General features: G+C 61.6%; 55 protein-coding genes and 1 pseudogene. 26 read left to right on the top strand and 30 right to left on the bottom strand.

Going from position 1 to position 54,034, the window contains the following annotated elements; translation table 11 throughout:
• The 5 genes from DM826_RS09510 to DM826_RS09490 form a co-directional block, all read right to left on the bottom strand.
• Positions 1-803 (bottom strand): FGGY family carbohydrate kinase (locus DM826_RS09510; protein WP_267899975.1); only part of this gene is annotated, 803 nt, incomplete at its 3' end.
• A 291-nt stretch (positions 804-1,094) separates the two neighbouring features.
• Positions 1,095-2,672 carry a cryptochrome/photolyase family protein gene (locus DM826_RS09505; RefSeq protein ID WP_120103157.1) on the bottom strand — a complete coding sequence of 526 codons (1,578 nt, stop codon included), beginning with the start codon at positions 2,670-2,672 and terminating at the stop codon, positions 1,095-1,097.
• 107 nt (positions 2,673-2,779) lie between these two features.
• Positions 2,780-5,179 (bottom strand): GAF domain-containing protein, encoded by a 2,400-nt coding sequence (locus DM826_RS09500; protein ID WP_165853294.1) that lies wholly within the window; start codon positions 5,177-5,179, stop codon positions 2,780-2,782.
• A complete protein-coding gene (locus tag DM826_RS09495) occupies positions 5,166-6,032 on the bottom strand; it encodes a response regulator (RefSeq protein WP_120103155.1) in 867 nt (288 codons plus the stop codon). The genes DM826_RS09500 and DM826_RS09495 overlap by 14 nt, the downstream gene beginning before the upstream one ends.
• An 81-nt stretch (positions 6,033-6,113) precedes the next feature.
• Positions 6,114-6,311: a dodecin gene (locus tag DM826_RS09490; protein ID WP_120103154.1), complete on the bottom strand. Its 198-nt coding sequence runs from the start codon at positions 6,309-6,311 to the stop codon at positions 6,114-6,116.
• Between the two features lie 124 nt (positions 6,312-6,435).
• On the opposite strand from DM826_RS09490, the gene DM826_RS09485 reads away from it, so the two are divergent.
• The 4 genes from DM826_RS09485 (at position 6,436) to DM826_RS09470 (ending at position 11,274) form a co-directional block, all read left to right on the top strand.
• Complete coding sequence (locus DM826_RS09485) at positions 6,436-7,092, top strand: CheF family chemotaxis protein (RefSeq protein ID WP_120103153.1); 657 nt, start codon at positions 6,436-6,438, stop codon at positions 7,090-7,092.
• 145 nt (positions 7,093-7,237) lie between these two features.
• Positions 7,238-8,371, top strand: a complete 1,134-nt coding sequence (locus DM826_RS09480; protein ID WP_120103152.1) for a DUF5305 domain-containing protein — start codon at positions 7,238-7,240, stop codon at positions 8,369-8,371.
• Between the two features lie 18 nt (positions 8,372-8,389).
• On the top strand, positions 8,390-10,615 hold the full coding sequence (locus DM826_RS09475; protein WP_120103151.1) for a signal peptidase I: 2,226 nt from the start codon (positions 8,390-8,392) through the stop codon (positions 10,613-10,615).
• Between the two features lie 92 nt (positions 10,616-10,707).
• Positions 10,708-11,274 (top strand): DUF7344 domain-containing protein, encoded by a 567-nt coding sequence (locus DM826_RS09470; protein ID WP_120103150.1) that lies wholly within the window; start codon positions 10,708-10,710, stop codon positions 11,272-11,274.
• Positions 11,275-11,351: 77 nt separating this feature from the next.
• On the opposite strand, the gene DM826_RS09465 is transcribed toward DM826_RS09470, so the two are convergent.
• Positions 11,352-12,104: an ATPase domain-containing protein gene (locus DM826_RS09465; protein ID WP_120103149.1), complete on the bottom strand. Its 753-nt coding sequence runs from the start codon at positions 12,102-12,104 to the stop codon at positions 11,352-11,354.
• Between the two features lie 48 nt (positions 12,105-12,152).
• Complete coding sequence (trmB, locus tag DM826_RS09460; RefSeq protein ID WP_120103148.1) at positions 12,153-13,202, bottom strand: HTH-type sugar sensing transcriptional regulator TrmB; 1,050 nt, start codon at positions 13,200-13,202, stop codon at positions 12,153-12,155.
• 148 nt (positions 13,203-13,350) lie between these two features.
• Here trmB and DM826_RS09455 point away from each other — a divergent pair, with 148 nt between their 5' ends.
• Positions 13,351-14,355 carry a mechanosensitive ion channel family protein gene (locus tag DM826_RS09455; RefSeq protein ID WP_120103147.1) on the top strand — a complete coding sequence of 335 codons (1,005 nt, stop codon included), beginning with the start codon at positions 13,351-13,353 and terminating at the stop codon, positions 14,353-14,355.
• A gap of 28 nt (positions 14,356-14,383) precedes the next feature.
• Here the strand turns inward: DM826_RS09455 and DM826_RS09450 are convergent, their stop codons facing one another.
• Together DM826_RS09450 and tbsP are read right to left on the bottom strand one after the other, a co-directional pair.
• On the bottom strand, positions 14,384-16,102 hold the full coding sequence (locus tag DM826_RS09450) for a YcaO-like family protein (RefSeq protein ID WP_120103146.1): 1,719 nt from the start codon (positions 16,100-16,102) through the stop codon (positions 14,384-14,386).
• Positions 16,103-16,149: 47 nt separating this feature from the next.
• Entirely contained in the window at positions 16,150-16,965 is an 816-nt protein-coding gene (tbsP, locus tag DM826_RS09445; protein WP_120103145.1) for a transcriptional regulator TbsP, read from the bottom strand.
• 194 nt (positions 16,966-17,159) lie between these two features.
• Here tbsP and glyA point away from each other — a divergent pair, with 194 nt between their 5' ends.
• Both glyA and DM826_RS09435 read left to right on the top strand, forming a co-directional pair.
• Positions 17,160-18,407 (top strand): serine hydroxymethyltransferase, encoded by a 1,248-nt coding sequence (gene glyA / locus DM826_RS09440; RefSeq protein WP_120103144.1) that lies wholly within the window; start codon positions 17,160-17,162, stop codon positions 18,405-18,407.
• A gap of 164 nt (positions 18,408-18,571) precedes the next feature.
• On the top strand, positions 18,572-18,958 hold the full coding sequence (locus DM826_RS09435) for a hypothetical protein (RefSeq protein WP_120103143.1): 387 nt from the start codon (positions 18,572-18,574) through the stop codon (positions 18,956-18,958).
• A 39-nt stretch (positions 18,959-18,997) separates the two neighbouring features.
• Here the strand turns inward: DM826_RS09435 and DM826_RS09430 are convergent, their stop codons facing one another.
• The gene (locus DM826_RS09430) at positions 18,998-21,277 is read right to left on the bottom strand and encodes a hypothetical protein (protein ID WP_120103142.1); all 2,280 of its coding nucleotides are present in this window, start codon (positions 21,275-21,277) and stop codon (positions 18,998-19,000) included.
• A 129-nt stretch (positions 21,278-21,406) separates the two neighbouring features.
• Between DM826_RS09430 and DM826_RS09425 the strand changes: the two genes are divergently transcribed.
• From DM826_RS09425 to DM826_RS09415, 3 genes are all read left to right on the top strand, one after another.
• Positions 21,407-22,093: a pentapeptide repeat-containing protein gene (locus DM826_RS09425; protein ID WP_233735759.1), complete on the top strand. Its 687-nt coding sequence runs from the start codon at positions 21,407-21,409 to the stop codon at positions 22,091-22,093.
• Positions 22,094-22,189: 96 nt separating this feature from the next.
• Positions 22,190-23,602, top strand: coding sequence for a DNA polymerase Y family protein (locus tag DM826_RS09420; RefSeq protein ID WP_120103162.1), 1,413 nt, complete (start codon positions 22,190-22,192; stop codon positions 23,600-23,602).
• Positions 23,603-23,677: 75 nt separating this feature from the next.
• Entirely contained in the window at positions 23,678-25,501 is a 1,824-nt protein-coding gene (locus DM826_RS09415) for an ATP-binding protein (protein ID WP_120103141.1), read from the top strand.
• A 12-nt stretch (positions 25,502-25,513) separates the two neighbouring features.
• Here the strand turns inward: DM826_RS09415 and tpiA are convergent, their stop codons facing one another.
• Positions 25,514-26,158, bottom strand: coding sequence for a triose-phosphate isomerase (tpiA, locus tag DM826_RS09410; RefSeq protein ID WP_120103140.1), 645 nt, complete (start codon positions 26,156-26,158; stop codon positions 25,514-25,516).
• Between the two features lie 116 nt (positions 26,159-26,274).
• Here tpiA and DM826_RS09405 point away from each other — a divergent pair, with 116 nt between their 5' ends.
• The gene (locus DM826_RS09405) at positions 26,275-27,036 is read left to right on the top strand and encodes a DICT sensory domain-containing protein (protein ID WP_120103139.1); all 762 of its coding nucleotides are present in this window, start codon (positions 26,275-26,277) and stop codon (positions 27,034-27,036) included.
• Positions 27,037-27,047: 11 nt separating this feature from the next.
• On the opposite strand, the gene DM826_RS09400 is transcribed toward DM826_RS09405, so the two are convergent.
• The 6 genes and pseudogenes from DM826_RS09400 to DM826_RS09375 all read right to left on the bottom strand — a co-directional run bounded on the left by DM826_RS09400 (position 27,048) and on the right by DM826_RS09375 (position 31,081).
• Positions 27,048-27,590 carry a multiprotein bridging factor aMBF1 gene (locus DM826_RS09400; RefSeq protein WP_120103138.1) on the bottom strand — a complete coding sequence of 181 codons (543 nt, stop codon included), beginning with the start codon at positions 27,588-27,590 and terminating at the stop codon, positions 27,048-27,050.
• Positions 27,591-27,638: 48 nt separating this feature from the next.
• A complete protein-coding gene (locus DM826_RS09395) occupies positions 27,639-28,241 on the bottom strand; it encodes a CDP-alcohol phosphatidyltransferase family protein (RefSeq protein WP_120103137.1) in 603 nt (200 codons plus the stop codon).
• Entirely contained in the window at positions 28,238-28,825 is a 588-nt protein-coding gene (locus DM826_RS09390; RefSeq protein ID WP_394338549.1) for an adenylate kinase family protein, read from the bottom strand. Before DM826_RS09390 ends, DM826_RS09395 begins: the two co-directional genes overlap by 4 nt.
• Before the next feature lie 29 nt (positions 28,826-28,854).
• Complete coding sequence (hisC, locus tag DM826_RS09385) at positions 28,855-29,943, bottom strand: histidinol-phosphate transaminase (protein ID WP_120103136.1); 1,089 nt, start codon at positions 29,941-29,943, stop codon at positions 28,855-28,857.
• Positions 29,944-30,033: 90 nt separating this feature from the next.
• Positions 30,034-30,207 (bottom strand): annotated as a pseudogene (locus tag DM826_RS13415) (type II toxin-antitoxin system HicB family antitoxin); the annotation flags it as partial.
• Between the two features lie 133 nt (positions 30,208-30,340).
• Positions 30,341-31,081: a fumarylacetoacetate hydrolase family protein gene (locus tag DM826_RS09375; protein WP_120103135.1), complete on the bottom strand. Its 741-nt coding sequence runs from the start codon at positions 31,079-31,081 to the stop codon at positions 30,341-30,343.
• An 86-nt stretch (positions 31,082-31,167) separates the two neighbouring features.
• On the opposite strand from DM826_RS09375, the gene DM826_RS09370 reads away from it, so the two are divergent.
• The gene (locus tag DM826_RS09370) at positions 31,168-31,899 is read left to right on the top strand and encodes a metal-dependent hydrolase (protein ID WP_120103134.1); all 732 of its coding nucleotides are present in this window, start codon (positions 31,168-31,170) and stop codon (positions 31,897-31,899) included.
• 42 nt (positions 31,900-31,941) lie between these two features.
• On the opposite strand, the gene DM826_RS13070 is transcribed toward DM826_RS09370, so the two are convergent.
• Together DM826_RS13070 and DM826_RS09365 are read right to left on the bottom strand one after the other, a co-directional pair.
• The gene (locus tag DM826_RS13070) at positions 31,942-32,082 is read right to left on the bottom strand and encodes a hypothetical protein (protein ID WP_165853293.1); all 141 of its coding nucleotides are present in this window, start codon (positions 32,080-32,082) and stop codon (positions 31,942-31,944) included.
• Between the two features lie 80 nt (positions 32,083-32,162).
• A complete protein-coding gene (locus DM826_RS09365; protein ID WP_120103133.1) occupies positions 32,163-32,966 on the bottom strand; it encodes an HAD-IIA family hydrolase in 804 nt (267 codons plus the stop codon).
• A gap of 93 nt (positions 32,967-33,059) precedes the next feature.
• Here DM826_RS09365 and DM826_RS09360 point away from each other — a divergent pair, with 93 nt between their 5' ends.
• Positions 33,060-33,836, top strand: coding sequence for a GTP cyclohydrolase III (locus DM826_RS09360; RefSeq protein ID WP_120103132.1), 777 nt, complete (start codon positions 33,060-33,062; stop codon positions 33,834-33,836).
• A 33-nt stretch (positions 33,837-33,869) separates the two neighbouring features.
• Complete coding sequence (locus DM826_RS09355; RefSeq protein WP_120103131.1) at positions 33,870-34,856, top strand: zinc-dependent alcohol dehydrogenase; 987 nt, start codon at positions 33,870-33,872, stop codon at positions 34,854-34,856.
• Positions 34,857-34,864: 8 nt separating this feature from the next.
• Here DM826_RS09355 and DM826_RS09350 read toward each other — a convergent pair whose 3' ends face one another.
• From DM826_RS09350 to DM826_RS09330, 5 genes are all read right to left on the bottom strand, one after another.
• On the bottom strand, positions 34,865-35,422 hold the full coding sequence (locus DM826_RS09350) for a phosphatase PAP2 family protein (RefSeq protein ID WP_120103130.1): 558 nt from the start codon (positions 35,420-35,422) through the stop codon (positions 34,865-34,867).
• A 42-nt stretch (positions 35,423-35,464) separates the two neighbouring features.
• Positions 35,465-35,989, bottom strand: a complete 525-nt coding sequence (locus tag DM826_RS09345) for a metal-dependent hydrolase (protein ID WP_120103129.1) — start codon at positions 35,987-35,989, stop codon at positions 35,465-35,467.
• A 25-nt stretch (positions 35,990-36,014) separates the two neighbouring features.
• Complete coding sequence (locus tag DM826_RS09340) at positions 36,015-36,725, bottom strand: CDP-alcohol phosphatidyltransferase family protein (RefSeq protein WP_120103160.1); 711 nt, start codon at positions 36,723-36,725, stop codon at positions 36,015-36,017.
• Positions 36,726-36,810: 85 nt separating this feature from the next.
• Entirely contained in the window at positions 36,811-37,194 is a 384-nt protein-coding gene (locus DM826_RS09335) for a DUF7475 family protein (protein WP_120103128.1), read from the bottom strand.
• A 48-nt stretch (positions 37,195-37,242) separates the two neighbouring features.
• Positions 37,243-39,198 carry an aldo/keto reductase gene (locus tag DM826_RS09330; RefSeq protein WP_120103127.1) on the bottom strand — a complete coding sequence of 652 codons (1,956 nt, stop codon included), beginning with the start codon at positions 39,196-39,198 and terminating at the stop codon, positions 37,243-37,245.
• Between the two features lie 117 nt (positions 39,199-39,315).
• Here DM826_RS09330 and DM826_RS09325 point away from each other — a divergent pair, with 117 nt between their 5' ends.
• Both DM826_RS09325 and DM826_RS09320 read left to right on the top strand, forming a co-directional pair.
• Positions 39,316-40,188 (top strand): alkaline phosphatase family protein, encoded by an 873-nt coding sequence (locus DM826_RS09325; RefSeq protein ID WP_120103126.1) that lies wholly within the window; start codon positions 39,316-39,318, stop codon positions 40,186-40,188.
• A 19-nt stretch (positions 40,189-40,207) separates the two neighbouring features.
• Complete coding sequence (locus DM826_RS09320; protein WP_120103125.1) at positions 40,208-41,269, top strand: glycosyltransferase family 4 protein; 1,062 nt, start codon at positions 40,208-40,210, stop codon at positions 41,267-41,269.
• An 83-nt stretch (positions 41,270-41,352) separates the two neighbouring features.
• Here DM826_RS09320 and DM826_RS09315 read toward each other — a convergent pair whose 3' ends face one another.
• Positions 41,353-41,745: an ArsR/SmtB family transcription factor gene (locus DM826_RS09315; protein ID WP_120103124.1), complete on the bottom strand. Its 393-nt coding sequence runs from the start codon at positions 41,743-41,745 to the stop codon at positions 41,353-41,355.
• A 484-nt stretch (positions 41,746-42,229) separates the two neighbouring features.
• On the opposite strand from DM826_RS09315, the gene arsD reads away from it, so the two are divergent.
• The 7 genes from arsD (at position 42,230) to DM826_RS09280 (ending at position 47,184) form a co-directional block, all read left to right on the top strand.
• Entirely contained in the window at positions 42,230-42,556 is a 327-nt protein-coding gene (gene arsD, locus DM826_RS09310) for an arsenite efflux transporter metallochaperone ArsD (protein ID WP_120103123.1), read from the top strand.
• 3 nt (positions 42,557-42,559) lie between these two features.
• Positions 42,560-44,500 carry an arsenical pump-driving ATPase gene (gene arsA, locus DM826_RS09305; RefSeq protein WP_120103122.1) on the top strand — a complete coding sequence of 647 codons (1,941 nt, stop codon included), beginning with the start codon at positions 42,560-42,562 and terminating at the stop codon, positions 44,498-44,500.
• Positions 44,497-44,862 carry a halo-CC-star protein HcsL gene (gene hcsL, locus DM826_RS09300; RefSeq protein ID WP_120103121.1) on the top strand — a complete coding sequence of 122 codons (366 nt, stop codon included), beginning with the start codon at positions 44,497-44,499 and terminating at the stop codon, positions 44,860-44,862. Before arsA ends, hcsL begins: the two co-directional genes overlap by 4 nt.
• Positions 44,853-45,044, top strand: coding sequence for a halo-CC-star protein HcsS (hcsS, locus tag DM826_RS09295; RefSeq protein ID WP_120103120.1), 192 nt, complete (start codon positions 44,853-44,855; stop codon positions 45,042-45,044). The genes hcsL and hcsS overlap by 10 nt, the downstream gene beginning before the upstream one ends.
• Before the next feature lie 481 nt (positions 45,045-45,525).
• The gene (locus tag DM826_RS09290) at positions 45,526-45,768 is read left to right on the top strand and encodes a thioredoxin family protein (RefSeq protein WP_120103119.1); all 243 of its coding nucleotides are present in this window, start codon (positions 45,526-45,528) and stop codon (positions 45,766-45,768) included.
• A gap of 6 nt (positions 45,769-45,774) precedes the next feature.
• Positions 45,775-46,704 carry a permease gene (locus DM826_RS09285; protein WP_120103118.1) on the top strand — a complete coding sequence of 310 codons (930 nt, stop codon included), beginning with the start codon at positions 45,775-45,777 and terminating at the stop codon, positions 46,702-46,704.
• Between the two features lie 96 nt (positions 46,705-46,800).
• Positions 46,801-47,184: an ArsR/SmtB family transcription factor gene (locus tag DM826_RS09280; RefSeq protein WP_120103117.1), complete on the top strand. Its 384-nt coding sequence runs from the start codon at positions 46,801-46,803 to the stop codon at positions 47,182-47,184.
• 89 nt (positions 47,185-47,273) lie between these two features.
• Here DM826_RS09280 and DM826_RS09275 read toward each other — a convergent pair whose 3' ends face one another.
• On the bottom strand, positions 47,274-48,044 hold the full coding sequence (locus tag DM826_RS09275; RefSeq protein WP_120103116.1) for a hypothetical protein: 771 nt from the start codon (positions 48,042-48,044) through the stop codon (positions 47,274-47,276).
• A gap of 296 nt (positions 48,045-48,340) precedes the next feature.
• Here DM826_RS09275 and DM826_RS09270 point away from each other — a divergent pair, with 296 nt between their 5' ends.
• Both DM826_RS09270 and DM826_RS09265 read left to right on the top strand, forming a co-directional pair.
• On the top strand, positions 48,341-48,619 hold the full coding sequence (locus tag DM826_RS09270) for a type II toxin-antitoxin system HicB family antitoxin (protein WP_165853292.1): 279 nt from the start codon (positions 48,341-48,343) through the stop codon (positions 48,617-48,619).
• A gap of 57 nt (positions 48,620-48,676) precedes the next feature.
• Positions 48,677-48,925, top strand: a complete 249-nt coding sequence (locus DM826_RS09265) for a hypothetical protein (RefSeq protein WP_120103115.1) — start codon at positions 48,677-48,679, stop codon at positions 48,923-48,925.
• Positions 48,926-49,028: 103 nt separating this feature from the next.
• On the opposite strand, the gene DM826_RS09260 is transcribed toward DM826_RS09265, so the two are convergent.
• The 4 genes from DM826_RS09260 to DM826_RS09245 all read right to left on the bottom strand — a co-directional run bounded on the left by DM826_RS09260 (position 49,029) and on the right by DM826_RS09245 (position 53,492).
• Complete coding sequence (locus DM826_RS09260) at positions 49,029-50,270, bottom strand: Fic family protein (RefSeq protein ID WP_120103114.1); 1,242 nt, start codon at positions 50,268-50,270, stop codon at positions 49,029-49,031.
• A gap of 246 nt (positions 50,271-50,516) precedes the next feature.
• On the bottom strand, positions 50,517-50,888 hold the full coding sequence (locus tag DM826_RS09255; protein ID WP_120103113.1) for a nucleotide pyrophosphohydrolase: 372 nt from the start codon (positions 50,886-50,888) through the stop codon (positions 50,517-50,519).
• 54 nt (positions 50,889-50,942) lie between these two features.
• The gene (locus DM826_RS09250) at positions 50,943-52,835 is read right to left on the bottom strand and encodes a DUF2075 domain-containing protein (RefSeq protein ID WP_120103112.1); all 1,893 of its coding nucleotides are present in this window, start codon (positions 52,833-52,835) and stop codon (positions 50,943-50,945) included.
• Between the two features lie 213 nt (positions 52,836-53,048).
• Positions 53,049-53,492: a hypothetical protein gene (locus DM826_RS09245; protein WP_120103111.1), complete on the bottom strand. Its 444-nt coding sequence runs from the start codon at positions 53,490-53,492 to the stop codon at positions 53,049-53,051.
• A 138-nt stretch (positions 53,493-53,630) separates the two neighbouring features.
• Here DM826_RS09245 and DM826_RS09240 point away from each other — a divergent pair, with 138 nt between their 5' ends.
• Positions 53,631-54,020, top strand: coding sequence for an SHOCT domain-containing protein (locus DM826_RS09240; RefSeq protein ID WP_205738830.1), 390 nt, complete (start codon positions 53,631-53,633; stop codon positions 54,018-54,020).
• Positions 54,021-54,034 lie beyond the last annotated feature (14 nt).

Here is a 54,034-nt window from a genome sequence, read left to right as displayed (position 1 = left end):
GCGTCGAAGCAGGTCTGGCCGAACAGCGCGGCCTGCTGGTCGCCGAGGGCACCCGCGACGGGCACTTCGGCACCGAGGAAGCCGTCGGCGTCCGTCGAACCGTAGGTTTCGTCGTCTGAGGACGGACGGACTTCGGGCAGGATCTCTCGGGGAACGTTGAACTCATCGAGGAGTTCGTCGTCCCATTCGAGCTCGTTGATGTCGTAGAGCATCGTGCGGGATGCGTTGGACACGTCGGTGATGTGGTTACCAGTAAGGTTGTAGATAACCCATGTGTCCGGGGTGCCCATCATGAGCTCGCCGTCTTCGGCGCGGTCGCGGACATCTTCCGGTCGCGATCGCTGGAGCTTGATCGGATCGGCGTTGTCGAGGATCCACTCGGCTTTCGTCGCCGAGAAGTACGCATCACATTCGAGACCCGTTTTCTCGCGGATCTCCTCTACTTTGCCGGCTTCCTGGATTTCTTCGACGCGGTCGGTGGTACGACGATCCTGCCAGACGAGTGCGTTGTGTACTGGTTTGCCGGTTTCGGCGTCCCAGATAATCGTGGTCTCGCGCTGGTTGGTGATCCCGATCGATTCGAGTTGCTCGGCATCGAGGCCTTCCTTGTCGAGGGCCTCGTTGATGACGAGCTTCGTGTTCTCCCAGATTTCCATCGGGTCGTGTTCGACCCAGCCGGGCTCCGGATAGATCTGTTCGTGTTTTTCGTAGGCTTGCGATACAACATTCCCGTCATGGTCGAATACCATGAAGCGGGTACCGGTCGTCCCTTGGTCGATTGACCCAACGTATGTGTCTGTCATAGATCTCACCTGGTAGTATGGCGGGCAGCATGGTGACAGTGAAGCCACTCGGCGTCGAGATGAGGTGTCACCGGGTGCGCCCGAGCCATACTGTCAGTACAGAAACCACCGGTATAAACATGATCATTTAGGATATATCATGTTTATATTTGTATGTTAATTTCTGCTGAAACTGAGAAAAGGATATTTATAATCATATATACATCCATTTTGAGCTCGCAAATGGTGCAAATAAATGCGTGTCCGATATGTTAGCCACATCGTATATGCCAAATATCACGTATCCGCTGGTTAGAGCCGCCCATCAACAGCCTTCGTTCGAAGCTCGGCAACGCGCTCGCGGATCGCCGCCATCTCGTCGGTTTCCTGTTTGTCGTCAACGTGACTATACATCAGCCCCATGCGGTGGTTGCTCCGAAGTTGTGCCTCGTTGCGATCAAGAAAGTCCCAGTACAACGCGTTGAACGGACAGGCGTTCTCGCCGGTCGTCTTCGTTTTATAATACTTGCAGTCACTACAGTAGTCCGACATTTTGTCGATGTAGTTGGCCGAGGAGACGTAGGGTTTCGTGGCGAAGACGCCGTGGCCGTACTGGCCCATCTCGATCACGTTCGGTGTTGTCACCCAATGGTAGGCATCGACGTAGGTCGCATGAAACCAGTCGTTGAGTTCGCTGGGTTCGACACCCCACAGCGTGGCGAAGTTGGCCAACACCATCAGCCGCTGGATGTGATGGGAGTAGCCGCGATCGTGAACCTCACTGATCGTCTGTGAGAGACATTCCATCTCGGTGTCGCCGTCCCAGTAGAATGCCGGCAGTGACGCAGTCGCATCGAGTTGGTTGGCTTCTGCGAGGGCTGGCATCGCATGCCGATAGACGTGCCGCATGAACTCCCGCCAGCCGAGTATCTGGCGAATACACCCCTCGACCGCATTGAGCGGGAGATCGCGAGACTCGTAGGCGTCAGTAATCGCGTCGATAACCTCCACCGGGTGCAACAGGCCGAGATTAATCGATGACCCGAGCAGCGAGTGGGCCATCGCCCAGTCGTCGGCCCGCATCGCATCCTGATACCGACCGAACTCGCCGAGTCGCTCGTCAATAAACTGCGTAAGGGCCTCACACGCCTGCTTTCGGGTCACGGGCCACGGGAAGGTGTCGACAGCGGTGTTCCCCCACGTTTCGAAGGTAGCGTCGACCCAGGCAGCCGTCTCGACCGTTTGCTCGTCGGGCGCAGCCGACGGCGTTGGCGGGGCTGTCCACGTCTCGTCGGGAAACTCACGGTTCTCGTCGTCGTAGTTCCATTCGCCGCCAACCGGCTGGTCGCCGTTCATCAACATCCCAGTCTCGCGGCGCAGCCACCGATACATCGGCTCATGTTTGAACGTCGGCGTTTCGTCGTCGGGATCGGCGTTAGCCCACTCATCGAAGGCTTGTCGGGTGCTGACAAACAGCTCGTTGTCAACGAATCGCACGTCGCCGTCGGCGGCCTCGATCAACTCCCGAAACCGGCGTTCGGAGCCGTAGCTGGGCGACCGCATCGCCACCAACCGTGCCTCTGGGTAGTCGTCGAAAAACGTCGCCAGCCCGTCGGCGAAGCTCTCAGCCGTGATGTAGATCACCTCGTAGCCGGCGTCGCGGAGTCGATCCCGAAAGTGTCGCATCGCGGCGAAAACAAGCGTCAGCTTGTGGTGGTGATACGGTTTCCGCGCCGCAAAGTCGTGGGCCTCGATCATGAGCACCGGCGACCCCTCGGGTGCTCGCGCAATCGGCCCGGATCGCGTGGTGAGCTGTGTCCCCAGCACCCACGGCACGTCGGTATCGCGAAGCGAGTACTCTGGCGGGTCGCCGACGATCGGCTGTTGCATACTTCTGGTAGTGGGCCCGCACACTTAGCCGTGTAGCCGTGATACCACCGAGTCGCTGCGACCGTTGGCTGCGATCGATTGGAATCAGTCCGGGTCGACCGTGTCGATTACGACGACGCTTTCTGGAGCGTGAGTGTAAACACGCTGCCCTCGGGCTCGTTGTCGGTGATCTCGATGTCGCCGTCGTAGATGTCGGTGAGGGTATCGACGAGATACAGCCCGATCCCCGAGCCAGGGCTTTCTAACCCGTGTTCCCCGCGGCCGAAGATCTCTTGGCGGCGATCCTCGGGGATGCCGGGGCCGTTGTCGGCAACGTGGATGACGACGCTGTCGCCGCGCTCCTCGCCGCTGATCGTCACCTCGGGTGTCGGTTTGTCGTTGTGCGTGATCGCGTTGGTGATCAGGTTTCGGAACACCGAGGAGAGCAGTTCCGTCGCCGCAACCTCAACCCCGGTCGGAAATCCATCATCGATTTGGATGTCAGCATCCTCGTAGGTGCGGCGGGCTTTCCGGCATTCGTCGGTCAACACCGCGGTGAGGTCAATCGGCTCCAGTGCGGGTTCGGCGTCACCGCCGATCACGTCAAGGAACTCACCAACTGTCTCGGTGATATCGGTGATGTGGGTCGCAGCCCGCAACACGGGCTGGAGGGAGTCGGCCGCCGACTCATCAAGCTGGTCGGCGAGGCTTTTGCCGTGGCCTAAGATCACCGCCACGTCGTTTTTGATATCGTGGCGAACAACCTGATTCAACAGCGCGAGTTCCTCGTTTGCGGCTTCGAGTTCGGCCTGTGTCTCCCGCAGCACCGCCTCGCGTTCGGCCTGATCGAGGGCGGCGGTGACCGTCGCTGCTAACACATCGATCAGCGTGCGATCGGTCTCCGAGAACGCATGCGCTGTCGTCGCACCGGTCACAAGGATCCCGTGGTCGCCAAGTGGCACCAACACTTCCGAGCCGAAGACCGTCTCGTCGTTGTGTAACGCCTCGGCATCGGTAAGGTCGTCGTATACACGGGTCTCATCGTCGGTGAATGCTTCCCACGCGACGGCGTCACCTTGGTGGAACGTCGGCTGGTCGTCGATCAACTCGGCGGCTGCCGCCGTTTGGGTCGCCGGCACGAGGGCCTCGCGGTCGTCATCGTACCACCAGATGCCGGTGAGCGGCAGGTCAAGTACCGCCGCTGCTCGCTCGGCTGTGACCTCGGCGATTGCGTCGCGAGATTCCGCGGCCATCAGCTGTCTGGCTGTTTCGTTGAGCGCGGTGAGTTTGGCCTCGAAGGCGTTGCTCGAAAGCTCGGAGCCAAGCCACTGAGCGGCGATCTGGGCGAAGGCGGTGTCGCCGTCGGTAAACCCCTCGCGTCGGCTGTCTCGGGCGGCAAAACAGAGCGTCCCGTACGGCGTGTCATCGACGACAACCGGCACGCCGAGATACGTCTGGAAGCCGTCGGTTCCATACGCTTCCATGTCGGCGTCCTCGCCATCCGGGCCGCTGGTGAATGTGACAGGTTCGCCGGCCTCAACGACGGGTTTACAGTAGGTTTCGTCAAGAGCGAAGCTATCGCCGGCGGTAATCGGCGCGTTATCGGGCACGGTGGCCTCCACCGCGTAGTCGCCACTGTCGATGCTGGCAAAGACGCCCATATCGACATCAAGATAGTCGACCCCGAGTGCTAACATCGACTCGACGGTTGCCTCGAAGGAGCGTTCCTCGTCGGTCGTGATCGCATGGAACCGTCGGAGGGCGTCGTTTCGGGCTTCGATCTGTCGCTCGTAGGCCATCCGGCTGCTCACGTCGCGGATCGACGCCAGCGTCGCCAACGCCGCCCCGTTGGGGCCGGTCAGCGTCGTGCTGAGCGTCTCGCCTTCGAAGGTCGTACCATCGGCCCGCTCGTAGGTGAGGACGTAGGGCTGATCGCTCGGTTGGGTGGCGTCGTCTTCGCCGATGGGCTCACCGTACAGCGTCGACACCGGCTGGCCGACTACCTCCTCGGTCGTATAGCCGAACAGCGATTCCGCGGTTGGGTTGAGATCCGTGATCCGGCGGTCGCCGTCGGCAACGATCAGGGCGTCTGCGGTCTGCTCGAACACCGCCTCAAAGAGCCGCTGTTTCCGCTGTAAATCGAGGTCATGGCCGTCCTGATCGGCAAGATCACGGAAGACCACGGTGAGCCCCGTGTCGCTGGGATGAGCCCGCACGGAGAACCATCGCGAAAGCGGCTCATAGTAGATATCGAAGCGGGTCGCCTCACCGGTCTCCATCGCGGTGCGAAACTCCTCGCCGACGAGGCCCTCGGCGGCTTCCGGAAACGCCTCCCACAGCGTTTGGCCGAGTAGTGTCTCTGGGTCTGACGCAAGCAGCTCGGCGGCGTGCTCGTTACAGAAGGTGAACCGCCAGTCTGTGTCGAGGGCGTACACGGCGTCGTCGATGCGATCGAGCACCGCGTCGATCGACGCATCATCGCCGAGCACGAAAGTGTCGTCAGGAGGCATCGTGCTATGAGTTCCCATTGGAGTCCGACCACTCGAAGCCATCGGTATCGGCGTCAGTTAGCTGGCGGCTCTCGTCGGGTGGGGTTGGTACGTCGTCCTCGTTCACGCCATCGGCATCCCCGTCTTCAGCTGCCTGAAGCGCTCTGACTGTCGACTGCCGGGCGAGATACGCCTGCAGTTGGCTATCGTACTCGCCCCGTTCGATCAGGTCGGCGACAACACTCTTGAACTCGGCTTCCGACACCGGCTTGGTCAGATACTCATCGAAATCGAGATCAAAGAGATCCTCGCCGGGTTCCTCGGCGGTGATCATCACAACTCGGGTGTCATACTCCTGTTCGCGGAGCCACGCCAACACCTCGTCGCCGGAACGCCCCGGCATCCGGCGATCGAGGACGAGCACGTCGACCTCGGGGCCGAGCTCCTCGATCGTCTCATCGCCATCATGGGCGGTGCGTACCGCATACTCCCCGGAGAGCCACGAGGTATGCATGGTCGCAACGCGTCGGTCGTCGTCGGCGACGACGATGATCCGCTCTTCCTCGGGGGCGGTATCGACCCAGTCGGCGAGCTGCCGACAGATCGCCTCCAACTCCGCGCCGCGATCGGTCAGCACGTAGGCGAACTCCGGTGGATGCTGGCCGATCTTGACCTGTTCGAGACTGTCGGTAGCCTCAAGGGTTGACAGCGTCTCACCAAGTAGTTCCTCGGTAATCTCGGGGAGTGCCGCGGCGAGTTCCTCAAATGTCATCCCGTCGCTGTCGGCCAACGCTCGGAGGACGACCGGTGGCCACGGCTCAGCAAGGAGGGCTGCGGCCTCACGGAAGGCTGTGGACGCACCGGCGTCGCCGAGTGGTCCGCTGTCGCTCATGGGTGTACCACGAACAGCGGGTGTAAAATCACTTTGGGGCGGGTGGTTGTCTATGCGGCTGTGCGTCGTCGCCACCAGCGACTATTCGAGTTCGAAGGCGACCTCGACTTCCGCCTGATACTCCTTGTCGTCGGCGGTGGCAAGTTCGACGCCCAACTCTTGGACTTCAACCCAATGGAGGTTCTCCAAGGTGTCGCGGGCGCGAGCGATGGCGTCGTCGACGGCTGCATCGAAGCTATCCGTGCTGGTGCCGATGAGTGTGACCTTTTTGTGTACCATTGCAACAGAACCTTTCACGCCGGTGACTAAAAAGCCACCCCAAACACCGACCTCACCCCAAGCGACTGCCCATCAACCGAGCGCAGACCGTACTGTTTTGCCCGACGGGTGGTGACCATCGGGCATGCGTCGACCCCCGGAGCCCCGCGGCGAGCAGACACGGCTGGTCGAGCAGTCGCCGTGGATCGTCAGCGAACCCGACGCCGACCCGCTGACCGATACCCCGGTTGGGGTCATCCATCCGGCCAAACGCGGCGGGCGGGTGCTTGATACGCCACCAGCAGCCGGTCGACTCACCATCAGTCGTCGCACCATTCGCGTCGAAAAGCTGGCCCGCATGGTCGGCACCCTCCGGATCAGGTTTACCGATATCATCGGTGTTGGTCGGAGCCACCGGACGATCAACGGTACGCGCGTCGAGACGGTCGGGGTTCGGCATCTCGATCCGCCGGCAACCGTCTACACAACCGAGTTTAGCGTCTGGGACGACCGAGAACACACACTCTTCACGCAGTTCCTCCGTCGATACTACCGCAAGCAGCGACGAACAATCGCGGCTGTCGACCTCTCTGCGGCACAACTCGAACTGCTTGTCACCCTGTATTCGGCTGTCGGCGATATCGACATCGAATCGATCCTCCAGAAATCGACCGCCGACATCACCGAGCTCTTTGGGCCGCTTCGCGAGGCCGGCCTGATCAGCGGTGGCGGGATCGGCAGCATGCTCACAGGCCGGGGCTACATGCTTGTTGGCGAGCGCATCGACGACGATACGCTGTAAGGGTTGTGTAGGCACTGCACTTATACCAGCCGGCGTGCTTTATGGCGATATGCAGCGACGCCAGCGATCGACACGCCCCCGCCGCTCGGAGCGACGGGTGTCCGATCGCTGTCGAATGAGAACGCCCGTGCGATGGGGTCAATAGATGGCAGAGATCGATCGCTCACTTCGCATCCGCTCGTTTCTCAACGAGTGGGCGACCGTGCTCATCATCATCCTGGTTCTTGCGGCTGCCGGCGTCGGCTGGTGGGCGTATCAGATCAATCTCGAACCCAGCGTCGAGACCGAACAGCGGCTGACCGAACAGTGGTCGGAGTCAACCGACTACAGCCACAGCGCGCCGATCACCAACGACAGCCTGCCGTTTGCCGCCGGGGACCGAGCAAGTAACCGACCACTCTACTACACCGCGCTCTCAAAGCAGTTGGAGGGTACCTATAGCTACGAGTACACCGCTGATAGCGGCAGCGTTGCCGTTACCACCGACACCTATCTGCTGATCCGCGGCGGCCGGATGGAAAACGGCAATATGACCGAGACCTACTGGGAACTCACCGAGCCATTGGCTGCCGACAGCGAGACGCTTTCGCCAGACGAAACCCACCGCGTCGACTTTACAGTCAACATCATCGAGGTGTTGCGAACGATCGGCACCGTCGAACAGCAGCTTGATGCGACTGAAGGCATCGTCGACGTGCGGGTGGTGTCGGTCTCGGAGCTGTCCGGCACTGTCGAAAGCGACAGCGTCGAGACGACCTACCGGAGCGAACTGCCGATCGTTGTCTCGCCGTCGACGTTCCGGGTTGCGGAGGCCGAGACCATCGATGAGACCCACGAGTCCTTCGAGACCGTTGAGGTCTTAGCGGAGCCCTCGCCGCTCCAGGCCTACGGCTCGATTATCGCCTTTGGGCTGGTCGTTATGCTGTTAGTTGTCATCGTCGGACTCCGGTACACCGGGTACACCGAACTGACCGACGAAGAAGAGGAGCTCCTTGAGATCGAACAGGCTCGCGAGCGGTTCTCCGAGTGGATCACCACCGGCGAGTTCCCCTCCGAGCGGGAGTACGAACAGACCGTCCTCGTCGACACCTTAGAGGGACTGGTGGATGTCGCGATCGACACCAACAAACGCGTCATCGAAGACGAGCAGTTGGGCGTCAGCACCGTGTTGGATGACACCTACATCTACATCTACATCCAGCCGGACTCCCCGGCCCGCGACTGGCTGGTGAGCTACGCGGATACGACCATCGACGAGTTCGATGAGTATGAGTTCTGATCCGACGGGTGTCCCTCGATGAAACCCTCAGAGTTCCTGCAGTACGTCGCCGGCGGGCTGTTGATCGGATTTATCCTCCTGTTGTTGGTGAGTCAACTCCTCGGCCAGCCGGCGATTGTCTTCGTCGAAACCGGAAGTATGGTGCCGACCCTCCAGCCAAACGACGGCTATCTCGCGGTGCCGGCGGTCATCGCGGATGATCCCGAGGTTGGCGATGTCATCCTCTTCGAGTCGCAGAATCTCGGCGGGGGTGAGCTGACGACCCACCGCGTCGTCGAGATCACCGACGAGGGGTATATCACCCAGGGGGATGCCAACCCGTTTACTGACCAGGATGGGGATGAACCCCCCGTCTCGGAAGGCCAGATCAAATCCGTCGCGTTGACCGTCGGCGATGGGATCGTCGTGATTCCGGGGCTTGGGGCCTCCGTCACCGCGGTGCGATCGGTCGGCACCACGATCCAAAACGTTGTTCTCGTTCCCTTGGGGCTCGATATCGAGGTGACAACGCTGTCAACGGTGGCGATGGTCGCCGGCCTCGTGTTATTTGTCTACGGGACGGTCACCGGCGCGACCGACAAACGACAGCGAAGCCGGACGCGGGGTGGCATCTTCGAAAACGCCATCATCGTGATCGCGGTGCTCACCTTGGTCGTTATCATCCCGCTCAATATATCGATGCTATTGCCCTCCGGTGTCTACCAGTATGAGATCCTGAGTTCGGAGGCTCCGACCGACAACCCACAGATCATCCCCGTCGGTGGTGAAAGCGAGGTGACCTACGCGATGCAGAACAGCGGCCACCTGCCGGTGATGGTCTTCTTGGAGGCCGCAAGCGACGGCGTTGAGCTCAGTGAATCCCAGATTTACGTCCCGAGACGCAGTACGGTAGAGACATCTATCACGATGCAGGCGCCCGATCAGACCGGAAGCTACCTGCGGTTTATCCGTGAGTACCGGTATCTGGTCGTCTTGCCACCGTCGTTGATCGCCAGTTTGCATGCGATCCATCCGATCGTCGCCATCGCAGGGATCAACCTCTTTGTCGGTGGCATCGTCGTCGGGGTGTTTGTGGCCACGGTGGGCACTGATCGGCTCCGGCTGCGCTCCAGAAAACGCGAACTCGAACTCGGCGAGGAGCTGCGGCGGATCATGCCCTCGTTCCTACTGCGGCATGTGGGCTCGCGCCCGCCCAGTCCACCCGGTGCGTCGCAGGACGCCGCAAAACGCGGGACAAACTGGCTGCGCTCCGATGACGTCACCGGCGGGCCAACGCCACAGCCACCTGAGCCAACCCAATCGACAGCAGAGTCGGCGACTGAGCCGACCACGTCGTCGGCTGCCGACGGCCCGCGATCAACGCTCACCGATTCGGAACTGGTCGCCGTCAACAACACGCTTGATGCGCCACCCGAGGCGGTCGGCCTTGACGCCGAGTCGTGGTCGCTGCCGCTGTTGCAGCGGTACCTGTTCGAGGAATACGGGATCGACTACCCGCGCGATGAGTGTAAGCGACTCCTGCGCCGGGCCGGTCATCTATCAGCGGACGCAGAGGTCGATGAGCCACCAGACAACGAGGGTGAGGCCGATGCTGCTGACTCGGCTGACGCCGATGATCCTGTCGTCGACCCAGAACTGCAGTCGGCGTTCGAATCCGCCTTCGAAACCAAACCATTGCGCGATCCCGAGGACGGCGAGAGCGACGGTGAGATCGACGACAACTTCGATGTCGACGACGAGGATACCCCCGACGATGTCGACGACTGGGATCCGACCGCGGAGCCAGTCGCCGAGGAGACACTGTGGGATCCGGAAGCTGCTGCGTCGTCGACTCCCGATTCTGTTGATGCTGATGCCGACACTGCTGATGCTGTCGACGAAAAAGTCGATCACGACGCCACAGTTGACGATTGGGATGCTGTTGGCGACGACGTGGATAGCGACAACTGGGATGCTGACGGCGTTGACGGGAACGACGACAGCGACGACTGGGGAGAGGGTGGCGACGATCTCACCGCCCACGACGACTTCATGTCGCTGGGCGCCGGCGACGGCCTTACCGACGAACAGTATATGACGGTGGTCACTGCGCTCAATGACGCACCGTCAGCCGTCGATGTCGACGCCGAGACGTGGACGCCGGCGGCGTTACAGACGTATCTGGCCGACACCTACGATGTTGCGTACCCCCGAGAGCGGTGTGTCGAGTTGTTGCGATCGGCTGGCCACGATGTCGAGGAGTAACACGGGGGTGTCCACCGTCGTATGCATATAGTATCGTTAAGTAGCTCCAGTTTGTCGCTCTTGAATAGAGCCGTTGTGTCGGCTACAGTCCGATGAGTTCGATCATTTCCCCCGACGCCCGCGAAAGTAAAAACACCCTCTTCAGCGTGTTGAGCAGTCACCGCCGCCGGTATGTGCTGTATGCCTGCAATCAAGCCGACGGCGAGACAACGCTGTCGGATGTCGCCGAACAGGTCGCCGCCTGGGAGTACGACAAGCCGATCGCCGAGATCACCTCAACCGAGCGAAAGCGCGTCTACACCTCGATCCAACAGCATCACCTCTCAAAGCTGGAAGACGCCGGGCTGATCACCGTCGACGGCGACCGACTGGCCTCGACCGAGAAAGCCCAGAACCTCGATGTCTATCTCGAAGTTGTCCCCGAGGAAACGGTGCCGTGGTCGGTGTACTACCTTGGGTTGAGTATCCTCGGTGGTGTCGTTCTCGGCTTCAGCTATCTTGGTTGGTTGCCCGAGGGTATTTCGATGGGCGTTGTGGCCGCGGTGGTGTTGGCGGCGTATCTGATCTCGTCGCTCGTTCATTTCAGCCAGTCAGAGCGCGTCAGCCTAGGCGACCCCGACGAAGAGCTGCTCTCTGCGGATGGCGATGAGCCGTCGTGATCGGTCACGTGCTCGCTTCCCGACACCTGTATAACACACGCTGATTCCATAGCGACCCCCGATCGCTTCGGCGTGGCTTACCGGCTTACGACACTGCGATTTTCGATGACAATCCCGGTGCCGGGCCTGATCGAAAAGGCGATGTGGTCGTCGACCTGTTGGCCCATGCCGGCGAAGCGACGCACGTTGATCCACCGATACTGCCGGCCGCCGGAGTTGTCGACCGTGATATCGAGCAGCACGTCAGCCACCGCTCGGAGTGGTTCCAGCGTTTCACGCGGCAGCCCACTTGGCGACAGCAACAGGACGATCGTTGTGCCTGTCGCCATGATCCGCCGGAAAAATGAGAGGATCCGCTGGACAGCCCGACGGTAGCCATCCTTGGCCGCAAGCGACTCAACGGTTGGATCATACAGGAGGATATCGCTGAACGTATCGAAGATAACGACATCGCTCGTCCACAGCCGTTGGGCAGCTTGCAGCCGTGAGAGCAGTTCTGGCTGGTCGTCCTTCGTGGAGCCGTTGAGATCACCGTACAGATACAACAGATCCCGCCGAAGCAGCGATTTCTGAACCGTATACGACAGCGATCGCATCTGGCTGAGAAAGCGCCCAAACTCGCGTTCGGTTGAGAGATACGTGACCGTATGGGACTGTTCACAGAGGCCGTAAGCAAACCGGCCAGCCAGGGTGCTTTTGCCGGAGCCATGGCGTCCCTCAACCGCAACGAGACTGCCCGTCGGCAGCCCGCCACCGAAGGCGCGGTTTACCTGATCCCGGCCAGCCAGCCCGAGTGAGTAGATATGTTGCAGCTGCGGGGTCACGACCATACCCGCCGATTTGCCGTGAACGCATATAACCACCGGGGCCCGACGTGGCTACACTTCGGGTGGTGATTCCCGACCGATGTGGATTGCCTGCCCCTCGATCGACTCAAAGGCGGCGACAAGCCCGCCGACCCGGATCTCGTCGTCGCCGGTGTCGACGAGCAAGGAGGCAACCGATTCGTTTTCGCGGAACTCGATGTCCTCGACAGCCCCACTGATCACAACCGGCTCACCGGTTTGGGTATCTCGTCCCTCGACGGTCGCATAGAAGTCTCCCCCGAGGTCGCGGATATCCTTGACCGCCCGGCGGATCGAAGCGTATCGCCGCGGAAACGCCCGCTCGGTCGGCGTCGTCGACAGCGTTTCGGCGGTCGTCCACAGAACGGTCTCGAAAAAGCCCGAGACCAGAAAGCCAAGCGCGGAGCGACTGAAGATCACGCCGTAGCGATCCCGATCATCGCGGAGAGCATCCTGGGTCGCATAGATCGAATCCGTGCCGTCGGCAACCGCCAACACCGGTGTCGTGATCCCTTCGCGGGCCCGAACGGTCGTTGCGACCGTCTGATAATCAAAGTCCGTCGGATCAGGGGCCTCACGGGCGGGCGTCACCAGGAGTTCGATACTGACGCCCCTATCGATCTGGGCTCGCAGAGTCTCCTCGAATTCTGTCACCAGCGACGGCGTCAGCGACAGTGTAAGTTCGTACTCGGCACTTTCGATGATCTCGGTGAGATAGCGAATGATTGTCGCCCGCGATTTGACCAACGACACCGCCTCGGTGTCTCGGGCCGGCGCGGTGTACCGGGCGGTGAGTTCGTCGACAAGTTCGGTAAACGACGACTGGAGGTCGCCGAAGGCCGTTTCGGGATCGATGGCGACGACCTGCATCGGCCGTGACTCCCGTAGTTCAACGAGGGAGCGATCCGAGAGGCTGCGCACCGTATCGTAGACCCGGGGTTGGGGGATGTCGGTACGGTCGGCGATCTCGCTGGCGGTGAGTTCCCCGTGTTCGAGGACGGCGAGGTAGGCGTCGATCTCATACTCGCCGAGATTGAACCGCTCGCCGACGTGTTCCAGCGTCATCCGGAGGTCGTCTGCCATACCGGCCTCTGACCGCCCGTGTGTATGAAATTTACTCTTTGCTGAGTTGCATCCTATTTCGGAACACAGTACCTCAGGTTGGCGGCGTCGGCCGCCAGCGAGATCGCGGAGGACAAGTCTTTTTCCCGCCGACGAAGAGGTGGAGTCAATGACGACCACCCAGCCGGCGGGAGCCACGGAGGCCGCAGCCGCCGAGGTGGCCACGGCGTTGCTGCCAGCGTGGCTGCAGTTCCCTGGCCACCGGATTGTCGCCGCGCTGCTCGTTGTCGCCCTTGGCGTCTCGCTGTCAAAGCTGCTCGTGAGCCTCCTAGGGCGGCCGATCGCCCGTCGGTTCGAACGCCAGAGCGTCGCCCAGATCGTCTTAGGCGCCGTTCGCGCCACCACGATCGCCCTCACGCTCATCGTCGCCGGCTCGCTTGTCGGCCTCCAGATCGGCAACATCGTCCTGTCGGTGACCGTCTTCTCGGCGGTCGTCGGTATCATCCTCGCGCCGATCGTCGGCAACGTGCTCAACGGGATCTTTGTGTTGGCCGACCAACCCTTCGAGATCGGTGATATGATCGAACTTGACGACGGCACTCGCGGCTTCGTCGACGACATTACGATCCGATATACGAAGATCTTCACCCTCGACAACACGTTTCTGGTCATTCCAAACGGCAATGTCCGCGACCGGGATGTGACCAACTACTCCGCAGAGGACGAACGCACCCGACTCTCGCTTGACGTGTTGGTTACCTACGAGTCCGATATTCCGGAGGCCCGCCGCCAGATGGAGTTGGCCGCCCGCGACACCGACGACGTCATCAACGGTGGCCCGGATATCCGGGTCGGCAGCGCGCGGTACCCCGCAACCCCCGGCTGTTTTATCGCTGATTTCGCCGACAACGGCGTGTTGCTTCGGTTGCGCTACTGGGTAACGAAACCCTACAAGATCGCCACCGTCGAATCCGCGGTTCGCACCGCGATCCGCCAGCGGTTCATCGACGCCGAGGCCACCCTTGAGATGGCCTACCCCCACCGGCAACTCGTCTTTGATGATCGCTCACGGCCTGCGCCGGGTGAGCTCCACTCAGAAGAGCCACCAGCAGCCGAGCCGGCTAGCCCGGTCGACGACAACGTTGCTGCGGATTCACCGTCCGACGACAGCTAATCCGGGATTGACGACCGCGTTCGCCCGCCTACGGATAGGGATGGTACGACCGATCCAGCCGCGGTTCGAAGCCCATTGATTCGGGCACCGAACGGGCGCGCTCCCCGAAATACGGCTCTCCGGTAAACAGCGGCTGGGCTTCTGGTACTACGGCCCGAACCGCCTCGAACCCAAGGGCGTCGACATCGCGGGTCGTCAGCCGCGCGGCATAAGCGCCCAGATCAACTGCCGACAGCCGGTCACAAACAGCCCTCAATTCAGCCGCACCGGTCACCGCCGGCTCGCCAATCCTCTCGGCTGGAATCTGACTGTCGGGGGCAACAAACGACTCGGCGGCCGCCGGCAGCTCCGCGTACTCGGCGATTGCGCCGCCCTGATCGGCGGCCATCTCGGGGCCCATCGTCCGGAGTTCCATCCAGTTCTGGAGGGCTTCAGCGAGGGCCGACCGCGCGGCGAAAACCGGAGCGAGGTTGGCTCCCGAGCCAACGGCAAACTGGGGCCACTCACCGTCGCGGTGGACGGCGGCGGCCACGACCGGCACATCGATATCCTGTGTGACAAGTAGCAGGGTGACAGTCAGCGACTCAGCCCGTGCTCGCTTGGTCAACTCGTCGACAACGTCGTCGTCGACCGTCAGCCCCAGCGGCTCGAACGTCGAGTACCACGCGAGCATCGTCGCGTCGCGTTCGATCACCTCATACAACCCCGCGAGCACCGCCTCGACCGGCGAGTTTCCGAGGCCGAGCCCGGTCGTGATCGCCGGACGGTATCGCTGCGTGGGCGGCGGAAACCAGACAAACTCCGCCGGCAGCGACACCCCTTCGCCGTCCGGGAGGGATCGCCCTTCGATCCAATCGATCCGGTGGTCTGGTTCTGGATGGTCGAACCCTTCAGGGCGCACAAACCGACGCGGCGAAATTGGGGCAGCCAGCGTTCGTTCCGATCCACGGGTCGCCGCCCGCGTTCGATACACGCCAGCACTGTATCGCTCAAGTGCCTCACCGATCGCCTTCATGTAGGCCCGATCCCAGTCAGGGTCGACCCCGGCAGCGAAGTCGGCGGCCGCTGTGTCACTGAAGCCCGTGGTGTCGGCGATATCGGCGATGTAGTAGGGCACCGGAAACGACTCGCGTTCGCCGACGCTTGTGACGAGGCCGACCCGCTCGTCGACGGCGCGCTCGGCTCGCGTCAACGCGTCGTCGACGTCGACGCTACGATGAGTCAGCGGGAGCGACCGCGAAGGCCCCTCCTCGCTCCCACAGTCACAGTCCGGCACCGACAGCAGGTGTCGCTCAGGGCCTGGAAGCTCTCTGATTGTGCCGGCGGTGGTCTCGCCAGCCAGCAGCGAGATGAGCCGGTTGCCGGCGATAGCTCCGGCCAGCCGCACCATACTGCGATCGCCGTGTGGACTCTCACCGGATGCGTCCTCGTGGGCACCAACCCGGTGGGTCAGACAGCGATAACAGGCTGTATCAGGGCCAAATGTCGTCACCGCCGCGTCGATATCGTCGATCGGGTAGCCGCCGAGGCCACCGATCTCGACGGCGACCCAGCGGTCGAAGTGATCGGTTGCCGCCGGAAACACTTCTGCGCCAGCCGGGGCGACGACCGCCCCGGTTGCGGGCAGTGATGTGGGATCGTCGCTGAGAGTTGCCGGCTCGATTTGGCGGACAGTGCCGTCGATATCCTCGGCGGCGGCCGCGATGGCGTCAACAGCGGGGCCGCGACCGCAGACCGCGAGTTCCATACGTCGGCCATGCCGGCACAATGCAAAAACGGGTCGACTCCGGCCGCTTAGGTGAGTATCTCTGTGGCGACGGCAGCGAGGGTGTCTGTCGGGGCCTCCCGCAGTCGGTCGTCGCCGAGTTGGAGGCGGAGCCGCGGCCGCCCGACGTCGATCGGTACCTTCTCTGTGGTGATGACGCCGGACTCCTCCAGTCGGCTCTTGGTTCGTGAGAAGGTGGCCTTGCTGGCGATGCCGACATCCTCACCCCACTTTGAGATGTCATACAGCAGCACCTCGTTTTTCGCGGCGATGAGCAGTGAGATCGTCACCTCATCGAGGCCATCGCCGTCGCCGCGAGCCGTCTCAAGGGAGGCCAGCAGCTGATCGAAATCCTCGCGGATGGCCGCGCCGATCTCCTCGGCCAGTGTGGCTCGGATCTGTGAGATCGCGGGGGTTCGCAGTCGGAAGGGATCGGCTGCTGCCCATCGGTCGGCGATGGTATCCCGGGTTGTTTCGACGAACTCGCTGTCGTCGGTACGGAGCCCGGCGACCTGTTCGCCGGCGGCGACGACGGCTGTGACCGCCTCGTCGGTGAGAATCAGCGAGTTCGCCGTCGGCGCGTCGAGTGTCCGCACCGCAAGAGCATCGTCGGCGATTAGATCCGCGGTGCGGCTGGCGACCAGAAAGTCCTCGAATGTGGTTTTGAGTGCGTCCTCGGCGGCCAACAGCCGCAGTCGGGGAAGTGAGTCGGCGTCGCTGGCAACATCGACGACCGCCGCAATCGTCTCGGGGGTTGGATCGATGAGCCAACAGTCGTTGCTCGCCGCGGTCAGTGTCGTTGTAAGCAGCTCTCGGCGGTCTGCTGTATGTGTGTTCGACGCCATCTTGTTGAGTGAATTAGGGGCGAAGCGACACTTAATATTATCGACGAGCGGAGCGTTCATTACTTGATTTTTGGCTAAATTAAGCGACTGGCAGCACTAATAAATCTCTGTTGTCGGCCTTGCTGCTGCCCCGATCAACTGGTGGGCTGACCGTGTACAGACACACTTATTGGCCTGAGCGGCCCCCTTTCAGTATGGACTACGAGCAGGTTCGTGCGGTCGATTCGGCGGTCGCAGACGCCCTTGCCGGCGAGGATACGCGCCAGGAAGAGACGTTGGCGATGATCGCCAGCGAGAACCACGTCAGCAAGGCAGTACTTGAGGCACAGGGCAGCGCGCTGACCAACAAGTACGCCGAGGGGTATCCGGGCAAACGCTACTACGCCGGCTGTGAGTACGCCGACGAGGTCGAACAACTCGCAATCGACCGCGCCAAAGAGCTCTGGGGGGCCGAACACGTCAACGTCCAGCCGCACTCGGGCACCCAGGCCAATCAAGCCGTCTACTTTGCGACCCTCGACCCGGGCGACAAAATCCTCTCCTTGGATCTGACACACGGCGGCCACCTCAGCCATGGCCACCCCGCAAACTTCGTCGGCCAGTTCTACGAGGTCGAACAGTACGAGGTCGATCCCGAAACCGGCTATCTCGACTACGATGGGCTCGCCGAGATGGCCGATGAGTTCGATCCTGATATGATCGTTTCGGGGTACTCTGCTTATCCGCGTGAGGTTGAGTGGGAGCGAATTCAGGACGTTGCCGACGACGTGGGTGCCTACCATCTTGCTGATATCGCTCACATCACCGGCCTTGTCGCCGCCGGCGTCCACCAGTCACCGGTCGGTGTCACCGACTTCGTGACGGGCTCGACCCACAAAACGATCCGTGCCGGTCGCGGCGGCATCGTGATGACCAGCGAAGAACACGCCGACGACATCGACAACGCGGTCTTCCCCGGCGGACAGGGCGGCCCGCTCATGCACAACATCGCCGGCAAGGCCGTCGGCTTCAAGGAAGCCCTCCAGCCAGACTTTGAGGAGTACGCCCAACAGGTCGTCGACAACGCCGACGTGCTGGCTGAGACGTTTGCCGACCACGGCTTCGAGGTCGTCTCCGGCGGCACCGACACCCACCTCGTGCTTGTTGATCTCCGCGAATCACACCCTGATCTGCCGGGCGGCGAAGCCGAAGACGCGCTCGCTGAGGCTGGGATCGTGCTTAACGCCAACACCGTGCCGGGCGAGACACGCTCGCCGTTCAACCCCAGCGGCATCCGGGCTGGGACGCCCGGCCTGACGACCCGCGGGTTCGATGAAGAAGCGACCGCCGAGGTCGGTGAGTTGATCTACCGCGTCGTCGACAACCACGACGACCAGCGCGTCATCGACGAGGTCAGCGAGCGGATCGACGAACTCTGTGCGGCCTATCCGCTGTACGAGTAACCTGACCGACGCTGTCCACCCCTGGCGTCTGACGTGCGTCTGACGGGTTCTTATTACTGAGCCACTATTTTACTCGACGTGTCTTCCAGCGTGCACCTGTCGGCCAGCCCATGGGGGAGTCGGGCGGCGACACCGCGTCTTGGCACGCTGATCACGTCGCAGCTATGAGTTCCACATCCTGTTCCACCGGCGACCGCTCGCTCGGCGATTCATCGCCGCCACCTGAGGAGGTACCGCTCTCGGCAACCGATGAGGCATCGCCATCACAGTCGACGCCGGCATCACACGCTCAGGCTGACGGCACTGCCGATCACGCCGGTGGGTTCGAGTTTGATCTCGATCTCGAACACCACGATCCGGTCGTCCGGCTCACCGAGGCCTACGAGCGTGGCGACCTCACAGCCTCCCTGTTAGAACGAGCAGAAGTCGAGGCCCTCCAAACGTTTGTCGTTCGCGCCGAAACCGAGGCCTTTGACGTGCGATCAAATCCCGATCTTGAGGCCGCCGTCCGGATCGCTCGCTCGATTATTCACGAGCGACACCGAGGATAACGGCGCACGAGAACTGCTGAAAACTGTGTTTCTGAGCGATTATGAGTCGCCGCCGGTGTCGCCGCCCAGCAGCGTCGATTGGAGCTTCTTCCGCCACTGTGAAAGATCGTCGAGTTCGCCTTCGATATCACTGATGCGCTCGCCGACATCGCCCTCCTCGGAGAGTCGGTCTTCGAGCGTCGCCACGTCGCTGCCGATGGACTCGATCTCCGCGGACAGCGAAGAGAGTTCCTCGGCGTGTTCATCGAGTGTTGCCGCCAACTCCGCCCGGTGATCGTCGGACGCCTCGAAGCCTGCGTCGACCTCCTCGCTGAGGTCGCTCAGTGAGTCGGCGACACCGTCGACCTCCGCTGACACATCGGCGATGTCGGCCTCATTGTCTGCGGTTGTCTCCTCTAGGGCGTCGATCGTCTCGTCGTGGGCGTCTGTCGTCTCATCGAGGTCGGCAATCGACTCGCCGTGGTTGTCGGTTGTCTCCTCTAAGGCGTCGATCGCTGCGTCGTGAGCGTCGGTTGTCTCGTCGAGTCCCTCGATCTCCTCGGCGTGGGCGTCAAGCTCGTCCGACAGATTGGTCTCGACGGTATCGATCTCCTCGTCGATCGCATCGACCCGATCCTGTACCGCATCGATCCCGCCGCGGTGGGTTTCGAGCGTGGATTCGATGCTGTCGGTGGTTTTGTTATTGCTCCACAGCTCGTCTTCAAGTTCGTTGACGTCGTTTTTGAGTTCGGTCAACGCCGTCTCATGCGAGCGCGTCTCCGACTGGAGGGCTTCGACATCGGCCTGCATCGAAGCGAGCTCTTCGCGGGTGGATTCGATGATCTCGCTGCCCGTGCCGTTCTCGCTGAGGAACTCCTCTAAGGCCGAGGTGTAGGCCTGGAGCTTGCTCAACTCGGTTTCCAGCCGCCGGATGCGGGCCTCGTATTGGCCGCTGCCGACGGAGGCCTTCTCGACGGTTTCCTTGATCCCGTTGATGCTGTCGAGGAGTTCCTGCCCGATCGCTGACTCGGCGCGTTCGGCTGCCGCGACGACATCGGCCTCGTCGCTGTCGGACAGTGCAGGCTCCTCATCAGCTGTTGAAGCCGGCACCTCGGCGGGCTCCTCCTCGCCGTCCGATTCGTCGGCGGCTGCGTCGTCAGCCGGCTCTTCGGCCGTGTCCTCATCGGGCGACGCCTCGTCGTGGGTTGCTGTCGACTCCTCGGTCTCAGTTGCGGCCGCGTCGGCCTCGCTCGGCTCCTCGGCAGGGTCAGCTTCGTCGTCCGGGGACTGTGCGTCGTCGGTGGTGTCGGCTGTGTCGTCGGTCATAGATTGGGTAGTTGCGGTGGTGTCTTCGGCTGGCGATACGTCGTCGGTCGTCGAATCGGCCTGCTCGGCCGTCGAAGCCTTGTCAGTCTGCGCCTCGGGTGGCAGTTCGACGGCGGCCTCGTATCGATCGCGGGTGTCTCTGACGAAGGCGACCCGGGTGTCGGTTTGCGAGGCGACCTCGGCGTTTGACAGCTCCGGGTTGTTGAGCACGACGCGAAGCACGTCGGCTTCGGCCTCGTCGATCAGCGCGTCGTCGGGATGCAACGGCTCGGCATCGGTCGCTAACTCGACAGTGTCGTCGGTGAGCGACGCCGACTCCTCGGTAACGTCGGCCGCTGTCTCGGCGTCAGTTTCCTCATCACGATCGACTTCATCGTCGATACCGTCTGTCTCGTCGTCGGTGTCGACTGTTTCGTCGTCGGTATCAACCGTCTCGTCGTCGGTATCGACCGCCGCGTCGTTGACAGCGGTCGTTTCGTCGTCGACAGTGGTCGCCTCGCCATCGGCGTCCACCTTGATATCGGCGTCGTCATCAGCAGCTCCCTCGACATCGTCATCACCAGTTTCCTCGTCGTCGACATCGACGCTGGGCTGCGGGGTACCATCGTCGTCGACGTCGCTCGATGCGTCAGTCGCAGCTGCCGTCGCCGCAACTGTCTCGTCGTCGACGTCGGCGGCACCGTCTGGGTCGGTGATCTCGATCTCGGGTTCCTGCATCCACTCGCTGAGGTTCGATTTCAACGCCCCCTCGTAGGTGTAGGCGGTCCGAACCCCGTCGCTGTCGATCCGGGTGCTGAAGACGAGCTGGTCGTCTTCGATCGTCCACGCCCGGTCGTCGTCGGCTCTGGAGGCGACGCGGTTGGCATCGGCGGCAGCCGGGATCGGCTCCCGGATGGTGACAGTCTTCGGCCCCGGCGACCACAACCGGATGTAGTACTCGATGCCGGCCGGGCCGTCGTCGAAGTCCTTGTACGACTTCGTTACCGTGATATCGTCTTTGTTTATCGGCTCCATCGCTCTGTCATTACCATTCGCTACCGAACGAGTGTACTTAGTAGTATACCTTACCCGAGACTCACACCCCATGGCGTCGCATAGCCGTCGATCAGCGGGCTTTATTCGGAGCGCCGTCGTGGGGGTGGTATGGATGGGGTGCCAGCGGAGCGATGTGGCTACGCGTGGCCGCGGGACTGCGACCGCGTGGCAGTCGCTACCGGACGGCCGATCCACCAGTCGTGTTGCTTCCGGCCCACGCTGGCCGACGCCGATCGCTGTCTCTGGCATGCTGATCGAACACCGAAGGCAGCGACCGCGCTGGCCGAGGCCTGCCCGTCGCCGGCGATGCGTGCGCAGCACCGCACCGTCGCCCACCTGCTTGATGGTGCGATCCTGCGGGACTGCCAGCTCGGGACGGCGGTGCCACTAGCGAATACCGCGCTCATCGGGGCCGACCTCACCCGTGCCGATCTGACCGGGGCCACGTTGACGAACGCCGACCTCGGCGGGGCCCTGTTGGGCGAGGCAACACTCCGAGGGGCGGATCTCCACAATGCTGGGCTCAGTCGAGCTGACTGCCGTGGGGCTGATCTCAGGAATACCGATCTGACCGATTCCCTGCTGTGGCAGACAAATTTGGCGGGGGCTGACCTCTCCGGGGCGGATCTGACCGATGCCTTCCTCTGGGGGGCTGATCTGACCGATGCCTTCCTCTGGGGGGCTGATCTGACCGACGCCGATCTCACCGATGCGGTGCTCGTCGACGCCAACATCGAGGATGCCGATCTCACCGGCACGACCCTCACGCAGGCGACGCTGTGGGCCAGCCAGTGACCGCCCGCCGTCACGCTCTTGCTGGTGGCTGTCGAATCACTCGATAGCAGTGGCTACGACGGGACTGAACGCAGACCAAACGGGGACGCTTTCGCCATGACGTTCGACGCCTTCACCGACGCCGACAGCGACGACGGCGACGCGCGGATCATCCTCCATGTCGATATGGACTGCTTTTATGCGTCGTGTGAACGGCTTCGTGAGCCCGAGCTCCGTGGCGAGCCCCTCGTCGTCGGGATGGGCTATGCGGCTGGCGAACCCCATGGCGCGGTCGCTACCGCGAGCTATGAGGCCCGCGACCACGGGATCGAGAGTGCCCAACCGATCAGTCAGGCCCTTGAGTCGCTCCCGCGGGCTGCCGAGACCGACGCGGAGCCAGCCGGCCACTACCGCCCTGTCGACCTCGATTTCTACGAGGAAGTCGCTAGCGACGTGAAGGAGATTCTGCATGACTGCGCCGACGTTGTCCGTGAGGTCAGCATCGACGAAGCGTATCTCGATGTGACCGACCGCACGAGTTGGGGCCTCGTCGACGACGCGGACGGCGATGCCGATAGCGACGACAGTGGCGCCGACGACACCCGGACGATCGCGGAGGGGTACGCCCGCCATGTCAAACAGCGGATCAGCCGCGAGGTCGGCGTGCCAGCCAGCGTCGGCGTCGCCCCAAACATGGCGACCGCGAAGGTTGCCAGCGATCATGACAAGCCTGACGGGCTGACTGTCGTCCGGCCCGCTGAGGTGGCAGCCTTTCTCGGGCCGCTGCCGGTGGCTGCGATCCACGGCGTCGGGCCGGTGACCGAGCGCGAACTCGCCGAGATGGGCATCGAGACCGCCGGCGACCTCGCGGCGGCCGATCCGACCGTCCTTGTTGACCGCTTTGGTGAGCGCGGCCGAGAACTTGTCGCTCGCGCCCGTGGCGACGACGACCGCGAAGTGACACCAACCGGTCGCCCGAAAAGTCTCTCCAGAGAGTCGGCGTTCACTGAGGCGACAGAGGAGTCTGAGGCCAAACGCGAGCGTGTCAGTGCGCTTGCGGCCGATGTCGCCGCCCGTGCCCGGAGCCGCGACGCGATGTACCAGACCGTCGGGATCAAGGTCGTCACCCCGCCGTTCGATGTCAACACGCGTGCCTCCTCGCTGTCCGGGCCGGTTGACGACCCCGATCTTGTCGAAGCGATCTCCCTTGAGTTACTCGAGGAGTTTGCGGATACACCGGTTCGCAAACTCGGCGTTCGGGTTTCGAATCTCAGCTTCGCCGCGGGTGAGCAGGCCAGACTTGATGGCTTCGACGCCGCAAGCCTCGCCGCTGGTGAGTCTGCTGACGACGCCGCCGATATCGACGCCGACAGCGACTGGGCGAATCCCGCCCCTGTTGAGCACGCTGTCGACACCGACGCCCAACTCACTGACTGGGTTGACGACGAGAGCGACGGTGGGGGCACTGATGACGCACCACGACCGACCACGAACGACGACGGGCAGTCCTCGCTCGGATCGTTCGACTAACGTCGGACAGTCGGCTGACACCACCGACACAACCGACAACAGGAACTATGTGGGCTCACACGGACAAATAGGTAAATGAGCAGCGAGGAAACCATCACGGTCGCGGACGTGAGTGCTGGCCCCGGCGGCACCGACGCCATCGCCCCCGGGACAGCCGTCGAGTTGCCGGTCGTCGATCTCCTCACGGGTCGCGGCTTCATCACAGGCAAAAGCGGCAGCGGGAAATCAAACACAGCCTCGGTGATGCTGGAAAATCTCCTTGATAACAACTTCCCTGTCCTCATCGTCGACAGCGATGGGGAGTACTACGGCCTCAAGGAGGCCTACGAGATCCTCCATGTCGGGGCCGACGAGGAATGCGATATCCAGGTCACCGCCGATCACGCCGAGAAGATCGCCTCCTTGGCTCTCGAAGAGAACATCCCGATCATCCTTGACGTATCGGGGTATCTCGACGACGAGGACGCCAACGAACTGCTCTTACAGACCGCTCGCCACCTCTTTGCGAAAGAAAAGAAGCTGAAAAAGCCCTTCCTCTTGGTCATCGAGGAGTGCCACGAGTACATCCCCGAACAGGGCGGGATGGGCGAAGCTGGCAAGATGCTGATCAAGATCGGCAAACGCGGCCGGAAACACGGCCTCGGGATCGTCGGCATTAGCCAACGTCCGGCCGATGTGAAGAAGGACTTCATCACGCAGTGTGATTGGCTCGTCTGGCACCGACTCACTTGGCGCAATGACACCAAAGTCGTCGGGCGTATTCTTGGCTCGGAGTACGCCGACGCCGTCGAGGAGTTGGCTGACGGCGAGGGGTTCCTTGTCGCCGACTGGTCAGACGATATCCGCCGGGTGCAGTTCCACCGCAAGGAAACCTTCGACGCCGGGGCAACGCCCGGGCTTGAGGATATCGAACAGCCGGAGCTCAAATCCGTCAGCGACGATCTGGTCTCTGAACTCACCGAGATCTCCGACGAAAAGGCCCGCCGCGAAAGCGAGTTGGCTGACCTCCGTCAGAAACTCGATAAAAAAGACGCCCGAATCAAGGAACTAGAACGCGAACTTGAGGAAGCCCGCGATCTGAGCCGGATGGCCGACCAGTTTGCCCAAGCGATGTTGCAGCGATCCGAAGCCGCCTACCGCGGCCCAGATGACCCCACCGATATGGCCGCTGACTCGGAGGCTGACACAGCCCCCACCGACAGCACGACGACTGACACCGAGACAAGCGGGGCTGAGATGACGGCCGACGGCGTCTTCGGCGATGATCTCACGCCGGCTGATTTCGCCAACGCGGTCGCCGAAGCCGCAGAAGACGACGCCACGGCGGCTGAGGCCATCGCCAACGAGGCGACCAGTGACGACGACAGCACGGACGAGACAGCATACGACGGCTCGGCCCCGATCGATCCCCAGCCGGTCGATCCCTCGGAGGTAACTGGCCCCGAGGAAACCACAGGGTCGCCCGGTGGGAGCGCGCCCACGTCGACGCGGTTCGGTACCGTCACCCGCAGCGACATCGCCGAGGAGGCCATGGAGTTCGTCGAGGCAGTCGAACACGGCACCCGCGAGGCGGTCGTCACAGAACTCAAAGACCGCATCGCCGACCTGCCGCTGCGGTCGGTTGGGATGTTAGAACATTACCGCGAGGGTGAGGAAAGCGACCCCGTCTCAGCGCATATCGCGGCCGGCGGCGACGACGACCACCAACTCGCCTACAGCCGTAACCGGCCGCTCCGACAGTCACAGCTGATTCGCCACGTTGGTGAAGGCCGCTACCGGTACGCGATCCCGGAACTCATCCGGGAGGCCTACGCCGATACGCTTACCGACAGCGAGCTGGCGACGATGGTACAGTCAGTCGAAGCCAGCTTTCTCGATGACGTGTCCGAGCCAGAATAAGCCGGGCGTCGCTTAGAGCCCGGAGACGAGATCTTCGAGGGCGGCCCGCGGATCGTCGGCTTTGGCGACCCCGCTGGCAAGCAGGATCCCAGAGGCACCGAGCTCTTCGGCGGTCGTTACGTCGTCGCCCGTTGAGATTCCTGCGCCACAGTAGACGTCGACGTCCTCGTCAACGCCGCCAGCGGCGGCGACAGCGTCGGTGACGATATCCGGATCGGCCGTGGCGACCGACACATCGCCGCCGATGAGCTCCGGCGGTTCGACGGCGACCGAATCCGGCTGCAGGGCCGCGGCGGCAGCGATCTGATCCGGGTTGTTTGCACAGACACAGGTTTCGAGGCCGGCGCGTTCGGCGGCCCGTACCGCGGCGTCGATGTCGGCGAGCTTGCGGCGGTTTTCCGAGTGGTTGAGCAGCGTCCCTTCCGCGCCGGCCTCGGCGACGGCCTCCGCGAGGGTGCTGCCGGTGAAGCTGCCGTAGCCATTCGGCGAGACGTGTTGGGCCCACGTTTCGACGCCGGTGTCGGCGACGGATTCGAGGTGGGCAGCCTGTGGCGAGACAGCGATGCGGACGCCGGCGTCCTCGGCGACATCGCGGGCGGCGGTGGCGACTTCGATCGGATCACACGGATACGCTTTCAGGTTCACCAAGATGAACATACCCCATGGTTTGTCGCCGGGGTGATATAGCTTCATCTTTCGGCCGCCGGCCCGACCTGTCAGAATTGTTCACAAATTATCAAATACCTCCCGTGGTAAGGTGGCTGGTAGTAGGGATGTCGTTGCGAGAGCTCATCGCGGATATCGAAGCCCGCACGATGACGCTGACGGTCGTCAACACACCAGATTCCGTCGTCGACGACCTCCGCGAACAGTATGAGGATCGACATCTTACCATCGATACCCGGACGCTCCCGGAGGAGCCCGAACAGTTTGCGATCCTCAGCCGCGAGGATGCCTTTGTGACCGCGGTTTCCTTAGACGACATCTACCGTCCCCCAGCGGCAGAGCAGTCGACAGCAACGGGCGTCGAGCGAAGCCCGATCCTCGACCACCTCGATGAGACGCTGTTTACCTCCTACTCGATCGAGGAGATGTTTATGGCCTCCCGGGAGATCGAGGATCGCGCCTGGCGGATCGGCAGCGGGGAACTCCACGCTGGGTTTCAGACGCTTTCAGTGTTGGATGGCCAAACAGACGCCTACAACCAACTTGGCGAACACACCGCGCTGTCGGTGCACACCTACGCCGCACCCGTCAGCGACAGCCCGATGGTGCCGGATCACGAACACTTCACCCTCCACATTGAACACAACGACGAGATTCAGAAGACCTGGTTTGTCGCCTACGACGGCGACGGCGTCGATGAAAACATGTGTGCGCTGTTAGCCGAGGAGCGCGGCGACCGGGAGTTCTACGGCTTTTGGACGTACGATCCGAAAACCGTCGAATACCTGATCGGCTACCTCAAAGGCAACTACGGCGATGTTGGGTCGACGGCCGATCTCGACGCCGACGAGGACTCACACGTCGTCTGAGCCGATCGCGATTAGTCCTTCCGTTCGACCACGTCGCCCAGCGTCATCGACCCGGTGGATTCGCCTGACCACTCGGTGTCGTCGACATCGGCTCCCTCGGTGAGCGTGATATTGAACGCCGATTCGAGTTTCTTGCGGACATCATCGCTTGGCAGGACGTCGCCGCGTTCGAGCTTTCGGATGAGACTCGCCTTCTCGTTGAGATTGTTGGCGAGTTCCTCCTGGGTGAGGCCTTCGCCCTCACGGGCCTCCCGGATGCGGTCGTCGTAATCGCCGGCGATCTCGTCCATGTCGTCGAACATGTCCTTCCGGCGTTGATTCGAGGAGCCACCCGAGTTGCCCGTCGATCCTGTCGACGTGGAACCGCTGCTCCCGCCCGAAGCGCCGGAGCTACTGCTGGAGGTCGAATACTTGCTCGATCCCGACGACGAGGATTGGGTTTTGACCTCCGTCCCGAACTCCGTACACTCGTCACAGAGTTCCAGTTTCGCCCCTTCGACTTTTGTGGTGGTGAGCGACGACTGCTCGGCACCACACATCTCACATTGGGCCATACGCACCGATACCGTATCCCCCGGTATAAAGCATGCGCCGTCGGCGACTTACAGATCGTTCCACGCGCCCCAAAACCGCTGGGCAGCGGTGATATGGCCGATGATCGCAAAGAAGGCCAGAAGCAACGCGACAACCCCGTAGCCTGCCACAATCGGGTCGCTGACGACGGCAGCCGCGACAGCAGTCAGGCCGATCAACGCCAGCCGATCGGCCCGCCCGACGAGGCCGCCGTAGGCCCGCCCGAGGCCGACCGCTTGGATCTGCGTGCCGAGATACGAGGTCATCAACACGCCGGTCACAGCAAGAAAGCCAAGCGCGAAGTTGCCGACGCCGGCCGCGAGGCCGCCGATGATCGTCAGATCGGCATAGCGGTCGATCACGTGATCCAACAGATCGCCGCCGGCAGAGGCGGTCTCCTGCCGGCGAGCGAGCGCGCCGTCGATCAGATCCAGCCACCCGTTGGCGAAGACGAAGACAGCCCCAGCGACGTAGAACAGCGGGTCGGCGATAACGAAGGCCACAGCCGCGGCGACCGCGACCCCAAGCGAGATGACGCTGACGCTGTTCGGCGTCAACCCAATCTTGTCGGCCCCGGTGACAAACGGCGTCAGCAGCCGGTCGGCAACCGGCCGAAGTCGATCGAGTGTCATCCAACGAGATACCCCGTGAAGTCGACGCCACCGGCATCCGGCTCGCGGTCGCCGTTGCGGACGGCGGCGATCTCGACGGCTACCTCGCTTGGCTCACGGTCGGTCGTGTCGATCTCGTAAACAGCTTCGGCGCCGTGTTGGTCGACCGCCTCTGAGAGTACGACATCGAGGGCCTCGCTTTCGGCATTTTCCCGGGCTTTGGCGGCGGTGTCGCCACGATCACGCAGCCGGGTTTCGAGTTCGCTCGGCTCACACCGAAGGACGACAACGCGGTCGGCGTCAACGTGGTGGGCAAGGTGTGATTCGAGGATCCCACGCCACTCACCGAGGTGTTCCCTGACGGCGTCGAGATCGGTCACCAGCGAATCGCGCTCGGCGTCGCGCTCGCTGTAAAGACCGAACTCCCGAATCGCGTCGTTGAGATGGATGATCTCCGCGTCGGTGTCGCCGGCGAGCTGTTCGGTCGCGGTCGTTTTGCCGGTGCCGGGTGTGCCGGTGACGACCAGTTTTTGTGCTACGTCGTCGCTGACTGTCGATTCACTCGTCGTCCCATCGTCGGTTGTCGTCGCGTCGTCGGTCATCATCGGGTTGTCGGTCGTGGCCGGTTCGTCGGTCACGTCGGCGTCACCTCAGCGACGATCTCGTTGAGCGTCTCGACAGCAGTTTTGGTCTGCTCGCGGGTGCCACAGGAGATCCGGACACAGCCCGGCAGCCCGAAGCTGCTGCAGTCTCTGATGATGACGCCGGCGCGCTGGCTGGCCTCGGCGACGCGACTGGCATCGCCAACGTCGGCCAACACGAAGTTGGCTGCGCTGTCGAAGGTTGGGGCATCGAGGTTCTCCTGCATGTACTCGCGGGCCCATTGAGCGGAGTCGACCGACTGCTCGACGTGGTCGTCGTCATCGAGCGCGGCCAGCGCGGCTCGACAGGCGACCTCGTTGGCCGCAAACGGTGTGTTGACACGGGCGTAGGCGTCAGCCCATGACTCGGGGACAGCCGCATAGCCGATTCGCAGCCCCGCGAGGCCGTAGGCCTTCGAGAACGTTCGGAGGACGGCGAGATTGTCGAACTCCGAGAGGAGATCGATGCTGCTCGGTTCCTCGGAGTATTCGCCGTAGGCCTCGTCGACAACAACGAGGGTTTCGTCGTCGACCTCGTCGAGCAGCGTCCGGATCTCTTCGCGTGTCCACTCGCTGCCGGTCGGGTTGTGCGGCGAGGTGATATGGATGATGCGCTCGCCGTCGTACGAGTCGAGAACGAGATCGGCTGTCTGTTCGAAGCCGTCGGCCTTCGAAAGCTCGTACTCGTTAATCTCGCCGTGGTGATGGCGCGTGCTCATCCGGTAGTACGAAAAGCCTGGATCGGGGACGAGCACCGACTGCCCCGGCTCCAGCATCGCACGTGAGAGGTAGTCGATCGCGCCGTCCGCGCCGGGAGAGACCCAGATCTGCTCGTCGGCGACGCCCCACTTCGCGGCGAGCTTTTCGGTGAGATCGGTGTGGGACGCCTTCGGGTAGACGTGGAGGCCGTCGTCGGCCTGCTGGTGTACCGCTTCGACGGCTTTCGGACTGGAGCCGTGTGGGTTCTCGTTGGAGGAGAGTTTGATCAGATCGGTCGGATCGAGCCCGAGATCGCGGGCGACTTCCTCGATCCCCCGCCCTGGGACGTACGGGCTGGTCGCAGAGAGATCCCGTGGTTGCATACCCGAGGGGAGCAGTCCGCGGGCCTTAAGCGTGCTTACACGGGGTCGGTTGGGTGGTTGTCGGTTGGTCAGCGCGGTGACTGTGCTTGCCTATCGGTGCGCGTTGCGTTGCGAACGAGCAACCGCAGGATCAACACCCAGAGCACGAATTTCTTCGTCGGTTGGCGGCTCCCCACCGTCGCCGTCGACTGCCGCGACGACAGCGTCGAGATTGTCGAGTACGTCTTGCCGGCTCTCGCCTTGTGTAGTCAGCCCGACACGGAGATCACGAGCGGTTCACCGACCGTCCGGATTTTTCAGCAGACGGATTTCTCGGGTTGGAGCGTCCGTCTCGCCCGAATCGGCTCGTGCCATACAACTCCGTAGCTCGGCATGACTCAAAACGCTTCGGGGCCGATCAGTCGCTATCCGGGATCACCACGCCGTGTTCCAGCGTGCCGATCCCCTCGATCTCGACTTCGACATGGTCGCCATCTGAAAGCGCGCCGACGCCGGCTGGCGTCCCCGTTGAGATCACGTCGCCCGGCTCCAATGTCATGTGCTCGGTAATCTCCGCGATTAGCTCCGAGACTGAGAAGTAAAACTGGTCGACCGCCGCGTCCTGTTTGGTCTCGCCGTTAACCCGGAGTTCGATGCTGGCGTCGTCGGGCACCTCGTCGGGCGTCGCTATCACCGGGCCGAGCGGCGCGGCGTTATCGAAGGCCTTCCCGCGCACCCAGTTCTGTTCGCGGTCTTGGTCGTCGCGGTTGGAGATGTCGTTGAGACAGGTATACCCGCGAACGACATCGAGGGCGTCGGCCGCGGCGACGTTGCGGCACTGCTCATCGATGACGACCGCGAACTCGGCCTCCCAGTCGATCCGCTCCTTACCAGCCGGCAGCGTCACCGTCGACTCGGGGGCGGCGACGGCGTTCGGCGGTTTGAGGAACAACAGCGGGCGATCCGGCACATCCGAATCGCGCTCGGAGGCGTGGTCAGCGTAATTGCGGCCAACACAGATGATCTTCGTCGGCTCACAGGGCGGGAGGATATCGACGCTGTCGCGGGCGTACTCTTGGTCGCCGAAGACGACGGTGTCGTCGGTGGCAGTGCCCTGTCGGATGGTACCGGATGGATCGCGGAAGCGGACAAGGTGCATATCGGCTGTCGTGGTGGTGAGCAAAAACGTGTTGTGGTCACCGCGGCCGAGTTTTATATGGCTGCTGGCGGTAGTATACGCTGACTATGTCGTTCGAACTCACCTATCACGGGCATTCCGCATGGCACCTCACGGTCGACGACACAACCCTGCTGATCGACCCCTTCTTCGACAACGCTCACACCAAGTTGGAGCCTGAGGACGTGGACACCCCGGACTACCTCCTGCTCACCCACGCCCACGCCGACCACATCGGTCACGCCGAGCACTTCGCGGACGCGACGCTGGTGGCGACACCGGAGGTCGTCAGCTACGCGAAAGCCGAATTGGACTTCGAGGAGGCTGTCGGCGGCATCGGCATGAACCTCGGCGGCACCGTCGAATGCGACGACGCCTTCGTGTCGATGGTACGGGCCGACCACACCAACGGGATCAACACCGAACACGAGTACGAGGGCGGGATGCCCGCGGGCTTCGTCATCAGCGACACCAAACCAACCCAGCTCGCCGACAGCGAGTCGACGACGTTCTACCACGCCGGCGACACCAGCCTGATGAGCGAGATGAAAGACGTGATCGGGCCGTATCTCGAACCCGACGCGGCGGCCGTCCCGATCGGCGATCACTTCACGATGGGGCCTATGCAGGCGGCCGTTGCTGTCGACTGGCTCGATGTCGAGCACGCGTTCCCGATGCACTATGACACGTTCCCGCCGATTGAAGTCGATACCGACGAGTGGGAACGGGAGGTACAGGCGACCGGGAGCGGGGCGGAGACCCACATCCTCGACGGCGAGGAATCGGTTGTTCTTGACTGATCTGTGCGCAATCGCGGCCACGAGAGCCACGTTCGGAGCGACCTACGCTTGCTGGCGAACGCGGTGGTGCCGGTAGGTCATTGCCGTCCCGTCGATAATTACGATATCGCAACCCTCGGGGTCGTGGCGGCTCGGTGTTGGCGGTTCGTCCCCGAAGACGTATGGTGAGTGATGTGGTACCATACCATGAGGCAGACTGTCACCGTATATAATCCTTTGTCAGACAGTACCATACCAGTGCGCTCAGGCGGCTGCCCGGGATCTCAGGCGACGTACCGCTGGGCCGTCCCGTCGATGACCGCCCCGAGCTCGGCCAGCGAGTCGATGATGTAGTCCGGCGTGACTGCCGAGTCCGCCACAGCTGATCGATCCATGATCCCAGTCGTCACCAACGCCGTTGTCATCCCCGCGGCCGCGCCGAGTTCGATATCGGTGTTGAGTCGGTCGCCAACGACGAGACAGTCCTCGGCGGGAACACCGAGATAGTCGAGGACTGTCTCGCGGGCGTACGCCGACGGCTTGCCACAGATCACATCGACCGAGCGGTCAATAACGCCCTCCATCGCGTGGATGATCGCCCCCGACCCCGGGCGGTCAGGGCCATCCTGTGGGATGACCGTATCCGGGTCGGTGCCGACGAAGGCGGGTTCGTCGGCCATGGCGATGATCGTCTCACAGAGCGTCTCGTAGTCGAACTCTGTCGACAGGGAGCCGACGACAACATCGGCCGCTCGTGGGTCGGTCGTCAGCGACAGCCCGGCGTCGACAAGCTGGTCTCGGAGGCCGGCCTCGCCGACAAGAAACACCTGTTCGTCGGCGTGTTCGGTTTGGAGGTAGTCGGTCGTGATCGTCCCGGCGGTGAATACCTCATCTGCCGAGACGGTAAAGCCGGCCTCGGCAAACCGCTCCTCGTAGGCATCGGGTCGTTTGGTGGGATTGTTCGAACAGAACACCCGTCGGATCCCCGCGTCATCGACGGCCGCCAGCCCCTCGGCCGCGCCGTCGATCGGTGCTGACTCACGGACGACCGTGCCATCGACATCGAGGACGATCCCCTCGTAGCTCATGGGTGGTCTCGCCGCCGTACCGAATTGAAACGCTCGGTTCGCCGACCCCCGCTAACGGAAAGACACTAACTGTAGCGTCACGTATAGATCCCTGTGACGACCCAGCTGACTCTCATTCAGATCGACAACTACGGGCCGTGGACGGTCACCCCCGAGCCACGCCGGGAGATGGATCTCCAGACCATGCAGTCCCGGCTGTTTGCCGACCTCGCCCAGTTCATCGGCAGCCGCGGCGGCTACGTCTTCTTCAGCCGGTTCGACAACATGATCGCCGTCACCAACGGCATCGGCCGTGCCGGCCACAAAGCCCTCCAAGAAAGCGTCCGCAACCGGTATCCGGTCACCGTCAGCCTCGGGATCGGTACCGCCGAGACGCCGGCAGCCGCACTCGACGAAGCGACTGAGCAGATTCAGGCCGCCGGCAGTGCCCAAGACGAGGGTCGCACCGAGGTACTCGCCGGCGAGCCGCTGAGCACCGATGCCGACGCCACGACACATATCGCCCACTTCGATGTCAACGATGCGACGGGCAAGTACACCGACCAACTCAACGAGTTTGACTCTTTCATCCATATTGAGCGCAGCTACGCCTCACTGATGGAGTATATGCGTGAGGCCCACGGCGCGCTTTCTTTCTTCGTCGGCGGCGACAACATCATCGCCGTCTGTCCCGAATTGTCCCCGGAGGCCTATCGTGAGGCGATCGATCACGTTGAAGACGACGTCGGCGTTGAGCTGAAGGTTGGTGTCGGCCGCGGCACGACCGCCCACGACGCGGGCTACGCCGCCAAACACGCCCTCGAAGACTGCCGGTATGAGGGGACGATCGTTGAGTTCGACCACCCACAGGCGGCGACCGGAGACGACTGAGATGCCCCACCCCGCTCGATCGCCCTCCCGCCTATGAGCGAGACCGCACTGTATTTCACCGGCCCAGAGACAGTCGATCATCGCCCGGTCAGCATCGATCCCGATCCCAGCGAGGTCGTCGTCGCAACCGATGCCTCCGCGATCAGTGCCGGCTCGGAGTTACTCGTCTACCGCGACGAGATGCCGACCGACCTCCCGGTCGACGAAAACATCGAGGCCTTCGACGACACCTTCGAGTATCCGATGCGGTACGGCTACGCCGCCGCCGGCACCGTCGTCGCTGCCGGCAGCGACGTGGCCGATGACTGGCTGGATCGGTCGGTGTTCGCCTTTCGGCCCCACCAGACCCAGTTTACGGCCGACCCGGACGACCTCGTACCACTGCCCGCGGACGTTTCGCCCGCTCACGGCAGCCTGCTGCCGACGGTCGAAACGGCGACCAACCTCGTGCTTGACAGTGAACCGCGGCTCGGCGAGTCGGTCGTCGTGTTCGGGGCCGGTGTCGTCGGCCTCTGTACGACCCGGCTGCTATCGGCGTTCCCGCTCGATGAGCTCGTCGTCGTGGAACCACTCGCTGGCCGTCGTGAGGCGGCGCGGGCGATGGGTGCGGATCGAACGCTAACACCTGACGACGCCGCAGCCGAACTGAGCGACTGTGATCTCGCCGTCGAACTCTCTGGGGAGCCTGCCGTCCTCAACGACGCCATCGACGCCGTCGGCTACGACGGTCGGGTCGTCGTCGGCTCCTGGTACGGCGAAAAACAGGCCCCTATTGACCTCGGCGGCTCGTTCCACCGCGACCGGATCGAACTCGTCTCCAGTCAGGTGAGCACGATCGACCCGGCCCGTCGCGGCCGCTGGGATCGCCAGCGGCGGTTCGACACCGCCGTCGAGTGGCTCGACCGCCTCGACTGTGAGCGACTCATCAGCCACCGAATCCCCTTCGAGCAGGCGGCCGATGCCTACGAACTGCTTGACGACCGCTCGGAGTCAGTGTTGCAGGTCGTCCTCACGTACTAAGCTGCGTGCTACCGGTTTTGGATGTAGGTCACAATCGCCTGCCGGCTATCGGTCAGCCAGCGCGTCGCCACAATAAACGCGGCCGCACCGATTCCGATGCCGGCGAGCGTATCCGAGAGATAGTGCGTCCCGAGATACATCCGCGAGAGCGCGATCATCGCAGCGAGGACGGCCGTGGGCGCGAGCGGGAGCCGCTCGGAGCGCGCGGCGAGGAGCGCAAAAACGGTGACGCTGGCTGCGTGCCCGGACGGAAACGAGTGGGCGACCATTTCGCCGCTCGTGACACAGACCGGATTCGCCGGGAACGGTCGCTGGACGAGCCCCATCAGCGTCAGGACGACAGGCCCGGTGAGTCCGAGGGCGAGCACCGATGTTGCGACCTCCTCGTGGTAGTCAGCCAGATAGAACAGCCCGACTACGACCGCCGCCGCGGTCGCCGAGCCGAGGCCAGTCACGGAGTTCATCACTTTCGTGATTGCGGGGTCGCGGATCGAGACGAGCAGGTCGGCAGCAAGCTGATCGAGCCCGACGATCATGGCACCGACCTCGGCAAGGAGTCCCGTCATGTGGTTGGCGAACTATCGAGTCGAAGCCTCAAAGCCCCGGCGTCATCGACTCAGGTCGGTGTGTCGCTGGCCCTGCCGCAGCGACCACACGACAAGCCCGCCAACGGCTAGCCACAGCAGCACTTCGAGGTAAAACGACAGACTACCGAGGTAGTACCAAAAGAACTCGCCCGGCGGGATCGCGGGCGGATTCGGCGGCGACACGACCGGCCAGCCGAAGAACAGCGCGTCGCTCGGCCGACCGTTGATGACGACGTGCAGCGCGTCAAGGAACAGGTGCGATCCCCAGCCGATGGCAAGCGCCAGTCCCTGCCGACTGGCGAGAGCGACGGCGACCATCACCGGCAGCACGAGCGCGCTGTGGCCGACCGAGTGAAACAGCTCCGTCACGCCCGCAATCCCCAGCGGTTTATCGACAACATCGGGTAGCGCGGCCCCGATGACCAGCCAGCCGATAGACAACGGTGGCTGAGACGCGGCTCCCGTCGACGACCCTGATACCGCGGCGCGGAGTCGACTCACGATTCCGATGCCCGCGGCGACGACGAGGTGAGTCGGAAAGAGCACGGGCGAGGTACGACCGCGACCGGCTTCAATCCTCCTTGCGCCCTCCAAGCGGGTACAGCCCGCTGATCGCCAGGATGTCGCGGCCGAAGACAGCCAGCGACGGCGCGAGGACGACCGGCGCGAGCCGCCAGCCGAGATCGGTCGGTACTGCCGGCAGCAACACGGCCGTCAGGAAGGCCATCTGGACGCCCGCGAGGTATTTTCCAAGGTCGCTGTCGGGCCGCTCAAAGACCGGAAGCCCACGGGCACGTCGCAGCCACCGCACGCCGAGAAACACGTACCGCGCCGCCGACAGCAACAGATACCACCACGGCAGCAGGCCCCAGAGAACGGCGACGACCGGCGCGGCGACGAAGCCGGCAGTGTCGACGGTCATATCCAGCCGCTCGCCGAGCGGAGTTTCGCGACCGACCGTCCGAGCGATGGTGCCGTCAAGTTTGTCGAGAGCGACACCAACGCCGTAGCAGAGGCCGGGCAGCCACGCGACGGCCGCTGTCGGCGCGGCGACAGCGAGACCAGCGACGACGCCATAGAGGCCACTTCGAAGCTCGGTTATCGCGTTTGCAAGGCCGAAGAGATAGCCGATCGGCTCCTCGCCGAGTTCTGTGGGAGCGGTGTTGTGAGCGACAACCCACAGCTGTCCGGCGGCGAACGCGGCGGCGACAGCGGCGGGCGACACCGGTGACCACGCCGCGGGCGCAGCCGGAAGCAACACCGCAACCGCGAGGCCAACCATGACGGCCGCGAGCAGCGGGAGGACGACACGGCCGACGGCGACGTGGCTGGAACTGGACGCGGCGCGCGCCCACGGCCGTACGCGATCACTCACGAAGCAGTACGACCAACACGGCGATCAACACGACCTGTGCGATCTTATCAATCGCGCCGAGTGTGCCGACATCGGCCGGGAACGCCTTGTCGCCGGCAGCGAAGTTGAACACGTACCAGAGAACGATCTGGATCGCGGTAAACGGAATGCCGACCGCATAGACCGTCCGGCGGCGGTAGTTGATGAGGACAAGGGCGACCGCGCCAAAAAAGCCGAGACCGGCCAGAATAAAGCTGATTCCGAGCGGCGAGTCGATGAAGCCGACGCCGAGCCGGAGGTGAATGACCGCCGAGACAACGGCGGCGATAATGCCGACGTAGGCGAGTGCGTTCAGCGATCCGGGTTCCGGCGAGAGGGTGCTTGTATCCGTGCTCATACGTTTACACCAGCCGGAATCCACATAATCGTATCGCCGGAATGATCGTTAGCGGCTGAACTCGGGATCGCGGAGATCTTCGATCCGGCTGCAGTCGTCCGGAGCGAGCCGCGTTGCCACCGCGGCCGCGTTGGCGACAATATGATCGGTGGTCGTACTCGATGGGATCGGGGCGACGCCGCGGGTCGCGTTCCACGCCAACACGACGCCGGCCGGCGAGAGGTCGTATTTTTCTCCGATTTCAGCCAATACCGGCTCGTCCAACAGCTCCGGAGCCGACAGCGGCGAGTGGGCGACGACAGCGATATCATGGTCGCGACAGAACTCGACAAGCTCAGACTGCGGCTGGTAAGGATGCCGCTCGATTTGGACGACAGCCGGCGGGATCGACCCCGATTCGAGGATCGTCTCTAACTGCGGCTGCGAGACGTTGCAGACGCCGAGCGTCTCAGCCCAACCTCGCTCGACGACCGTCTCCAGATTCGCCCACGCCTCCGCGAGCGGGATCGACGCCGTCTGGATCTCGCCGTCGTCGTCGGTCGGAAATGTCAGGGCCTCCTGTTCGTCGACCGGTTTCTCGGCCAGCCGATCCAGCGGCCCCTGATGGGCCCACGCCTCGGGCCAATGCAACATATAGCAGTCGAAGGCCTCGATCCCGAGTTCGTCGAGACTGCCCTCGCAGGCCGCCAGCAGGTGCTCCTGTCGGTGGTTCGTTCGCCAAACCTTTCCGAGGATCGTCAGGTGGTCTCGATCCGGCGACCCCGGCGCGGCCAGCAACTCACCAATTCGGAACTCGTTGCCGTACAGCTCCGCGCTGTCGAGCAGCCGGTAGCCCGCATCGAGGGCGGTCGCAATCGACGCCTTGCGGTCGACGTACTCGTCGCCGCGGTAGCGCGAACAGCCGAACCCAATCGGCGGTAACGACAGCGGGTGGTCATCGCTGGCTGTCGTCGCCGTCAACTGCGTCTCATCCGGAACCACCACCCCGTGGCTCGATACGTCGACTGGGCCACCCTCCGCGGCCGCCGTCTCGATGGCGTTGCAGACGGCGACGACGTGAGCCCCCCGGCGCGCTGTTCGGCGATCCGGCTCGCCGGCAGCAATGCTCGCGGCGAGGTCGTCTACGGCGTCGATGTAGGCGCGTGCGTCAGCCGGCGACTGCGGCGGGACGATCGTGTACGACCGACCGAGGCCGCCGTACTGGACGGCGTCAGTGGCTGGCTCCATCCGGCCGGTGTTGTCGAGATACAGCGAGCCGTCGTCGCCGTGGAGTTCCAGCCCGTAGAACTCCCGGCTTCGGTGGGGCGCGTAGAAACTCGCCGTGAGCCGCACCGTCGGGCCGGCTCGAAATGCCAGCGTCGCCTCGACGTGGCTGTCGGCCTCGGGTCGTTGGGGCTCTCGCTCGGGCCACGGATCGAGACTGTCGGCAAAACGGACGCGGTCGACGGGGCCGAACCACGCGACCAGCAGCGATAGCGGGTAGACCCCGCCGTCGTACAGCGGCCCGATGTAGAGAAAGGAGTCGGGGCGGTCGTGCCAGTCGGTGACGCGGCCGACGTGGGCGTGCGCGTAGGCCAGTTGAACGGGGCCGAGTCGACCCTCGCCAAGCAGACGACGGGCTCGCTGTTGAGTCGGCCCGTCCACGGACGCCGGTGCGCAGCCAAGCGCGAGGTTCCGCTCGCGGGCCATCTCGACCAACTCGCCAGCCGTCCCACTATCGAGAGCGAGCGGTTTCTCCGAGTAGACGTGGCGGTCAGCTGCGAGGGCGGTTCGCGTAACCTCGGCGTGGGCCGCGTGGCTCGTCAGATTGACGACCAGCGGCGCGTCGAGTGCGTCGAGGGCAGCATCGAGATCGTCGAAGACGGGACAGTCGTGGCTCGCGGCGAGAGCTTCGGCGCGGTCGGCGTCGAGATCACAGACGCCAGCTAGTGTGAGTTCAGACTCGGCGAGGCCGTCGACGTACGACGAGGCAATCGAGCCCGCACCGACGAACAGACAGTGCACACCTCTCACCGCACGCGCGAGGGGTAAAATTCCCTTGGGATGGTTGGTGCTGGGCCGGGGTCTCGCCGATGGGGTTTTGACAGTCTCGGCCGAAATCCCGCCGTGGTAGAACCGGGAATGAGCCGACTCGGGACGGCCTATCTGCGAGCCATCCAAGCGGTCGGCCGGCGGCTGCCGTACGGGACGAACGTCTTCGAGCGGCCGTGGGATGTGTTGGTCGTCCTTGATGGCTGTCGGGCCGACCTGCTCGCGGCAGTCGCTGACGACTACGACTTTCTTCCCGAGATCGGCTCGATCCGCTCGGTCGGCAGTTCCTCCTCGGAGTGGCTGGAAAACACCTTCGGCGGTCACCCCGAATCCGACCGAACGGTCATGGTGACCGGAAACACGTGGACTGATCGCTATCTCGATGCCGACGCCTTCGCCGCCCTCGATGAGGTCTGGAAATACGCGTGGGACGACGGACACAACACGATCCCACCAGCGGCGGTCACGGATCGCGCTATCGCGCTTGCGCGTGAAACCGCGCCTGATCGCCTCGTCGTCCACTATATGCAACCGCACCACCCCTTTGTCCCCGATCCGCTCGACGGCGACGACGGACTGGTGCGGGCTGGCAGTCACAGCAACACGGGGAACCCGTGGGTCGCGCTGCGACAGAACGAGGTCAGCGTCGACCGTGTCTGGGCAGCCTACAGCGCGAATCTCGACTACGTGCTCAGCGAGGTCGAATCGCTCTGCGAGAACGTCGACGGCCGAGTCGCCATCACGGCTGATCACGGCAACCTCTTCGGCGAGTGGGGACTGTACGGCCACCCGATGGAAACGCCCGTGCCCGCGCTCATCACCGTTCCGTGGGCGGAAACGATGGCTACCGACCAGCAGACGCGAACGCCGACGCTGGAGCCGCCGGAGTCGCTGCCGGTAAGTCGGGTTTACGGGGGCGACACGGCCGACGATCGACTGGGCGCGCTGGGGTACCGCGAATGAGGCCACGGAGGGATCGCGGATGAAGATCGGCCTCGTCGTCTACGGCGAACTCGACACCCAGTCGGGCGGCTTTCACTACGACCGCCAACTCATGGCGGAACTCCGAGCGGCCGGCGAGACGGTCGAGGTGATCGAACTCCCGTGGCGATCCTACCCGCGCGGCCTCCTCGACAACGTCTCCCGCCGGCTGCGACGGCGACTCACTGGCGACTACGACGTGTTGCTACAGGACGAACTCGCTCATCCTTCCTTGGCGTGGACGAACCAACGGCTCTCGACGCCGATTGTGAGCATCGTCCACCATCTCCGAGCGAGTGAGAACCGACGCCTGCGGCCGCTGTATCGAGCGGTCGAGCGTCGCTATCTCCGGAGCGTTGACGGCGTCGTCTGTAACAGCAGCGTCACCCGCGATGTCGTCACCGATCTCGGTGTCGACGCCGAGCGGACGGTGATCGCACCGCCGGCCGGCGACCGATTCGACCCAGTGATTGCGGACGAACAGATCGACGAACGTGCACGCGAGGAGCCACTCCGCGTGCTGTTCGTCGGCAACATCACGCCGCGAAAAGGCGTCGACACGCTCATCGACGGGCTGGCAGCCGCCGACGGCGACGCTGAACTCACAGTCGTCGGCACCCCGGTCGACGAGCGCTACGTCTCGGGCTGTCACGACCGCGTCGCCGGCCACGGGCTGAGCGAGCGTGTCACGTTCACCGGCGGCATCGACGACGCGTCCCTCGCCGCGGCGTTCCGCGAGCATCACCTCTTGGCCGTGCCGTCTCAGTATGAGGGGTACGGCATCGTCTATCTCGAAGGGATGGGCTTCGGGCTGCCGGCGGTCGCCTCGCGAGCCGGCGGCGCGACCGACATTGTCACCGACGGCGAGAATGGGTTTCTCGTCGACCCCGGCGACGTGGCCGCTGTCGCCGACGCGATCACGACGCTGGCGGCCGACCGCGACCGGCTGGCGACGATGGGACAGGCTGCCCGCGAGCGGTACGAGACTCAACCCGACTGGACGGAGACGGCCGCTACCGTTCGGGGGCTACTTGATTCAGTTGTCGCTGCGGACTCCGGCTGAGAACAGGGCGGTGCCAACGAAACCGGATGTCGCACCTGTGTGCCGCTGGCTCATACTACTAGACGCTGATCCACAGTCGCCAGCTACAGCTCGCGCGCGCCATCAAGAGCGACAAGCAGCGCGGTGGCTTTCGGCGTGGTGGCGTACTTTCGCCACTTGCCGTCTTTCCGGCGCGTGATCAATCCGGCGTCGGTCAGCTGCGACAGGGCGTGACTGATCGCGCTGTCGCTGACCTCCAGCAGCGGCGTGAACTCACAGACACACAGCTCATCGGACGCCGTGTGGAGAATCCGGAGAATCCGGTATCGTGTCTCGTTGGACACCGCCGAGAGCACGGCGATATCGGTCTCGATATCAGGGCCGTCAACCGCGGTGTCTAATTCCTCAAGCTCCTCAAGCCGCTCTTGGAGTGTCTCGTTCGTGCAACTCCCCAGTTCGTCGGTGAGATACCGCTGGAGCCGCTCTGTCGTTGACATACTACTCATTTTGACTGATACTCAAATAACGATTGCGGCCTGAGACAGATCTGTGCAATCAACGAGATAAAAACGATTTACTATTTCTTCAGCTGATTTAATTTACTGGCCGACTACACACGCGTCAATTTCACCGATAGTGAGCTGATCACAGGGGCGATGTATCCGGTGAGTGACTCACTGGATAGCGAGGTGGTCGGCGTGACCATCATCCGCTATGCCCCCGTTCGATGTCTAAGAACCGTTTTTATCGCAAGCGCGCCCTCCTCTCACCCGTCTCACGCTCACCGAGACAGACACCGACTCGTGTGCACTCGATAGCTTCGCCGGCTGAGTTGGTTCGAGCCAGCTTGCGTTAGTGATCATCGAAACGTTTAGGTGTACGGTTCATGTTTTGCTCAAATGAGATCGAGTCGAGACAACCCTGATCACGGTCGATAGTTCCGCACAGTCGAGACTCGTTTGATTACCGATTACGCAACCAATGACCCAACTCAAACTCTACGAAGAAGCGATGTGTTGTTCGACGGGTGTCTGTGGCCCCAACCCCGACGACGAACTCGTCGAACTGAGTGCTGCACTCGACCAACTCGAAGATGAGTTCGACGAGGCCGAGATCTCGCGTGCTAACATGCAGCACAACATCGATCAGTTCCTCAACACCGAGGAGATCTACGACCTCGTCCAGGAGAATGGCCCTGAAATCCTCCCGATCACGACTGTCGACGGCGAGATCGTTGCCAAGGAGGAGTACCTCTCCTACGACGAGCTGGCGGCTGAACTGCGCGCCGACCAACCGCAGGAGGCCTAAGTAATGGCAACGACGCAACCAACGACAGACGCCCGAGAGATCGTTGAACCGAGCGGCGAAGACACCGAGTTCGTTTTCTTCAGCGGGAAAGGCGGCGTCGGCAAGAGCACCGTCAGCTGTGCGACAGCGACGTGGCTCGCCGACAACGACTACAACACCCTGCTGGTGACGACCGACCCCGCGCCGAATCTCTCGGACATCTTCGGCCAAGAGATCGGCCACGAGGTCACCGGGATCAACGACATCGACAACCTCTCGGCCATCGAGATCGATCCCGACGAGGCTGCCGAGGAGTACCGCCAAGAGACCATCGAGCCGATGAGAGAGTTGCTCGACGACGAGCAGATCCAGGCGGTCGAAGAACAGCTCAACAGCCCGTGTGTCGAGGAGATCGCCGCCTTCGACAACTTTGTCGACTTCATGGATTCCCCGGCGTACGACGTGGTCGTCTTCGATACCGCACCCACGGGCCACACGATCCGGCTGATGGAGCTCCCCTCCGACTGGAACGCTGAACTCGAAAAGGGCGGCTCGACCTGTATCGGCCCCGCCGCCTCGATGGAGGAGCGCAAGCAGGATTACGAGCGCGCTATCGACACCCTCCAAGACAGCGAGCAAACGTCGTTTGCCTTCGTCGGCAAGCCAGAGGACTCCTCGATCGACGAGATCCAGCGGAGCGCGTCGGATCTTGGCGAGTTGGGCATCGAATCACAGCTCCTCATTATCAACGGCTATCTGCCCGAATCGGTCTGTGAAGACCCCTTCTTCGAGGGCAAACGCGAGGACGAACAGGCGGTCATCAAGCGCGCACGCGAGGAGTTCGACGCCGAGGCGATGGCAACCTACCCGCTGCAGCCCGGCGAGATCGCCGGGCTCGACCTCCTGGCCGACGTGGGTGGCGTCCTCTACGATGGCGACGAAGCGACCGTCGACGTGGGGGCGGCAACCAACGTCGACACCGACGAGGCGATCGACTTCGACTCGCTGACCGATCCTGACGCTGTTACCGAAAAGCTCCAGCCGGTCGACGGCGAGACACGCTATCTGTTCTTCACCGGGAAGGGCGGCGTCGGTAAGTCGACCATCGCTGCAACCTCGGCGACCAAACTCGCCGAGGCGGGCTACGAGACGCTCGTGGTGACGACCGATCCGGCCGCCCATCTCGAAGACATCTTCGGCGAACCGGTCGGCCACGATCCGACCTCAGTAAGCCAAGCAAACCTCGATGCAGCCCGCATCGACCAAGAGAAGGCCCTCGAAGAGTACCGCCAGCAGGTTCTCGATCACGTCACCGAGATGTACGCCGAGAAGGAAGACACCGAGATCGACGTTGACGCGGCTATCGCAAACGTTGAGGAGGAACTGGAGTCGCCGTGCGCCGAGGAGATGGCGGCTCTCGAAAAGTTCGTGGGCTACTTCGACGAGGATGGTTACGACATCGTCGTCTTCGATACCGCCCCGACCGGCCACACCCTGCGACTGCTCGAACTCCCGTCGGACTGGAAGGGCTTCATGGATCTCGGCTCGCTGACGAAGGGTGCCGCGCCCGCGAAAGGCGACCAGTACGACAACGTCATCGAGACGATGCAGAACCCAGACAAAAGCTCGTTTGCCTTCGTCATGTACCCCGAGTACACGCCGATGATGGAAGCTCATCGCGCGGCCGAGGATCTGAAGGATCAGGTCGGCATCGAGACCGCCTTTGTCGTCGCCAACTACCTCCTGCCCGAGGAGTACGGCGACAACGCCTTTTTCGCTAACCGGCGAGCCCAACAGCAGCAGTATCTCGGCGAAATCAAGGATCGCTTCGAGACGCCATTGATGTGCGCGCCGCTCCGACAGGATGAGCCCATCGGCCTTGCAGAACTCAGCGCGTTCGGCGACGCTGTGAGCGGATTGGCTGAACTCACCGACAAACAAACCGCAGAGGTGTCACAACAATGAGTGAAACCCAACCCGTCGAAGACGCAGTCGAAGGAAAGCTACAGGCGTTCATCGACGCCATCGAGAACAGCGACACGTACCAGGAGTTCATGGCCGCGAACGAACGGCTCGAAAACGACGACGAGGCCATGGCGCTGCTCGATGGGTACCGACAGAAACAGCGACAGTTGCAGACGAGCTTCGATCAGGAGCTCATGGCCGAACTCCAGGAGATCCAAGAGGAGTTGGAGCAAAACGAGACGATCCAACAACACAGGCAGGCACAGACAGCGTTGGTCGAGTTGCTCCAGGAGACCAACGACGTGATCAGCGAGCCGATCGGGATGGAGTTCGCCCAGTCCTCGGGAGGTGGGTGCTGTTGAGCACCTCCGAGCAAGAGGTCTTGGCAGCCGCCGAAGAACTCGGCGAGGAGCTTCGCAACGCCCAGCGCGAACAGAGCCAATTCGAGTTCAACTCGCTGCTGATGCGGTGTAACGACGCCCTCGGCCGGGAGATCGGTATCGACTACGGCAGCGCCTGCGGTGCTGGCGACGACTGCTGTTAAGTAGTCACACCGCACTCCGTTTTTGCATCTCCTTCCGCTCAGCGAACCGATCATGAGCCAAAGCCACCCATCCAACCCGAATATCGCCTGCCGCGAGCGACTCGCAGCGTGATACAGCCGTCTTCCGGGAGCACTCGACTGATTGCAGTCGAGGTAACCTGTTTTCGAAGCTACTGGATTTGATTCGGAAATTCATATCGAGTATTTTTGATTCAATATTGTGATCGAGCAAGCGCTGCTATTGAACTGCTCGTCGCTTTTTGTGCTGTAATATGGCTAAAATGGCATCATTTCGCTGTTTCGATTGTAATCCCGATTCGATTAATAAAATTATATCATCGACAGATTATATACAAATCGGAATTCTTCGAAATGTATTTAACACATACCGTATTTTACCGATATGTATGTCGGAGACAACTGCCGACACGACCGGTACAGATCGACGAACGGTTGTCGGTATCAACACAGGAGAAAGACAATGAAAATCACCGTCTACGGGCCATCAAACTGTAGCAACTGTACGGATCTCAAAGAGACAGCCGAAGCGATTATCGACCGCAATGGTATCGACGCCAACGTAACGAAGGAAACCGATATGACCGAATTGGCCGCCAAGGGCGTCATGTCGACGCCAGGCTTCGAGATCGACGACGAAATGGTCTTCAGCGGCACGACGCCGTCGGAACCCGAACTGGAATCGATCATCACGGAGCACGTCTAACCCGGAATGGTCTTCAAGCAGTTCGCAACGTGGGTTGTCGACACCATCGGCCTCACTGGGGCCCCCAGAGCGAGTGCTCACTTCTTCGTGTACGACACGCTGAAGATCCTCGCCATTCTGACAGCCGTGATCTTCGGGGTTACCTACCTGCGCACCTACTTCCCGCCGGAGAAGATCCGGGACTATCTCGACGGGAAGACGGCTTTCACCGGATACGTGCTGGCCGCGCTCATGGGGATCGTCTCACCGTTCTGCTCATGTTCGACGATCCCGATCTTTCTGGGGATGGTCGGCGCGGGCATTCCGTTCGGCATCACGATCACGTTCTTGGCGGTCTCGCCGATGATCAACGAGGCCGCCCTCGTCGTCCTGCCGGGCGTTGTCGGCTTTGAGTTGACCGCGCTGTATGCGGTCAGCGGGATCGCCATCGGGATGACAAGCGGCTACTCGCTCAATCTCCTCGGATTTGACCGCTACGTCGACGACTTCGAGTTCGGCGATTCGGAGGTCGATATTGACGAGCCGACCAGACGCGAACGGCTCGAAGAGGCTTACGCCGAAGCCAAAGAGATCATCCTGGAGATCATCCCGTATGTCATCGTCGGCGTCGGGGTCGGCGCGCTCATCCACGGCTACCTTCCCGAACAGCTAGTCGAGACCTACCTCTCTGGACAGTGGGGTGTCTTCGGCGCGGTCGCTGTCGGCGTGCCGATGTACACCGACATCCTCGGGGTGATTCCGGTCGTCGAGTCGCTGCTCGGTAAGGGGCTCCCGGTCGGCACCGGCCTCGCGTTTATGATGTCGGTCGCCGCGCTCTCGCTGCCGCAGTTCATGATCCTCAAGAAGGTGATGCAAAAGGAGTTGATCGCCGCCTACGCGGGCACGCTTGCATCGGGGATCCTGGTGATCGGGTTGTTGTTCAACATCGTGCTCTGAGTCGCTGTCGCCCACCCCGGTCACGGTCACAAACGCTTTTAGCCCGACCCGATCAGTATCGAATCGAACACAACCGCCGTCGAGACACACCTGAGTATGACAGACACCGTCCCGGAATCAACACGTCAGACCCTCGAACGCCTCTATGAGAACCCCGATGAGCGACTGACCTCCTTATTTGACCTCGCCGCGGATGAGACGCAGGTCGACGCCCAGCTGACGGTATTCAAAGCGTTGGCCAACGAGTCTCGGGTTCGGATTCTCGATGCCCTCCGAGATGGCGAAATGTGTGCGTGTGAACTCCAGGTCGTCCTTGATGCGCCACAGTCGACGGTCGCCAGCCACCTCCGGGAACTCGCCGACGCAGGGATCGTCAGAAAACGCCGGCAAGGAAAATGGACGTACTACCGGATCGGTGATACGGCCGTGTTGCAACTGCTGGATCTCGCGGCGGCATTCGGCGACCCCGACGGCGAGTGAGCGGTCGTTTGAGCTAGTTTCCTGACGGTGATCATACCGTTTGTGCAGACTCGTCGCCTGCGTCGAACGTCGCGGTCGGCTGACAGCAGTTACTCCGGGAGGTCGACATCATCGTCGGCGTCGTACTCCCAGCCGTGATCGTCGATGAACGCAACCACGTCGTCGAGGGATTCGGTGACGCAGATCTCGGTGTCGTCGGCTCCCTCGCTGTCGAGGGCGGCTTCCAGTGTGCTGATCGGGTGGGTTTCGCTCGGGACGTTTGGGCCATCGTGGCCTTCGATCGTTACTGTCTGGCCCGTGTTCTCGTGGATGTAGACATCGATATCCGTTCGGAACGGGCGTTCTGTGAGGGTAACCCGCACGGTGCCGTCGGCGTCCCGTTTCGTTGCCGTCGCTGTGTATCGTACATCGTCGATCACCGGGCGGAGCGCGATGGCGTCCTCGTGGTCGTAGGCGCGCTCGGCGATCACCGCCCCCTCGTAGCTGTAGATCGCCTTCCAGCTGCGAAACGACGGCAGACTGCCGGTTCGGTACCGGGAGGCGGTATCGACGAAATCGAAGCCGATCTTCAGCGGCATGTTGGGGTGTGGCGTGCCGTGGGCCTCGCGGTAGGCCTGTGCGTCCTGCTGGGTTGGGCTGTGGGCTGTGAGGGCGGTGTGGGCCGTTTCGACATCAGCGGCCGTAATTGATTCCGGGTCGATCTCGAATGGCTCGCCGTCGTAGCACGCCCAGACGCGGGCGATGGCCGCCGAGAGCAGGTCGTCGTGGCCGGTCGCCGTGTCGGTGTTTTTGAGCTGTGTCAGCACCGCGATGAGCGACCGGACTGTCTCGCGGTCGAACGCTGGGGTGTCGACGTGCATATGGCTCGGTGTGTGATGTTGCGGATAGTACCGGTTTCAATCTGCTGTTGACATCGTTGGCAGGCGAACGCTTTTATTCGGTTACCGCTGAACGAACCACATGGTCGAACAACGCGGTGGCACCTTCAGTGGGTTCGACGGCTACGATGGCACCCAGGAAACCAGTGTGGCGACCGAACACGACGCGTGGGCTGTCGGCCCGCACGAAGACGGCTATTGAGTTGCTGCGCTGCTTCGACTGTCGATTCTATTATCGTTGCCGAACGTTTTTGCTGTACTACCTTGCATAGGTTCCTATGGATACTGGGGCGGACGAAAACACTGAGAGCGTGAGTCCAACTCATATTTCCTTAGAACGTTCCGAAGACGGTGGGGTGTGGCTGGTGCGCGATGAAGACACTGGCGTGGCTACGGAGGGCGAGACTCGCCAGCACGCCCTCGAAATGCTGGACGAGGCAGTCGCTGCGTACAACGGGGCGGGGCGCGAACCGACAGACAAAGAACTCCGCGAAGTGGGGATCGATCCCGAACAGAACACATCCGGATCGCTTGAAGACTCAGAAATCTTCGAGTAGTCAGTACCGAGAAAAATCGGAGAAATGGTTTTGTTAGTTCATATCTGAATGTATAACATGGGAACGAAGTCGATTCAGGTCTCGGAGGCGTTTCACTCGTATGTGGAAGCCCACAAAAAAGAGGGCGAGACGTTAGGCGAGACATTGGTTCGATTGACTGGTGGCCCACGACCCGAGATCGTCGCTGGTCTCGTCTCCGAGGAGACAGCCGAGGCGATGGAAGAGGCGACTGAGACCCGAAGCCAGAATCAGACCACCAGCCGCGAACACGTCGTCGAGCAGTTCGAGGCCACTGATGATTCTTGACACTCACTTTTTTGCGTCAGATCGCCGTCGGCGACCGATCTTTGCTCATGGCGACGCCTATGCGGTAGACACTCTGTTAGCGGATATTCGCCTACCCTCACCATCAATTGAAGTCTTCGATGGATGCCTGTCCGTTAGCGGCTGACTCGGATTGATACTTTTCGAATTCCTCATCGACATCAGCGACGAGGTCTTCAATCGGTTTCTCTATCACGTCAATTATGTCTGTTGCGTGATATACTTTGTACCGTTCTTTCCCGGTTACTTCCACTAGTACACCCTCTTTTTCGAGTTCGTAGATCGCGTTTCGAGCCGCCTGATACCCGACATCCGCCCGTTGTTCCGCCTGTTTAATTGTGATGACGGGGTTTTTGAACAGCTCATAGAGGATCGACAGCAGCGTTTCTGATTGCCGCCCCTGATATGTCTCTCGGTACTCCTCACGCAGCTCCAGCAACTCTTTCGAACGGATGAATACCTCTTTGCTCTGATCGATGACGCCATCGAGGAAAAACGAGATCCATTCCTCCCACTCGCCTTTCGAGTTCACATTGAACAGCGTATCAACGTACTCATCCCGATACTGATTGAAATACGAACTCAGATAGAGGAAGGGGTCCGGAAGCAGTCCGTATTTGTCCATCAACAGCGTGATCAATAACCGACCCATCCGTCCATTACCGTCGGTAAACGGGTGAATCGTTTCGAACTGATAGTGGATGAACGCGATATCAATAAGTGGATCGAAGGTTGGCCCGTCCTGGATATACTCGATCAGTTCATCCATTTTGTAGGACACGTGATGTGGTGCCGGTGGGACAAACCGGGCGTCCCGCGTATCTCGACTCCCGATTGCGCGTTGATCCGGTCGGTACTGGCCCGGATTCTTTTCCCCGCCGCGTACATCTGTCATCAGGATTTCGTGTAGCTCTTTCAACAGATCAGCCGTGATTGCAGCGTCGGGTAAGACATCGAGCCCTCGCTGCGTCGCGTGCACGTAGTTGAGTACCTCAGCTGCTTCATGCCGGGTCGTTCCTTCGATTGCGTCTTCTTCCCCGGCTTCGTGGGCATAGACAGCCGAAACCGTAGCATAGGTGCCTTCGATCCGTGATGAAAAGACCGCCTCGCGTCGGATGAACGGCCCCAGTAAGAGCATTCGAGAGCCCTGCACCATCTGCCCGATGCCGGCCAATTGCCCGACAGTACCGCGTGCTTCAGCGAGCTTTTCGATGAGTTCCGGTGTGTATTCGAACTCCGGAGGAAGGGGATCAGGGTTGTACGTTGGATACCCCTGATCCGTGTTGATCGTTCCCGGATACTCCGCCGCAAAATCCGTATGATCCATTACTAAGCGAATATGACGCTCTCTAACTTAATTTTTTGCCAGAAATACAAACTTAGAGAGTGCTGGTTCAGGCTAAGTATATGCCGCACTCACTTAGCCCAGCTTTTCTGCGTCAGGTAGCCTCACTGCGTTCGGCGACCGCTCCTTGAAAAAGCTGGATCAAAAAGAGCTGCGCTCGCTCCCGTTGGTCGCTCGCGGATGCTTCCAGCGTGCCACCGAATCAAGCCAATTGAGTCGATTACGATTCTAGTCCTCTTTTCGCTTCCATTCAGAGAGTTCTTCCCGGATTTCCTCAGATTCTGTAAGGTCAAATCTCTGTTCGTTCTTTTCAAGTTTTGTTTCGATTACTTCAGATAGGTCTAAATCGAACGCAGAAGCCATACTCAGCGAGTAGATAACGATATCAGCAAGTTCATCTTTGACATCATCACGGATTTTGGAATCCTCAGCGTAGGCCCCTGCTGGAAGATTATCATGCCATTGGAACAATTCCACCAGTTCGTTTGACTCGACCGAAATAGCCATTGCAAGGCTCTTTGGCGTGTGGAATTGGTTCCAACCACGTTCATCGATAAATTGCTCTTGACGATTTTGTAGCTCCCGTAGATTATCACTCATCACTGCAAATCAAGAGATAGATATCAGATAAAACTGTGCTGTCGGATGAATTGCCTAAAATTCAATTGAACCGTTGATGTTCTCCAGCCGAGTACGCAAATAATCTTCAAGTTGATCATCACAGCAATAAATATAGCAGCCCTTCAGGCCTCGGCTGAGCAGCGTCCTGTAGGTGTTTTTCACTACTTCATCAACGATTTTCTGCGCCTCTTCAGGGTCTTCATTCATCATCTTCTTTACACCCCTCAGTGAGTAGTCTGTGCTCGCTCTGCCCTCGTGATCCGTGACAATCTCGCCATCTCGGTATTTCATATCGGGGCCGATAATCACGCCCACGTAGTCGAATTCTAGACCCTGACAGGTATGGATACAACCGACTTCATCAATTGATCCTTCGTCAATTGCCCATGGATCACCACCATCACGATTCCAGCTTTTTCGATAGTCCCCGATTTCGATATCCACGTAGTCGGAGTCGCTTCTACCCTCTTTCTCCCACTCCCAGCAGTATCCGGCAACGACTCTTGATAGCGTTCCTGCTTTGTTTTTCTGCTCAATCGCGTGATGAAGGCTCTGAGGATCGTCGTAGAGTCGAACATCGAATTCCAGATCAAACCCATCAGCATTTGCGGTATCTCTGATTTCGAGTACATCATCCAGCCACGCGACGTATCCATCAGAGCCGCTGCAACGGAACTGCGCTTCGAGTTCCATCTCTTCGATATCTGCGTTCATCTGATTGGCGAACTTCTTTATTTCCTGTCTAGAGCCGATGTCGTCAATGTGTACGCGTTGGTTTTCGTCAATGAAGAAGACGGAGAACTGCGAAGCGTTGATGATCTCCATAATCTGATTTTCACCTTTACCGAAGAAATTCGATTCCTCGTTCAATCGATGGGCTTCGTCAGCAATGAGGGCCGGGAATTGATTGGATGAGGTCGAAACGTAGCTACCAGCACCATTGAATAGATGATCTATCTCTTTGACAAGCATGTCTCCTCGTAGTTTTTTCTTATAAACAGATCTTGGAGCCCTGTTTTTCGACACGTACTGCGCAGTATAATCTTCCTGTATCAACTCGGCGAGAATGTTGATTGCGACAACCGTCTTTCCTGTCCCCGGACCACCTTCAACAATTAGCACCTTTTTGCTGTTTTGCTGATTTGCCTTCTCAGCGAGTTCAACTGCGCGTTCAAAGACCACCTTCTGAGAATCAATGAGCGTAAATTCATCATTGGCCTCCAACATTGCCCCGAGTGAGTCTTGCAGTTTCTTGTTCGGCTTGAGATCCGAGTCTGCGATTTGTTGAATCAGGTTCTCACTGTTTGTTGAGGCTATTTTTGATTCGAGAACCCGTGAGAGGTTGTCAACATCTTGTTTGAGAAACACCGGTGCCTCCTTTGTGTAGTGTTTGTAGGCCGGATGATCTAGCCGCTCTCTATACTGTTCATCGAAATTATGCAGGTAGGCCAGCGGGCATAGTTCGATTTCGTCCTGCTGTACTTTCAGATTAAAATCTTCAATCAGTCGAGAATAGGACCACGCCTGATAGCTCGGATGCGTGGTCTCGCGCTTTCCACCACCCAAAATCGTCTTTACAATACCATCTTTGTCCGGAACTGGCTCTGTAGGATTTCCTTCCCACTGCTTCAATTCAATGATTGTGATGTTCTTGTTGTCGTTAATATCCCGACCAGATATCATGAAATCGACCCGGCGTGATGTGAGTGGGATCTGAAACTCTATGGCTACATCTGCATCAGTCGGAACGTCACAATTATAAAATAGATTAGACATATACTGCAGTGAGTTCTTCCAGGAGCGAATCTCGTTTTGACTGGCTCCTCCGACTCCTTGTGTCTCGAAACCAGCAACTATCTCATCGATAATAGCGTTCTGGACAACATCATCAACAAACCCGCCTGCCGTGTTCTGGTAGATAATCATGTATCGTTCTGACGTGTCGTCACTAAATTGCTGATTCTATCGTTAGACTCAGCGATGTAGTCCCTCGCCGCAAGCTCGTCGACACGTTCCTCCAGATAGTAACCCGAAAACAGCTTGGAGTTCCGATGCGCGGAGCCGAGCGTGGCCTGACTCATATGCCACCCCGTTTTGACAGCCGGAATAAGAACCTACTGGCTGTCAGCGCACAGACAGTTATTTCGCTTGCTCGTGAATCTCGTCGATCGCGGTCGTCACCGTCGACTCATCGAGGCCCATCACCTCGGCGATCTGGGCGTCGCTAAACCCCTGAACGGCGAGATAGCAGGCCAGCGGCCGGTCGCCGGCCGCCGCGACCTGTACCGGCACCCGCGCGGTCTCAGGGCTGGTCGCCGAGGCATCCGAGTGCCGAAACCGAAACGCCGGCAGCCGCTCGAACAGCACCGCCAACAGCGTCGCCCGGATCGGATGCGATCGGGCGGCCTCGGGATCGGTCGCCAGCCGCACCGCGCCCTCAGGGGTCTCTAAGCTCCGACTGACCGCCTGCGGGAGTGCCTTCGGCACCGGCATCGACAGCGACTCCGGGAGGTACACCGAGACATCCGCCGAGCTGTGTACCGACCCCGCCTCACCCTCATAGATCGTTTCCGTCGCGTCCATACCGATCGTTGTGGCTGGCGGCTATAAGCTGTTGTCACCGACCGCGCTGCGCCGCCAGGCTCTCGCCACACCCTCAACCGGTTGCCGGTGTGGCAATCACAGCAGTAATCTACCGGCAGTCACAATACCGACCCATCGATGGCTGTCGACCCAGACGAAGGCCTCATCACCGATCTGATGATCGGCCTGTGGTTTGTACTCGCCGCCGACCTCATGGCGCTGACGGGGTTTGCGTACCTCGGCGGGTACGTCTCCCGCTGGGTGTTCATCCTGACCACCGGGCTCACCAACGCCGCCTTCGCGCTGTGGATCGGCTGGCGATGGCTGGCGATCCGCCGGGCGGAGCCAACCGACCGCGCGGCGATCGAGGAGCTCAAACACCGGTATGCTGCCGGGGAGCTCTCCGACGCCGAGTTCGAACGCCGACTCAGCGAACTGCTTGATGCTGACGAGGCCGTCGCAACGGCCGATATCGACGTCGGCGACGCGCCACAGTCGGCGACCACCGATCCCGAACCGACCGAGTAGGCTACTCCTCGATC

The organism is Halonotius aquaticus (genome assembly GCF_003605575.1).
Lineage (GTDB): Archaea > Halobacteriota > Halobacteria > Halobacteriales > Haloferacaceae > Halonotius > Halonotius aquaticus.
The sequence above is the reverse complement of the archived record's forward strand: the minus strand, read 5'-3'. Positions and strand labels throughout refer to the sequence as shown.

Coding starts and splice junctions, on each gene's coding strand:
- arsD (WP_120103123.1), top strand. CDS start 42,230: ATGACCCAACTCAAACTCTACGAAGAAGCGATGTGTTGTTCGACGGGT.
- DM826_RS09495 (WP_120103155.1), bottom strand. CDS start 6,032: ATGAGCGACAGCGGACCACTCGGCGACGCCGGTGCGTCCACAGCCTTC.
- DM826_RS09415 (WP_120103141.1), top strand. CDS start 23,678: ATGAGCAGCGAGGAAACCATCACGGTCGCGGACGTGAGTGCTGGCCCC.
- trmB (WP_120103148.1), bottom strand. CDS start 13,202: ATGGCAGACGACCTCCGGATGACGCTGGAACACGTCGGCGAGCGGTTC.
- DM826_RS09465 (WP_120103149.1), bottom strand. CDS start 12,104: ATGGTCGTGACCCCGCAGCTGCAACATATCTACTCACTCGGGCTGGCT.
- DM826_RS09315 (WP_120103124.1), bottom strand. CDS start 41,745: ATGTCAACGACAGAGCGGCTCCAGCGGTATCTCACCGACGAACTGGGG.
- DM826_RS09270 (WP_165853292.1), top strand. CDS start 48,341: ATGGATACTGGGGCGGACGAAAACACTGAGAGCGTGAGTCCAACTCAT.
- DM826_RS09390 (WP_394338549.1), bottom strand. CDS start 28,825: ATGATGACCGACGACGCGACGACAACCGACGATGGGACGACGAGTGAA.
- DM826_RS09455 (WP_120103147.1), top strand. CDS start 13,351: ATGACGACCACCCAGCCGGCGGGAGCCACGGAGGCCGCAGCCGCCGAG.
- DM826_RS09405 (WP_120103139.1), top strand. CDS start 26,275: ATGTCGTTGCGAGAGCTCATCGCGGATATCGAAGCCCGCACGATGACG.
- DM826_RS09400 (WP_120103138.1), bottom strand. CDS start 27,590: ATGGCCCAATGTGAGATGTGTGGTGCCGAGCAGTCGTCGCTCACCACC.
- DM826_RS09480 (WP_120103152.1), top strand. CDS start 7,238: ATGGCAGAGATCGATCGCTCACTTCGCATCCGCTCGTTTCTCAACGAG.
- DM826_RS09425 (WP_233735759.1), top strand. CDS start 21,407: ATGGATGGGGTGCCAGCGGAGCGATGTGGCTACGCGTGGCCGCGGGAC.
- glyA (WP_120103144.1), top strand. CDS start 17,160: ATGGACTACGAGCAGGTTCGTGCGGTCGATTCGGCGGTCGCAGACGCC.
- DM826_RS09485 (WP_120103153.1), top strand. CDS start 6,436: ATGCGTCGACCCCCGGAGCCCCGCGGCGAGCAGACACGGCTGGTCGAG.
- DM826_RS09320 (WP_120103125.1), top strand. CDS start 40,208: ATGAAGATCGGCCTCGTCGTCTACGGCGAACTCGACACCCAGTCGGGC.
- DM826_RS09290 (WP_120103119.1), top strand. CDS start 45,526: ATGAAAATCACCGTCTACGGGCCATCAAACTGTAGCAACTGTACGGAT.
- DM826_RS09255 (WP_120103113.1), bottom strand. CDS start 50,888: ATGAGTGATAATCTACGGGAGCTACAAAATCGTCAAGAGCAATTTATC.
- DM826_RS09250 (WP_120103112.1), bottom strand. CDS start 52,835: ATGATTATCTACCAGAACACGGCAGGCGGGTTTGTTGATGATGTTGTC.
- DM826_RS09275 (WP_120103116.1), bottom strand. CDS start 48,044: ATGCACGTCGACACCCCAGCGTTCGACCGCGAGACAGTCCGGTCGCTC.
- arsA (WP_120103122.1), top strand. CDS start 42,560: ATGGCAACGACGCAACCAACGACAGACGCCCGAGAGATCGTTGAACCG.
- DM826_RS09245 (WP_120103111.1), bottom strand. CDS start 53,492: ATGGACGCGACGGAAACGATCTATGAGGGTGAGGCGGGGTCGGTACAC.
- DM826_RS09430 (WP_120103142.1), bottom strand. CDS start 21,277: ATGGAGCCGATAAACAAAGACGATATCACGGTAACGAAGTCGTACAAG.
- hcsL (WP_120103121.1), top strand. CDS start 44,497: ATGAGTGAAACCCAACCCGTCGAAGACGCAGTCGAAGGAAAGCTACAG.
- DM826_RS09500 (WP_165853294.1), bottom strand. CDS start 5,179: ATGGGAACTCATAGCACGATGCCTCCTGACGACACTTTCGTGCTCGGC.
- DM826_RS09265 (WP_120103115.1), top strand. CDS start 48,677: ATGGGAACGAAGTCGATTCAGGTCTCGGAGGCGTTTCACTCGTATGTG.
- DM826_RS09470 (WP_120103150.1), top strand. CDS start 10,708: ATGAGTTCGATCATTTCCCCCGACGCCCGCGAAAGTAAAAACACCCTC.
- DM826_RS09375 (WP_120103135.1), bottom strand. CDS start 31,081: ATGCACCTTGTCCGCTTCCGCGATCCATCCGGTACCATCCGACAGGGC.
- DM826_RS09325 (WP_120103126.1), top strand. CDS start 39,316: ATGAGCCGACTCGGGACGGCCTATCTGCGAGCCATCCAAGCGGTCGGC.
- hisC (WP_120103136.1), bottom strand. CDS start 29,943: ATGCAACCACGGGATCTCTCTGCGACCAGCCCGTACGTCCCAGGGCGG.
- DM826_RS09280 (WP_120103117.1), top strand. CDS start 46,801: ATGACAGACACCGTCCCGGAATCAACACGTCAGACCCTCGAACGCCTC.
- tpiA (WP_120103140.1), bottom strand. CDS start 26,158: ATGTTCATCTTGGTGAACCTGAAAGCGTATCCGTGTGATCCGATCGAA.
- DM826_RS09420 (WP_120103162.1), top strand. CDS start 22,190: ATGACGTTCGACGCCTTCACCGACGCCGACAGCGACGACGGCGACGCG.
- DM826_RS09395 (WP_120103137.1), bottom strand. CDS start 28,241: ATGACACTCGATCGACTTCGGCCGGTTGCCGACCGGCTGCTGACGCCG.
- DM826_RS09285 (WP_120103118.1), top strand. CDS start 45,775: ATGGTCTTCAAGCAGTTCGCAACGTGGGTTGTCGACACCATCGGCCTC.
- DM826_RS09490 (WP_120103154.1), bottom strand. CDS start 6,311: ATGGTACACAAAAAGGTCACACTCATCGGCACCAGCACGGATAGCTTC.
- DM826_RS09370 (WP_120103134.1), top strand. CDS start 31,168: ATGTCGTTCGAACTCACCTATCACGGGCATTCCGCATGGCACCTCACG.
- DM826_RS09260 (WP_120103114.1), bottom strand. CDS start 50,270: ATGGATCATACGGATTTTGCGGCGGAGTATCCGGGAACGATCAACACG.
- tbsP (WP_120103145.1), bottom strand. CDS start 16,965: ATGGCGTCGAACACACATACAGCAGACCGCCGAGAGCTGCTTACAACG.
- DM826_RS09505 (WP_120103157.1), bottom strand. CDS start 2,672: ATGCAACAGCCGATCGTCGGCGACCCGCCAGAGTACTCGCTTCGCGAT.
- DM826_RS09435 (WP_120103143.1), top strand. CDS start 18,572: ATGAGTTCCACATCCTGTTCCACCGGCGACCGCTCGCTCGGCGATTCA.
- DM826_RS09365 (WP_120103133.1), bottom strand. CDS start 32,966: ATGAGCTACGAGGGGATCGTCCTCGATGTCGATGGCACGGTCGTCCGT.
- DM826_RS13070 (WP_165853293.1), bottom strand. CDS start 32,082: ATGGTACCACATCACTCACCATACGTCTTCGGGGACGAACCGCCAACA.
- DM826_RS09240 (WP_205738830.1), top strand. CDS start 53,631: ATGGCTGTCGACCCAGACGAAGGCCTCATCACCGATCTGATGATCGGC.
- DM826_RS09475 (WP_120103151.1), top strand. CDS start 8,390: ATGAAACCCTCAGAGTTCCTGCAGTACGTCGCCGGCGGGCTGTTGATC.
- DM826_RS09450 (WP_120103146.1), bottom strand. CDS start 16,102: ATGGAACTCGCGGTCTGCGGTCGCGGCCCCGCTGTTGACGCCATCGCG.
- DM826_RS09335 (WP_120103128.1), bottom strand. CDS start 37,194: ATGAGCACGGATACAAGCACCCTCTCGCCGGAACCCGGATCGCTGAAC.
- DM826_RS09340 (WP_120103160.1), bottom strand. CDS start 36,725: ATGGTTGGCCTCGCGGTTGCGGTGTTGCTTCCGGCTGCGCCCGCGGCG.
- DM826_RS09350 (WP_120103130.1), bottom strand. CDS start 35,422: ATGACGGGACTCCTTGCCGAGGTCGGTGCCATGATCGTCGGGCTCGAT.
- DM826_RS09355 (WP_120103131.1), top strand. CDS start 33,870: ATGAGCGAGACCGCACTGTATTTCACCGGCCCAGAGACAGTCGATCAT.